This is a genomic window from Pantoea sp. B65, from assembly GCF_047308185.1.
Classification (GTDB): Bacteria; Pseudomonadota; Gammaproteobacteria; order Enterobacterales; family Enterobacteriaceae; genus Erwinia.
On record NZ_JAHXPU010000040.1, the window covers coordinates 57,672 to 114,886 of the forward strand.

59 protein-coding genes and 1 tRNA gene (1 of these 60 only partly in view) are annotated in these 57,215 nt (G+C 55.9%); 17 read left to right on the forward strand and 43 right to left on the reverse strand.

Annotation, left to right across the window (positions count from 1 at the left end; genetic code table 11):
- Positions 1-53: 53 nt before the first annotated feature.
- The 4 genes from JWF83_RS20065 to yfcF form a co-directional block, all read right to left on the reverse strand.
- A complete protein-coding gene (locus JWF83_RS20065; RefSeq protein ID WP_413652176.1) occupies positions 54-239 on the reverse strand; it encodes a hypothetical protein in 186 nt (61 codons plus the stop codon).
- 123 nt (positions 240-362) lie between these two features.
- On the reverse strand, positions 363-548 hold the full coding sequence (locus JWF83_RS20070) for a hypothetical protein (protein ID WP_413652177.1): 186 nt from the start codon (positions 546-548) through the stop codon (positions 363-365).
- 220 nt (positions 549-768) lie between these two features.
- Positions 769-1,290, reverse strand: a complete 522-nt coding sequence (gene yfcD, locus JWF83_RS20075; protein WP_413652233.1) for an NUDIX hydrolase YfcD — start codon at positions 1,288-1,290, stop codon at positions 769-771.
- 101 nt (positions 1,291-1,391) lie between these two features.
- Complete coding sequence (yfcF, locus tag JWF83_RS20080; protein ID WP_413652178.1) at positions 1,392-2,033, reverse strand: glutathione transferase; 642 nt, start codon at positions 2,031-2,033, stop codon at positions 1,392-1,394.
- 188 nt (positions 2,034-2,221) lie between these two features.
- Between yfcF and yfcG the strand changes: the two genes are divergently transcribed.
- Both yfcG and JWF83_RS20090 read left to right on the forward strand, forming a co-directional pair.
- Positions 2,222-2,848 (forward strand): GSH-dependent disulfide bond oxidoreductase, encoded by a 627-nt coding sequence (gene yfcG / locus JWF83_RS20085; protein ID WP_413652179.1) that lies wholly within the window; start codon positions 2,222-2,224, stop codon positions 2,846-2,848.
- A 117-nt stretch (positions 2,849-2,965) separates the two neighbouring features.
- Positions 2,966-3,862, forward strand: coding sequence for a TIGR01777 family oxidoreductase (locus tag JWF83_RS20090; protein WP_413652180.1), 897 nt, complete (start codon positions 2,966-2,968; stop codon positions 3,860-3,862).
- 719 nt (positions 3,863-4,581) lie between these two features.
- On the opposite strand, the gene hisP is transcribed toward JWF83_RS20090, so the two are convergent.
- The 14 genes from hisP to pdxB all read right to left on the reverse strand — a co-directional run bounded on the left by hisP (position 4,582) and on the right by pdxB (position 19,060).
- On the reverse strand, positions 4,582-5,355 hold the full coding sequence (gene hisP / locus JWF83_RS20095) for a histidine ABC transporter ATP-binding protein HisP (RefSeq protein WP_413652181.1): 774 nt from the start codon (positions 5,353-5,355) through the stop codon (positions 4,582-4,584).
- A gap of 12 nt (positions 5,356-5,367) precedes the next feature.
- Positions 5,368-6,084 (reverse strand): ABC transporter permease, encoded by a 717-nt coding sequence (locus JWF83_RS20100; RefSeq protein WP_413652182.1) that lies wholly within the window; start codon positions 6,082-6,084, stop codon positions 5,368-5,370.
- Positions 6,081-6,767: a histidine ABC transporter permease HisQ gene (locus JWF83_RS20105; RefSeq protein WP_413652183.1), complete on the reverse strand. Its 687-nt coding sequence runs from the start codon at positions 6,765-6,767 to the stop codon at positions 6,081-6,083. The genes JWF83_RS20100 and JWF83_RS20105 overlap by 4 nt, the downstream gene beginning before the upstream one ends.
- 103 nt (positions 6,768-6,870) lie before the next feature.
- On the reverse strand, positions 6,871-7,653 hold the full coding sequence (gene hisJ / locus JWF83_RS20110) for a histidine ABC transporter substrate-binding protein HisJ (protein WP_413652184.1): 783 nt from the start codon (positions 7,651-7,653) through the stop codon (positions 6,871-6,873).
- Between the two features lie 276 nt (positions 7,654-7,929).
- Positions 7,930-8,499 (reverse strand): UbiX family flavin prenyltransferase, encoded by a 570-nt coding sequence (locus tag JWF83_RS20115; protein ID WP_413652185.1) that lies wholly within the window; start codon positions 8,497-8,499, stop codon positions 7,930-7,932.
- A gap of 147 nt (positions 8,500-8,646) precedes the next feature.
- On the reverse strand, positions 8,647-10,164 hold the full coding sequence (purF, locus tag JWF83_RS20120) for an amidophosphoribosyltransferase (protein ID WP_413652186.1): 1,518 nt from the start codon (positions 10,162-10,164) through the stop codon (positions 8,647-8,649).
- Between the two features lie 36 nt (positions 10,165-10,200).
- Positions 10,201-10,686 (reverse strand): colicin V production protein, encoded by a 486-nt coding sequence (gene cvpA, locus JWF83_RS20125; RefSeq protein WP_413652187.1) that lies wholly within the window; start codon positions 10,684-10,686, stop codon positions 10,201-10,203.
- 1,317 nt (positions 10,687-12,003) lie between these two features.
- Complete coding sequence (gene dedD, locus JWF83_RS20130) at positions 12,004-12,807, reverse strand: cell division protein DedD (RefSeq protein WP_413652188.1); 804 nt, start codon at positions 12,805-12,807, stop codon at positions 12,004-12,006.
- The gene (gene folC / locus JWF83_RS20135; protein ID WP_413652189.1) at positions 12,797-14,068 is read right to left on the reverse strand and encodes a bifunctional tetrahydrofolate synthase/dihydrofolate synthase; all 1,272 of its coding nucleotides are present in this window, start codon (positions 14,066-14,068) and stop codon (positions 12,797-12,799) included. The genes dedD and folC overlap by 11 nt, the downstream gene beginning before the upstream one ends.
- Positions 14,069-14,151: 83 nt before the next feature.
- Positions 14,152-15,063, reverse strand: coding sequence for an acetyl-CoA carboxylase, carboxyltransferase subunit beta (accD, locus tag JWF83_RS20140; RefSeq protein ID WP_413652190.1), 912 nt, complete (start codon positions 15,061-15,063; stop codon positions 14,152-14,154).
- Positions 15,064-15,206: 143 nt separating this feature from the next.
- Entirely contained in the window at positions 15,207-15,866 is a 660-nt protein-coding gene (locus JWF83_RS20145) for a DedA family protein (RefSeq protein ID WP_413652191.1), read from the reverse strand.
- A 30-nt stretch (positions 15,867-15,896) separates the two neighbouring features.
- On the reverse strand, positions 15,897-16,718 hold the full coding sequence (gene truA / locus JWF83_RS20150) for a tRNA pseudouridine(38-40) synthase TruA (protein WP_413652192.1): 822 nt from the start codon (positions 16,716-16,718) through the stop codon (positions 15,897-15,899).
- Entirely contained in the window at positions 16,718-17,728 is a 1,011-nt protein-coding gene (locus tag JWF83_RS20155) for an aspartate-semialdehyde dehydrogenase (RefSeq protein WP_413652193.1), read from the reverse strand. Before JWF83_RS20155 ends, truA begins: the two co-directional genes overlap by 1 nt.
- A gap of 150 nt (positions 17,729-17,878) precedes the next feature.
- Positions 17,879-19,060 carry a 4-phosphoerythronate dehydrogenase PdxB gene (gene pdxB, locus JWF83_RS20160; protein WP_413652234.1) on the reverse strand — a complete coding sequence of 394 codons (1,182 nt, stop codon included), beginning with the start codon at positions 19,058-19,060 and terminating at the stop codon, positions 17,879-17,881.
- Positions 19,061-19,364: 304 nt separating this feature from the next.
- On the opposite strand from pdxB, the gene flk reads away from it, so the two are divergent.
- Positions 19,365-20,405: a flagella biosynthesis regulator Flk gene (flk, locus tag JWF83_RS20165; protein ID WP_413652194.1), complete on the forward strand. Its 1,041-nt coding sequence runs from the start codon at positions 19,365-19,367 to the stop codon at positions 20,403-20,405.
- Between the two features lies 1 nt (position 20,406).
- Here flk and JWF83_RS20170 read toward each other — a convergent pair whose 3' ends face one another.
- On the reverse strand, positions 20,407-20,859 hold the full coding sequence (locus JWF83_RS20170) for a rhodanese-like domain-containing protein (RefSeq protein ID WP_413652195.1): 453 nt from the start codon (positions 20,857-20,859) through the stop codon (positions 20,407-20,409).
- Between the two features lie 96 nt (positions 20,860-20,955).
- Here JWF83_RS20170 and JWF83_RS20175 point away from each other — a divergent pair, with 96 nt between their 5' ends.
- Entirely contained in the window at positions 20,956-22,389 is a 1,434-nt protein-coding gene (locus tag JWF83_RS20175; RefSeq protein WP_413652235.1) for a PLP-dependent aminotransferase family protein, read from the forward strand.
- Here JWF83_RS20175 and JWF83_RS20180 read toward each other — a convergent pair.
- Positions 22,383-23,561 (reverse strand): MFS transporter, encoded by a 1,179-nt coding sequence (locus JWF83_RS20180; protein WP_413652196.1) that lies wholly within the window; start codon positions 23,559-23,561, stop codon positions 22,383-22,385. The genes JWF83_RS20175 and JWF83_RS20180 overlap by 7 nt on opposite strands.
- 633 nt (positions 23,562-24,194) lie before the next feature.
- Here JWF83_RS20180 and JWF83_RS20185 point away from each other — a divergent pair.
- From JWF83_RS20185 to JWF83_RS20210, 6 genes are all read left to right on the forward strand, one after another.
- A complete protein-coding gene (locus JWF83_RS20185) occupies positions 24,195-25,181 on the forward strand; it encodes an autoinducer 2 ABC transporter substrate-binding protein (RefSeq protein WP_413652197.1) in 987 nt (328 codons plus the stop codon).
- A 102-nt stretch (positions 25,182-25,283) separates the two neighbouring features.
- Positions 25,284-26,783: a sugar ABC transporter ATP-binding protein gene (locus JWF83_RS20190; protein ID WP_413652198.1), complete on the forward strand. Its 1,500-nt coding sequence runs from the start codon at positions 25,284-25,286 to the stop codon at positions 26,781-26,783.
- On the forward strand, positions 26,776-27,762 hold the full coding sequence (locus tag JWF83_RS20195; RefSeq protein WP_413652199.1) for an ABC transporter permease: 987 nt from the start codon (positions 26,776-26,778) through the stop codon (positions 27,760-27,762). Before JWF83_RS20190 ends, JWF83_RS20195 begins: the two co-directional genes overlap by 8 nt.
- Position 27,763: 1 nt before the next feature.
- A complete protein-coding gene (locus tag JWF83_RS20200) occupies positions 27,764-28,717 on the forward strand; it encodes an ABC transporter permease (RefSeq protein WP_413652200.1) in 954 nt (317 codons plus the stop codon).
- An 18-nt stretch (positions 28,718-28,735) separates the two neighbouring features.
- Complete coding sequence (locus tag JWF83_RS20205; RefSeq protein WP_413652201.1) at positions 28,736-30,373, forward strand: FGGY-family carbohydrate kinase; 1,638 nt, start codon at positions 28,736-28,738, stop codon at positions 30,371-30,373.
- Entirely contained in the window at positions 30,370-30,972 is a 603-nt protein-coding gene (locus tag JWF83_RS20210) for an SIS domain-containing protein (RefSeq protein ID WP_413652202.1), read from the forward strand. Before JWF83_RS20205 ends, JWF83_RS20210 begins: the two co-directional genes overlap by 4 nt.
- A 73-nt stretch (positions 30,973-31,045) precedes the next feature.
- Here JWF83_RS20210 and fabB read toward each other — a convergent pair whose 3' ends face one another.
- Entirely contained in the window at positions 31,046-32,272 is a 1,227-nt protein-coding gene (gene fabB, locus JWF83_RS20215; protein ID WP_413652203.1) for a beta-ketoacyl-ACP synthase I, read from the reverse strand.
- A gap of 164 nt (positions 32,273-32,436) precedes the next feature.
- Here fabB and mnmC point away from each other — a divergent pair, with 164 nt between their 5' ends.
- Positions 32,437-34,446 carry a bifunctional tRNA (5-methylaminomethyl-2-thiouridine)(34)-methyltransferase MnmD/FAD-dependent 5-carboxymethylaminomethyl-2-thiouridine(34) oxidoreductase MnmC gene (gene mnmC / locus JWF83_RS20220; RefSeq protein ID WP_413652204.1) on the forward strand — a complete coding sequence of 670 codons (2,010 nt, stop codon included), beginning with the start codon at positions 32,437-32,439 and terminating at the stop codon, positions 34,444-34,446.
- A 66-nt stretch (positions 34,447-34,512) separates the two neighbouring features.
- Here the strand turns inward: mnmC and JWF83_RS20225 are convergent, their stop codons facing one another.
- The 6 genes from JWF83_RS20225 to prmB form a co-directional block, all read right to left on the reverse strand.
- The gene (locus JWF83_RS20225; RefSeq protein WP_413652205.1) at positions 34,513-34,794 is read right to left on the reverse strand and encodes a YfcL family protein; all 282 of its coding nucleotides are present in this window, start codon (positions 34,792-34,794) and stop codon (positions 34,513-34,515) included.
- A 33-nt stretch (positions 34,795-34,827) separates the two neighbouring features.
- Positions 34,828-35,376, reverse strand: a complete 549-nt coding sequence (locus tag JWF83_RS20230; RefSeq protein ID WP_413652206.1) for an elongation factor P hydroxylase — start codon at positions 35,374-35,376, stop codon at positions 34,828-34,830.
- Between the two features lie 67 nt (positions 35,377-35,443).
- On the reverse strand, positions 35,444-36,244 hold the full coding sequence (locus JWF83_RS20235; protein ID WP_413652207.1) for a sulfite exporter TauE/SafE family protein: 801 nt from the start codon (positions 36,242-36,244) through the stop codon (positions 35,444-35,446).
- Positions 36,245-36,252: 8 nt separating this feature from the next.
- Positions 36,253-37,077 carry a penicillin-insensitive murein endopeptidase gene (gene mepA, locus JWF83_RS20240; protein ID WP_413652208.1) on the reverse strand — a complete coding sequence of 275 codons (825 nt, stop codon included), beginning with the start codon at positions 37,075-37,077 and terminating at the stop codon, positions 36,253-36,255.
- A gap of 4 nt (positions 37,078-37,081) precedes the next feature.
- Positions 37,082-38,167, reverse strand: coding sequence for a chorismate synthase (aroC, locus tag JWF83_RS20245; RefSeq protein WP_413652209.1), 1,086 nt, complete (start codon positions 38,165-38,167; stop codon positions 37,082-37,084).
- A gap of 3 nt (positions 38,168-38,170) precedes the next feature.
- Entirely contained in the window at positions 38,171-39,103 is a 933-nt protein-coding gene (gene prmB / locus JWF83_RS20250; RefSeq protein WP_413652210.1) for a 50S ribosomal protein L3 N(5)-glutamine methyltransferase, read from the reverse strand.
- A 178-nt stretch (positions 39,104-39,281) separates the two neighbouring features.
- Here prmB and smrB point away from each other — a divergent pair, with 178 nt between their 5' ends.
- Positions 39,282-39,833, forward strand: a complete 552-nt coding sequence (gene smrB, locus JWF83_RS20255; RefSeq protein WP_413652211.1) for an endonuclease SmrB — start codon at positions 39,282-39,284, stop codon at positions 39,831-39,833.
- Between the two features lie 54 nt (positions 39,834-39,887).
- Here the strand turns inward: smrB and sixA are convergent, their stop codons facing one another.
- The 4 genes from sixA to JWF83_RS20275 all read right to left on the reverse strand — a co-directional run bounded on the left by sixA (position 39,888) and on the right by JWF83_RS20275 (position 44,484).
- Entirely contained in the window at positions 39,888-40,370 is a 483-nt protein-coding gene (sixA, locus tag JWF83_RS20260; RefSeq protein ID WP_413652212.1) for a phosphohistidine phosphatase SixA, read from the reverse strand.
- Between the two features lie 170 nt (positions 40,371-40,540).
- Positions 40,541-42,700: a fatty acid oxidation complex subunit alpha FadJ gene (gene fadJ / locus JWF83_RS20265; protein WP_413652213.1), complete on the reverse strand. Its 2,160-nt coding sequence runs from the start codon at positions 42,698-42,700 to the stop codon at positions 40,541-40,543.
- Positions 42,700-44,010 (reverse strand): acetyl-CoA C-acyltransferase FadI, encoded by a 1,311-nt coding sequence (gene fadI / locus JWF83_RS20270; RefSeq protein ID WP_413652214.1) that lies wholly within the window; start codon positions 44,008-44,010, stop codon positions 42,700-42,702. The genes fadJ and fadI overlap by 1 nt, the downstream gene beginning before the upstream one ends.
- A gap of 177 nt (positions 44,011-44,187) precedes the next feature.
- Entirely contained in the window at positions 44,188-44,484 is a 297-nt protein-coding gene (locus JWF83_RS20275; protein ID WP_413652215.1) for a YfcZ/YiiS family protein, read from the reverse strand.
- Positions 44,485-44,869: 385 nt separating this feature from the next.
- On the opposite strand from JWF83_RS20275, the gene fadL reads away from it, so the two are divergent.
- Positions 44,870-46,153 (forward strand): long-chain fatty acid transporter FadL, encoded by a 1,284-nt coding sequence (fadL, locus tag JWF83_RS20280; RefSeq protein WP_413652216.1) that lies wholly within the window; start codon positions 44,870-44,872, stop codon positions 46,151-46,153.
- 80 nt (positions 46,154-46,233) lie between these two features.
- Here the strand turns inward: fadL and mlaA are convergent, their stop codons facing one another.
- The 10 genes from mlaA to ccmA form a co-directional block, all read right to left on the reverse strand.
- On the reverse strand, positions 46,234-46,995 hold the full coding sequence (mlaA, locus tag JWF83_RS20285; RefSeq protein ID WP_413652217.1) for a phospholipid-binding lipoprotein MlaA: 762 nt from the start codon (positions 46,993-46,995) through the stop codon (positions 46,234-46,236).
- Between the two features lie 35 nt (positions 46,996-47,030).
- Positions 47,031-48,242: a c-type cytochrome biogenesis protein CcmI gene (gene ccmI, locus JWF83_RS20290; protein ID WP_413652218.1), complete on the reverse strand. Its 1,212-nt coding sequence runs from the start codon at positions 48,240-48,242 to the stop codon at positions 47,031-47,033.
- Positions 48,239-48,703, reverse strand: coding sequence for a cytochrome c-type biogenesis protein CcmH (locus tag JWF83_RS20295; RefSeq protein ID WP_413652219.1), 465 nt, complete (start codon positions 48,701-48,703; stop codon positions 48,239-48,241). The genes ccmI and JWF83_RS20295 overlap by 4 nt, the downstream gene beginning before the upstream one ends.
- Complete coding sequence (locus JWF83_RS20300) at positions 48,700-49,257, reverse strand: DsbE family thiol:disulfide interchange protein (protein WP_413652220.1); 558 nt, start codon at positions 49,255-49,257, stop codon at positions 48,700-48,702. Before JWF83_RS20300 ends, JWF83_RS20295 begins: the two co-directional genes overlap by 4 nt.
- Positions 49,254-51,209, reverse strand: coding sequence for a heme lyase CcmF/NrfE family subunit (locus JWF83_RS20305; protein ID WP_413652221.1), 1,956 nt, complete (start codon positions 51,207-51,209; stop codon positions 49,254-49,256). Before JWF83_RS20305 ends, JWF83_RS20300 begins: the two co-directional genes overlap by 4 nt.
- A complete protein-coding gene (ccmE, locus tag JWF83_RS20310; protein ID WP_413652222.1) occupies positions 51,206-51,694 on the reverse strand; it encodes a cytochrome c maturation protein CcmE in 489 nt (162 codons plus the stop codon). Before ccmE ends, JWF83_RS20305 begins: the two co-directional genes overlap by 4 nt.
- Complete coding sequence (gene ccmD, locus JWF83_RS20315; protein ID WP_413652236.1) at positions 51,691-51,924, reverse strand: heme exporter protein CcmD; 234 nt, start codon at positions 51,922-51,924, stop codon at positions 51,691-51,693. Before ccmD ends, ccmE begins: the two co-directional genes overlap by 4 nt.
- Positions 51,924-52,664, reverse strand: a complete 741-nt coding sequence (locus JWF83_RS20320; protein WP_413652223.1) for a heme ABC transporter permease — start codon at positions 52,662-52,664, stop codon at positions 51,924-51,926. Before JWF83_RS20320 ends, ccmD begins: the two co-directional genes overlap by 1 nt.
- 87 nt (positions 52,665-52,751) lie before the next feature.
- Complete coding sequence (gene ccmB / locus JWF83_RS20325) at positions 52,752-53,411, reverse strand: heme exporter protein CcmB (RefSeq protein ID WP_413652224.1); 660 nt, start codon at positions 53,409-53,411, stop codon at positions 52,752-52,754.
- Complete coding sequence (gene ccmA / locus JWF83_RS20330) at positions 53,411-54,028, reverse strand: cytochrome c biogenesis heme-transporting ATPase CcmA (RefSeq protein ID WP_413652225.1); 618 nt, start codon at positions 54,026-54,028, stop codon at positions 53,411-53,413. The genes ccmB and ccmA overlap by 1 nt, the downstream gene beginning before the upstream one ends.
- Before the next feature lie 285 nt (positions 54,029-54,313).
- Between ccmA and JWF83_RS20335 the strand changes: the two genes are divergently transcribed.
- From JWF83_RS20335 to JWF83_RS20350, 4 genes are all read left to right on the forward strand, one after another.
- A complete protein-coding gene (locus JWF83_RS20335; RefSeq protein ID WP_413652226.1) occupies positions 54,314-55,243 on the forward strand; it encodes a formate/nitrite transporter family protein in 930 nt (309 codons plus the stop codon).
- 74 nt (positions 55,244-55,317) lie between these two features.
- Positions 55,318-55,392: transfer RNA gene (locus tag JWF83_RS20340), tRNA-Arg, on the forward strand.
- Positions 55,393-55,554: 162 nt separating this feature from the next.
- On the forward strand, positions 55,555-55,704 hold the full coding sequence (locus JWF83_RS20345) for a hypothetical protein (protein WP_413652227.1): 150 nt from the start codon (positions 55,555-55,557) through the stop codon (positions 55,702-55,704).
- Positions 55,701-55,862 carry a SymE family type I addiction module toxin gene (locus JWF83_RS20350; protein WP_413652228.1) on the forward strand — a complete coding sequence of 54 codons (162 nt, stop codon included), beginning with the start codon at positions 55,701-55,703 and terminating at the stop codon, positions 55,860-55,862. Before JWF83_RS20345 ends, JWF83_RS20350 begins: the two co-directional genes overlap by 4 nt.
- Positions 55,863-55,909: 47 nt before the next feature.
- Here JWF83_RS20350 and JWF83_RS20355 read toward each other — a convergent pair whose 3' ends face one another.
- Together JWF83_RS20355 and JWF83_RS20360 are read right to left on the reverse strand one after the other, a co-directional pair.
- Complete coding sequence (locus JWF83_RS20355) at positions 55,910-56,179, reverse strand: hypothetical protein (RefSeq protein ID WP_413652229.1); 270 nt, start codon at positions 56,177-56,179, stop codon at positions 55,910-55,912.
- On the reverse strand, positions 56,176-57,215 hold the 3' portion of the coding sequence (locus JWF83_RS20360; protein ID WP_413652230.1) for an RHS repeat-associated core domain-containing protein. 3,556 nt of this gene lie beyond the right edge of the window; the window shows 1,040 of its 4,596 coding nt (coding positions 3,557-4,596); its start codon lies beyond the right edge, outside the window; the stop codon is at positions 56,176-56,178. Before JWF83_RS20360 ends, JWF83_RS20355 begins: the two co-directional genes overlap by 4 nt.

The window sequence follows — 57,215 nt, forward strand, 5'->3', positions numbered from 1 at the left end:
ACCGCTTGCGGCCACGCAAGCGGTTTTATTAATAAGCATGTATGCTGGCTTATTCAGGCGTTATGATTATCCTGCCCTAATTTACAGATCGCTCTGCCCACCGGACTGGTGACATTATCACAAAGTTTAATACAGACTTCTGAGGCGATTGGCGGTAAAACCGTACAGGCAACAACATTACCAATACTTGCCCATCCGCAGACGGCAAACAGAGTGAGTGCAATTATTCTCTTATTCATGTTATTTATCCTTGGCTGATAGAAAATTTAAAGGCGAACAACGAGTTAATATTTTTATTATTGACGACATATAAGTCGCTCACGGTGAGTCCGGCGCACGGCAGTCCCTGCGCCGGGTACAGTTTAATGCTGAGACGGTGTACTGCCCAGTTCACAGATAAAGCGTGAAATATTCGATTGGTTATATTTACAGTGCTCGTGGCAGAAATCTCCGGCATTCGGCCAGCTAAGGTTACAGGCGTAAGCACTGCTGGCGCCGGTTAACGCCGTCATAAATAATAACGCGAGACCAACAAGTTTCGTGTTCATATTTACCATCCTTGCCATACAATATTAAACATCGATTAGGTTACTACCCAGCGAAATAACCATAATTCGGACTGTTACTGCTGGCAATATTTATTGCAATAAAAACAGCTATTGTTGATACACGATTGAACGAAGGGAGGGGGGAGTGATTAAAATAACAATTATCCTGGTAATTATATTAAATAGCTTTACCCCCCGTCAGAGGGATAAAGCCGGGCGATCAGTGTTGCTCTTTATTGCGGCTAAGCCATAATGAGAGCGCTTTCAGTGAGTCCGGAGTGAATTCGTCACAGCGGCTGGTAATCTCTTCCGGCGTCATCCAGAAAATCTCTGCGACTTCCTCTTCCTGCATGGCAAACGGGCCATGAGAGACACAGCTAAACAGCCCGCCCCAGACGCGGCAATTCACATCTTCAAAATAGAACTGGCCATGTTCGGCAAAAGGGACATCGGCGATGCCAAGTTCCTCTTCCGCTTCACGACGCGCAGACTCCAGCAGCACTTCGCCACTCTGCACCACACCGCCGGCCGTGGCATCCAGCATCCCCGGCAAAAAATCTTTCGTCTCAGTGCGGCGCTGCACCAGTATTTTTCCCATACCATCATGAACCACGATGTAGGTCGCGCGATGGCGCAGACATTGTGCACGCATCTGAGCCCGAGTGGACTGGGCGATAACCTCGTTATTTTCGTTAACGATATCCACCCATTCTGTTCCGGCAGCCTGACTTTGCTCCACCATCAGTAACCCTTTTCTGTTCTGGCGCATTGTTGCGCGTATCATTGTCGCAACCGCCTAAAATAATGGCTAATCTTTCCTGACGCAATATGCGATACGTCGGGTTAACGTGTTTTGCCCGATTCCGCTAACCATAACTGGACCGACGCGCGTTGCCACTGGAAAAAGGCGTAATCGACCAGTTTTTCAGGTAAAGCGTCGCCGTGCAGCGCCAGACGGTTGATCATTATGGCTAAATCGGTGTCGGCAATTGACCACTCGCCAAACAGATTCTGCCGCCCGTCGACCAGCAGGCGTTCGGCGGCAGCAATCAGCTTTTCTGCCGCCCGCAGGCCGGCGGTGGACAGCGGCGCAAATTTCTCTGCGGCAAACAGCACTTCGGTCGGGCGTTCGGCACGCAGCGGCAGCAAATCACTGCGCAGCCATGCCTGAATTTCACGGGCGCGGGCGCGCTTCTCCAGATCGCGCGGGTAAAGACGTTCAAACTCCGGCGCCGGGAAACGCTCCTCAAGATATTCGTCGATGGCCGAAGATTCACTCAGCAGGAAGTTATCCACCTGCAGAGTGGGAACCCGGGCGGTCAGTGAAATAGCGCGGTAATGGCTGTCCAGATGCCCGGCAGCGGCCAGATCGACAGGTTGCAGAGAAAATGGAATCCCCTTCTCAGTTAAGGCGACATACACCGACATAACATAGGGACTAAAAAAAGATGCATCTGACCATAAGGTAATATTCGGATAATCCATTTCGTTTCCTTTAAACTGACTGACGCACAGGTAACTCTTGTTTACCGATTTTTATCGCGGAAGGCAATCAGCATCTGAGGGGATTTTTGCTGCCGTCGGCAGCACGATCTGCGCCTTTAAACCAGCGGTTAATTCCTCTATATTGCATAAGAAAAAACCGTTACCGCCTGATTTTATTCGGAGTCATTATGATCGACCTCTATTACGCCGGGACACCCAATGGTCACAAAATCACGATTTTTCTTGAAGAAGCGGGCCTGCCTTACCAACTTCATCGGGTGAATATCGGTAAAGGCGAGCAATTTAAGCCCGAATTTCTCACCATCGCCCCTAACAATAAGATCCCTGCCATCGTCGATGATCAGCCGGTTGATGGCGGCGCGCCGGTCAATTTATTCGAGTCCGGCGCCATTCTGCTGTATCTCGCCGAGAAGAGCGGCAAGTTTCTCAGTGCCGAACTGCGTGAGCGCACGGCAACGCTGCAGTGGTTATTCTGGCAGATGGGTGGCTTTGGCCCGATGCTTGGCCAGAATCATCATTTTAACCATTTCGCCCCGCAGCCGGTGCCCTACGCCATCGAACGCTTCCAGGTGGAGACACAGCGCCTGTATGGCGTGCTGAATAGCCAGCTGGAGAAAAAGCCGTGGGTAGCCGGTGAGCATTACAGCATTGCGGATATGGCCATTTGGCCATGGGTGAACGCCCATGAGCGTCAGCGCATCGATCTGGCCGATTATCCGGCGATCCGCAACTGGTTCGAACGTATTCGTATCCGTCCGGCGACCCAGCGCGCGCTGGAACTGGCTAACATCTGAGCGGATAACACGGGCGGGAGCACTCTCGCCCGACAACTCTGACGTATATCACACTCTTCTGCGCGTTCTCTTCTATGCTGAAAATATGCTGTCAAACAACGCATAAGGATATTCAGCATGCATATTTTAGTCACTGGCGGTACCGGATTGATCGGCAGTCACCTGATACCGCGTTTATTACAGTCGGGCCATCAGGTTAGCGTGGTCACGCGCGATGTTGCCGCTGCCCGCGCCAAACTCGACCCTGCCGTTACCCTGTGGTCAGGTCTGGCGCAGCAGCAAGATCTGAATGGCATTGATGCGGTAATTAATCTGGCAGGCGAACCTATCGCTGATAAGCGCTGGAGTGAACAGCAAAAACAGCGACTGTGCGAGAGCCGCTGGCAGATTACCGAGCAGCTGGCCTCGCTGATTAATGCCAGTAGCGAGCCGCCAGCGGTGTTGATCTCCGGCTCCGCCACCGGTTTTTATGGTGATACCGGCGAGCTGGTGCTGACCGAAGAGGATCCGGGGCACGATGAGTTTACTCATCAGCTTTGCGCGCGCTGGGAAGCGCTGGCGTTAGCGGCGCAGAGCGAGCGCACCCGCGTCTGCCTGCTGCGCACCGGCGTGGTGCTGGCAAAACAGGGCGGCGCGCTGGCAAAAATGAAGCTGCCGTTTAAACTCGGCATTGGCGGCCCGTTGGGCAGCGGCAGACAATATATGCCGTGGATCCATATTGACGATATGCTGAACGCCATTCTCTGGCTGCTGGACCATCCTCAGCTAAGCGGGCCGTTTAATATGGTTTCCCCTTATGCGGTGCGCAATGAGCAGTTTGCCGCCATGCTCGGCCATGCGATGCATCGTCCGGCCTTTATGCGCACGCCGGCCAGCGCGATTAAGCTGATGATGGGGGAATCTGCGGTGCTGGTGTTAGGGGGGCAGCATGTATTGCCGAAACGGCTCGAGGAGTCGGGATTTGGTTTTCGCTGGTTCCAACTGGATGAAGCACTGGCGGATGTGGTGGGCTGATTGGGCGCATCCCGGGCGCCCTTTAAGGGCTTAAAGGCTTTAAGGGCTAAGGTCAAGGGCTTTAAAGGCTTAAAGGCTTAAAGGCTAAGGTCAAGGGCGTTTCGCTCGCCCACGTGGCGAGCGACCCAGGGACGACAATCGCCTCGTCCCTGGGAACCCGCGCTTTGTCGGCTTCATCGCCGCTACGCGGTTCCCTCCAAAATTTGATCCTGCCGACGGACCCATCGCGACGCGTTCCCTACGCGGCGCTCCTTCTCGCGGCGTCCATGCCGCTCGTCCTGGCAGGCTTAAATTTTCTCGGCGATTCAGACGACGCTATCCCCCACTTCACCATGGTTTTTTTGTTTAATAAATACCTGATCTCACATTGATGGTTTTGACCTGGGGAGTTACAGATGCCTGATCTCACATTGATGGTTTTGACCTGGGGGCGGCATAGCAACCGCTGAGGGAAATATTCGAACCAGGATGAGCGGCATGGACGCCGCGAAAGCTGTGGCCGCGTAGGGAACGCGTCCACAGCGGTCCGTCAGGAGAGGATATTTCCCGAAGGGACCCGCGCAGCGGGCGGGAGCCCTGCCGCCAAGCCCGGGTGCAGGGGCGGGGCGACTGCCGCCCCTGCTCGCTCGCCACGTGGGCGAGCGAAATGCCCTTGACCTTGAGACCTTAAGCCCTTAAGCCCTTAAGCCCTTGACCTTAAGCCTTAACAAAAAAGCAAACTACTTTAATGCCCCGGACAAAAACTGCTGCAATCGGGTACTCTTCGGATGATTAAATACCTCTTCCGGCGGCCCCTCCTCTTCGATTTTCCCCTGATGCAGGAAAATCACATGGCTGGAAACATGGCGCGCAAACTCCATCTCGTGCGTCACCACCACCATGGTTTTACCCTCTTCCGCCAGCTTCTGCATAATACGCAGCACTTCGCCCACCAGCTCCGGGTCAAGCGCCGACGTCGGTTCATCAAACAACAGCACCTCGGGTTCCATCGCCAGCGCGCGCGCAATTGAGACGCGCTGCTGCTGCCCGCCGGAAAGGTGCGCCGGATATTTGCCGCGCGCACGCGCATCAATCCCTACCTTATCAAGATAACGGATGGCACGCTCGCGGGACTCCTGTTTACTCAGCCCCAGCACCTGAATCGGCGCTTCCATCACATTCTCCAGCACCGTCATATGGCTCCAGAGATTAAAGTGCTGAAACACCATGGTCAGACGCGTGCGCAGCATACGCAGCTGCTCTTTATTGGACACTTTCAGCTGACCATCAGTGTCACGCACCAACGTGATCATCTGATTGTTCACCGCAATGGTGCCTTCGCTCGGCTTTTCGAGGAAGTTAATACAGCGTAAAAAAGTACTTTTCCCGGATCCTGATGAACCAATAATACTGATGACGTCCCCGGCCTGCGCCTGTAATGAAACGCCCTTCAGCACCTCATGCTCCCCATAACGTTTATGGAGTTCAGTTACCTGTAATTTATTTTCGGCCATAGTGATACTTACTCAATGGGACGATGAGGGTTTAACATGCGCCAGCCAGCGCTTTTCCGCGAGGCGGAACAGGCTGATTAACACATAAGAAATAATCAGATACAGCACTGCAGCAATACCGAACGCCATAAATGGCTGATAGGTGGCGGAGTTGATATCGCGCGCCACTTTCAGCAAATCCGGAACCGTGGCGGTAAACGCCAGCGCCGTGGAGTGCAGCATCAGAATCACTTCATTGCTGTATGCCGGCAGCGCGGTACGCAGCGCGGAAGGCAGAATAATGCAACGATAGAGTTTAAAGGTGGAGAAACCGTAAGCGCGCGCAGCTTCAATTTCACCGTGCGGCACGGCACGGATCGCCCCGGCGAAAATCTCGGTGGTATAAGCACAGGTATTCAGCGTCAGCGCCAGCAGAGTACAGTTCAGCCCGCTGCGGAAAAAAGCGTTCAGCAGTTCGGTGCCTTTTACCACCTCCAGCGTATACATCCCGGAATAGAACACCAGTAACTGTACATACAGCGGCGTACCGCGAAACACATAGGTAAACAGCCATACCGGGAACTGCACCCCGCGATTAGGTGACACGCGCGCAATCGCCAGCAACACGGCCATACAGCCGCCAAGCACCACGGAAATAATCAGCAACCACAGGGTGATGGCCACCCCGGTAAAGCGGTAACCGTCGGTCCAGAGCAGGGATTTCCAGTACTCGTTGATAATCTCGATCATAGCTCTGCCCTTTTCACACCCACCGTGTAGCGACGTTCAAGCCACCACAACACGCCGTTAGACAGCGTGGTAAACACCAGATAAATCACCCCGGCCACAATGGCAAAGTAAAACGGCTCCCAGGTACTTTTACCCGCCAGCTGGGTGGCTTTTACCACATCTTCCAGACCGAGTAACGACACCAGCGCCGTCGCTTTCAGGATCACCTGCCAGTTATTACCTATTCCCGGCAGCGCAAAGCGCATCATTCCCGGAAACAGAATACGCCGGAAGACTTGTGAACCCGTGAAACCAAAGGCGGTGGCGGCCTCTATCTGTCCTTTCGGCACCGCCAGGTAGGCGCCACGGAAAGTTTCAGTAAAGTAAGCGCCATAGATAAAACCGAGGGTAATAATACCGGCCACCATCGGGTCGATATCAAATTGCGCCAGACCTAACGCATCGGTCAGCTGGTTGAGGGCGATCTGCAAACCATAAAAGATCAGCAGCATCAGTACCAGATCGGGCACGCCGCGGATTAACGTGGTGTAGCCTTCAAATATCAGTACAACAAGGCGGTTCTTCGACAGCTTGGCGCTTGCACCAATCAGCCCCAGCACGACGGCAATCAGCAGCGAACTGAGCGCCAGCTCCAGCGTCACCGCCGCGCCTTTCAAAATAACTTCGGAATAGCCATACAGCATGGGTATGATCCTGTCGTGTTGTGTCGAATGCATGGCTGGCGGGCAGCCATCAGATACAAAGTAATGGCTGCCCGGCAGCCATCACTTTGACGACAGGTGTTACTTAGCCACCGTATACATCGAAATCGAAATATTTCTTCGCCAGTTTGTCGTAAGTACCGTCTTTACGCATCTCAGCAAACGCTTTATCGATCGCCGCTTTCAGATCGGTATCATCTTTGCGCATACCCATACCGGTACCCACGCCGAAAATAGCGTTATCTTTTACTGCCGGACCGGCGAACGCATAGTCTTTACCCACCGGCTGTTTCAGGAAGCCTTCGCTGGCCGCGACTTCATCCTGGAACGCTGCATCAATACGGCCGGCAGTTAAATCCTGATACACCAGATCCTGGTTGGCATACGGCGTGACGGTCACACCTTTTGGACGCCAGTTCTGGTTGGCATAGGTTTCCTGCGTGGTGCCCTGCAACAGACCGACATTTTTGCCTTTCAGCGACTCGAGGGTCGGCTGAATTGGCGAACCTTTCGGCGCAATCAGACGTGAGTTAGCGGCATACAGTTTTTCCGAGAAGGCGATTTCCTGCTGACGCTTTTCGGTGATAGAGAGTGAGGAGATGATGGCATCAATCTTCTTCGCTTTCAGCGAAGGGATCAGCGCATCAAAGTCGCTTTCCACATAGGTACATTTGGTTTGAATACGTTTGCAAATCTCGTTGGCCAGATCGATGTCAAAACCAACCAGCTGACCCTGCGCGTTTTTCGACTCAAACGGCGCGTAGGTCGGGTCGGTTCCGATACGCAGATTTTTTGGCACGGCAGCGAAAACACTGCTTGCGCTGGAGAAGGCCAGCAACAGAGAAAGAGCCAGGACCTGCTTTTTCATAGATTACCCTCAAGTAAAGTGCTTTTTGTTATGGTTTACGTGATGTGTTTGCGCTCTTTGTTTTGCAGATTTCATGCCAGTTCTGTCACTGGCGGCAACCCAAAGTTAGCGGGCTAAGCACAGGGCCGGAATCGGGCACCAGCGCTTAGTTTGTGAGGGGAAATATAACAGGCTTGTAATAATGCGGCGGTAACTATGTTGTATTTTGGTGCATGCGATGCACGAAAAGTGATCCAGCCCAGATTACTGCACCAAAATAATGCAACCATTACATCGCTATGCACCCTGCCAGCGCGTAAACAGGTCGTGAGGCAGGGAAATATCAAACTGATCCACTACCCGATTGACCGTCTGGTCGATAATCTGCTGCACATTTTCCGGTCGGTGATAAAACGCCGGCACCGGCGGCATAATAATCGCGCCCAGTTCCGCAGCGCTGGTCATCAGGCGTAAATGGCCTAAATGCAGCGGGGTTTCACGTACGCACAGCACCAGCCGGCGCCGCTCTTTGAGTACCACATCAGCCGCCCGGGTCAGTAAACCGTCGGTATAGCTGTGTACGATGCCGGAGAGGGTTTTCATTGAACAGGGCATAATGGCCATGCCATCGGTTTTAAACGAGCCAGAAGAGATGCTGGCGGCAATATCACGCACATCATGCACCACATCGGCAAACGCCTGCACATCACGCACCGAATAATCGCTTTCCAGCGCCAGCGTCTGACGCGCCGCCTGACTCATCACCAAGTGGGTTTCCACCTCCGCCACCTGCTGCAGAATCTGTAGCATGCGCACGCCATAAATCACCCCGCTGGCGCCGGAAATACCGATAATGAGTCGCTTCATATTGTTGCCTTGTGGATTCAGTCTGAATGGCGCAAGTTTGGACGTTGCCGGGATAAATTACAACTGCAGGTCGATCTGCGGCCAGGTGGATTAGCGCAATAAAAAAAGGGCTGTCAGAGACAGCCCTTTTCCTCAATGCCTCAGCGCTTAACCTTCGTTATGCATCTCAAGGTTTTCCACTTCGTTCTGACGTGCAATGGCTTTAGCATCGTCATTACGCAGCGATTCAAGATACTCAAGGTACTGCTGGTCAACATCTTTGGTGACGTAAATTCCGTTAAATACCGAACATTCAAACTGAACGATATCCGGGTTCTCTTCGCGTACCGCTTCAATCAGATCGTTAAGATCCTGGAAAATCAGCGCATCGGCGCCGATAATCTGGCGGATCTCTTCCACTTCACGGCCATGGGCAATCAGCTCAGTGGCGCTTGGCATATCGATGCCGTAGACATTCGGGAAGCGAACTTCTGGTGCCGCCGATGCCAGATACACTTTCTTCGCGCCCGCTTCACGCGCCATCTCAATAATCTGCTCAGAGGTGGTGCCACGCACAATGGAGTCATCCACCAGCAGTACATTCTTATCACGGAACTCAGCACGGTTAGCATTCAGCTTACGGCGCACCGCGCTGCGGCGCTGAAGCTGACCCGGCATGATAAAGGTACGGCCAACGTAGCGGTTTTTCACAAACCCCTGGCGATAAGGTTTGTTAAGAATATTGGCAATCTCCAGCGCGATATCGCAGGAGGTTTCCGGAATCGGGATCACTACGTCAATATCCAGGTCTTCCCATTCACGGGCAATCTTCGCGCCCAGCTTGGTGCCCATACGAACACGGGCGCTGTAGACGGAAATTTTGTCGATAAAGGAGTCCGGACGGGCAAAATAGACGTACTCGAACAGGCACGGATTACTTTTTGGGTTTTCCGCGCACTGACGTGTGGAGAGCTGGCCTTTCTCGGTAATGTACACCGCTTCACCTGGCGCAACATCGCGCAGGAACTCAAAGCCGAGAGTATCCAGCGCCACGCTTTCCGAAGCCACCATATACTCAATACGTCCGTCACTCATTGCGCGCTTGCCGATCACTAACGGACGAATGCCGTTCGGGTCGCGGAAAGCCACCATGCCGTGGCCGATAATCATCGAAACGCAGGCGTAAGCGCCGCGCACCTTCTGGTGCACTGCCGCCACCGCCGCAAAAATGTTTTCAGCTTCCAGCGGATAGTGCTGAAAGCGATCCAGTTCCTGAGCAAAAATATTCAGCAGAACTTCTGAATCAGAGGTGGTGTTGACGTGACGACGACCGCTTTCAAACAGCTGCTTACGCAATTCATGTGCGTTAGTCAGGTTGCCGTTGTGTGCAAGGGTAATGCCGTAAGGGGAGTTAACGTAGAAGGGCTGCGCTTCCGAAGCACTGGAGCTTCCTGCGGTCGGATAACGGACGTGGCCGAGACCCATGTTGCCCTGCAGACGCTGCATATGACGCGCTTCGAATACATCGCTGACCAGGCCATTGGCTTTACGCAGACGAAAGCAATTTAATGCATCAATGGTGACGATGCCTGCGGCATCCTGCCCACGGTGTTGAAGCACCGTTAACGCGTCATAAATCGACTGGTTTACCGGTGCAAAACCGGTGATACCGACAATACCGCACATGTAGTCATATCCTCATAAGCCGCACCCCCGGTGCGATTACCGGGGTAAAAAACTTGACGTGCTTTTTAGGTAGTCAAAAAACCACCTGATGATGTAACTGAACTGGGGAACCAGCTGGGACTGTTGCCAGTCCGGGCTTTTTGAGAACCCGGTGAATGTATCGAGGAAAAACAGCATGGCAGAGACAATCAGTACGCCACGCAGTGCCCCGAAACAAACGCCCAACACCCTGTCGGTACCTGACAGGCCGGTCTTTTCGACCAGAGAGCCAATCACATAGTTCACTATCGCTCCCACCAACAGTGTAGCGATAAAGAGTATGCCAATGGCAATTCCATTGCGAACCAGTTCGTCTTCAAAACCTGTGAACCAGACGGCAAGAAAGGAGTAGTAATGACTGGCGACAAAGAATGCGCATCCCCAGGTGACGAGAGATAAAGCTTCCCGAACAAACCCACGAATCAGGCTAACCAGAGCCGAAAAACCGACAACCGCAATAATGACGTAATCTATCCAGACCATGAACTCTTCCAGTGACAGTGCCCCTGCATCCAGTTCGGGGCGAATTCTAACAGAAAAAGAAAACGTTTGCGTAGCGTTTTCCTTTGCCGACTCAAATAAAAAGGGGCGATGAAAAAAACCTCAATCGCCACTTCTGGTTACCTTATTTTCCGTGCATATCAGCGGCGCGGGAGGCATGAATGCCTCCCCTACGCCCGATAGTTCTGAAACATTGTAGGGGGGCCATTTATGGCCCCCGGGCTGATGCCAAAGTCATTACCCCGGGTGCAAATCACCGGTACGGGAGGCATTAATGCCTCCCTACGCCCGATAGTTCGGAAACATTGTAGGGGGGCCATTTATGGCCCCCGGACTGATGCCAAAGTCATTACCCCTGGTTCAAATCACCGGCGCGGGAGGCATGAATGCCGCCCCTACGCCCGATAGCTCTGAAACATTGTAGGGGGGCCATTTATGGCCCCCGGCTGATGCCAACGTCATTACCCCGGGGGCATCTCACCGGCACGGGAGGCATGAATGCCTCCCCTACGCCCGATAGCTCTGAAACATTGCAGGGGGCCATTTATGGCCCCCGGCTGATGCCAACGTCATTACCCCGGGTGCAGATCACCGGTACGGGAGGCATTAATGCCTCCCTACGCCCGATAGCTCTGAAACATTGTAGGGGGGCCATTTATGGCCCCCGGGCTGATGCCAACGTCATTACCCCGGGTGCAGATCACCGGTAGGGGAGGCATTAATGCCTCCCCTACAACCGATAGCTCTGAAACATTGTAGGGGGGCCATTTATGGCCCCCGGACTGATGCCAAAGTCATTACCCCGGGTGCATCTCACCGGCACGGGCGACATGAATGCCTCCCCTACGCCCGATAGTTCTGAAACATTGTAGGGGGGCCATTTATGGCCCCCGGCCGATGCCAACGTCATTACCCCGGGTGCATCTCACCGGCACGGGCGACATGAATGCCTCCCCTACGCCCGATAGTTCTGAAACATTGCAGGGGGGCCATTTATGGCCCCCGGCTGATGCCAAAGTCATTACCCCGGGTGCATCTCACCGGCACGGGCGACATGAATGCCGCCCCTACGCCCGATAGCTCTGAAACATTGCAGGGGGGCCATTTATGGCCCCCGGGCTGATGCCAAAGTCATTACCCCGGGTGCATCTCACCGGCGCGGAAGGCATGAATGCCTCCCCTACGCCCGATAGCTCTGAAACATTGTAGGGGGGCCATTTATGGCCCCCGGCTGATGCCAAAGTCATTACCCCGGGGGCACATCACCGGCACGGGAGGCATGAATGCCTCCCCTACGGGTTAACGGGCGCTATAAGGCTTCACCACCCCGCCCAGACCGGAAATGCCCTGCAATTCACCAACGGCTGCCTGCATCTTCGCTTTCGAGGCATCCGGGCCAACGTAAATACGGGTAATCTGACCCTGCACCGGCGTTGATGGCACGGTATAAGCACGATACCCCGACAACCGCAGCTGCGCGACAATCTCATTCACTTTGGTGGCATTTTTCAACGCCCCCAGCTGAACCACATACGCCTGACCACTCGGGGCCTGCTCCGGCGGCTTACTTTCCGCTTTCGGTTGTTCCGGCGCTTTCGGCTGCTCAACCGGTTTTGGCTGCTCAGCCAGCTTCGGCTGTTCGACCGGTTTCGGCTGTTCCGCCAGCTTCGGCGGCTGCACCGGCTTCGGCTGTGGCGCTAACTTCGGCTTCGTCGGTTCTGCCGGCTTCGGTTGCGGCTTCGGCTGCGTCACCGGTTTCGGCTGCGGCGTAGACTCGGCCTGAACCGGCGGCGGCGTAACCAGCGTAGGCTGACTGTTGCTCTTCGGCGTGGTAGCACCACTCTCTTCCGCCGCGCTCTCCTCGTCACTGTCGCCCGCTACCGCTGCGCCCGCGCCCTCTGGCGGCTGCGCCGGCAACGACTGGCTGACCGGCGGCACCATATCCGTGTCCTGCTGATCATCCGGCTTAGGCACCAGCGGGATCGCCGCGAACTCCTCTTTGTAGTGCTTTTTCTTACCGTCCAGCAAACCCGGCAAGACAATCACCCCCACGGCGACCAGAATTACGGTTCCGACTAAACGGTTCTGAAACTTACTTGCCACTTCCGTTCTCCGTTTCCATCGTTTCCATTACCTGCGCCACGGTGTGGAACGACCCGCACACCAGCACAATATCTTGTTTCTGCGCCTGTTGCAGCGCCGCCCGCCAGGCGTCTGCCACGCTGGCAAAGCCCTGCGCCTCCGGCGGCAGATGCACCATCAGCTGCTCAGCGCTGGCGCCGCGTGGCCCGTCAAGAGGCGCGCAGTACCAGTTATCCACCTGCGGCATTAAACAGGCAAGGGTGCCGGCAATATCTTTATCATGCAGCATCCCCACCACCGCATGCACTTTCCCCTGCCGCGGCAACTCCGCCAGACGGCCAGCCAGATAGCCAGCAGCATGCGGATTATGCGCCACATCGAGGATCACCCGCGGTTCGGTGGCAACGGTCTGAAAACGCCCCGGCAGCATGGCTTTATCCAGCCAGTTGCGAATCAGGGTTTCATCGACCGGTAGCGATGAGGCGCGCAGTGCGGCTAAGGCGGTCGCCGCATTCGGCAGCGGCACCTGCGGCAGCGGTAACTGCGCCAGGCTACCCTGACGGTCGCTGAAGGTCCAGCTGTCGCCCTGCTGCGTATAGTGCCAGTCGCGATCGCGCTGCAGCAAAATAGCGCCGAGATCGGCAGCGACCGTCGCAATCGACTGCGGCATATCCGGCTCGCCGACCACTGCCGGTTTTGCCGTGCGGAATACCCCGGCTTTTTCGCGACCGATACTTTCACGGTCCGGTCCAAGCCAGTCGGTATGATCGAGGGCAATGCTGGTGATGACCGCCACATCGGCATCGACGATATTGGTCGCGTCGAGGCGCCCGCCGAGCCCGACTTCAAGAATCACCACATCCAGCGCCGCCTGCTTAAATAGCATTAGCGCCGACAGCGTGCCGTACTCAAAATAGGTTAGCGAAGTGGCCCCGCGTCCGGCTTCAATGGCGGCGAAACTGGCAGTATGCGCCGACTCAGCCAGCTCATCCCCCTGAATACGCACCCGTTCGGTATAACGCAACAGATGCGGCGAGCTGTAGACGCCAACGCGGTAGCCGGCGGCCATCAACAGGGTCTCCAGCGTACGGCAGGTAGTACCCTTGCCATTCGTTCCGGCAACGGTAAACACCATCGGCGCGGGTTTTAACAGGTCGAGTTGTTTAGCGACGCGCTGAATGCGATCCAGCCCGAGTTCGATAGCCTGAGCATGTAAATGCTCAAGATAATAAAGCCACGTGGCCAAAGGCGACGTGGCTTGAGGAAGGTGAAGATTATCCATGTGTCCCGTTCACAACGTTACGGTTCATTGGTGAAAGGTACAGTATTGCCGCGTCGACAGAGGCTGTACCTCTCCATCATCTGTCAGGCCTCGTGGCTTTCGGAAGATGCCTCAGTGGCAACCTCTCCCGCTTCCGGCTTCGGCTCTGGCAGATTCATTAACTTAGCGAGGATACTGGCCAGTTTCAGACGCATTTCCGGACGACGCACGATCATATCGATCGCGCCTTTCTCAATCAGGAATTCACTACGCTGGAAGCCCGGCGGCAGTTTTTCACGCACGGTCTGCTCAATCACGCGCGGGCCGGCAAAGCCGATCAACGCTTTTGGTTCAGCAATATTCAGATCGCCCAGCATGGCGAAGCTGGCAGAGACGCCGCCCATGGTCGGGTCAGTCAGTACCGAAATATACGGCAGACCGCGTTCCTGCATTTTCGCCAGTGCGGCGCTGGTTTTCGCCATCTGCATCAGCGACTGCAGCGCTTCCTGCATACGCGCGCCGCCGCTGGCGGAGAAACAGATCATCGGACAGTTATCTTCCAGCGCCTGTTCAACCGCGCGCACAAAGCGCGCGCCGACCACGGAACCCATTGAGCCGCCCATAAAGGAGAACTCAAATGCGGATGCGACAACCGGCATGCCATACAGCGTACCCTTCATCACAATCAGTGCATCTTTCTCGCCAGTCTCTTTCTGTGCTGCAGCCAGACGATCTTTATATTTTTTTGAATCCCGGAACTTGAGCAGATCTTTTGGCTCCAGTTCGCTGCCCAGCTCTACCAGCGTGCCTTCATCCAGCAGGCTGTGCAGACGATCGCGGCCATGCATACGCATATGGTGGTCGCATTTTGGGCAAACTTCCAGATTGCGTTCCAGCTCGGCGCGGTAGAGAACCTGACCACAGCTATCACACTTTGTCCAAACCCCTTCAGGAATACTTGCCTTGCGCGAAGGGGCGATGGTGCTCTTGTTGAGAATTCGTTCAATCCAGCTCATTGATAACCTTTCTGTTTGAACCTGGTGAAACCAGTTTTCTTGTTGCTGCTAAAAGCGACTTCAGCAGGCCGTAAATGTCGCACATTAAACCATAACCTGGCGACGCTGTGGATAGAAATATGGTCGACCAGGCGAGGTAATGGCTATTGTTTTTGCTGACGCACGCTACGACGATGGCGCCAGACTTCAATTACCCCGGGCAGAATCGATACCACAATAATCGCCACAATCAGTAATTTCAGGTTCTCCTGCACCACCGGCAAGTCGCCGAACAGGTAGCCCGCATAGGAGAATAGCAGTACCCACAACAGCGCGCCGCTAATGTTAAATAACGCAAAGTGGCGGTAGGACATATGGCCCATACCGGCGACAAAAGGGGCAAAAGTACGCACGATCGGCACGAAACGCGCCAGAATAATGGTTTTTCCACCGTGACGCTGGTAAAAACCATGGGTTTTATCAAGGTAGCTGCGGCGGAAAATTTTCGAGTTCGGGTTACTGAATAACCGTTCACCAAATAGCCGCCCAATGGTGTAGTTGACCGCATCGCCGAGCACCGCGGCAATCACCAGCAGAGTGACCATCAGATGAATATTGAGATCGTTACCCGGCAGCGCCGCCAGCGCGCCAGCGACAAACAGCAGCGAGTCGCCCGGCAGGAACGGCGTGACCACCAGTCCGGTTTCACAGAACAGAATCAAAAACAGAATGGCGTATATCCAGATACCATATTGCGCTACCAGCTCGGCCAGGTGGACATCAATGTGCAGGATAAAATCGACGACAAAACGAATAAGATCCATAATTCTCCCTATACAGCTTACAGCTCAGGTTTAATCCTCGAGGAACAACGGTCCCATCGGCGGATGTGGTAAAGCAAAATAATCAGGGTAATCGACCGCAACCAGATACAAACCCTCGGCTTTCGCCGTGGCCGCGGCCAGAGTTCGGTCCTTTGCCGCCAGTAGCTCAGCCATCCAGCCCTCATGCTGATTTCCGCAACCAATCTCCATCAGACTGCCAACGATATTGCGCACCATATGGTGAACGAAAGCATTCGCCTTGATATCCACCACAATATAGCTACCGTAACGCGTCACATGCAGATGCATCACATTACGCCACGGCGTACGCGACTGGCACTGCACGGCGCGAAACGAGGTAAAGTCATTCTCGCCCAGCAGACACTGCCCGGCGCGCTGCATTTTTTCTGCATCCAGCGGATGATAAAAATGGGTCACCCCGGCGCCTAAGATCGCGGGGCGCAGCCGCTGATTATAGATCACATAGCGATAGCGACGCGCAGTGGCGCTGAAACGCGCATGAAACTCATCCGGCACCTGCTTCACCCAACGCACCGCAATATCATCCGGCAAATTGGCATTGGCGCCCAGCGTCCAGGCAGCATCTTTCCGCTGCGAGGTGGTTTCAAAATGCACCACCTGCCCGGTGCCATGGACACCGGCGTCAGTCCGTCCGGCACAGAACACATTGACCGGATGATTCGCCACTTTCGACAAAGCCTGTTCGAGGCGCGCCTGCACGCTGCGCACCTCCTGCTGCCGCTGCCAGCCGTAATAACGGCTGCCATCATATTCCACGCCGAGCGCCAGCTTAATCGTGCTGTTAGCGCCCGGCAAAGCCCCTTCAGACATCAGTACAAATACTCCTGCACCAGTTTCTCAGCGGCTTTGATCGCCATCAGCGCCCCGCCGAAGCGGATATTGTCGGCGACTGACCAGAACTGCAGCAGCTCCGGCACGCCATAATCATTACGCAGACAGCCGATGCTAAGGTGAGCACTGCCCGAGGCATCGCCGACCTGGGTTGGATAATCATTTTCATCCGACAGCGCAATATCTTCGGCACGCATCAGTTCATCACGCGCTTCTTCCGCTGACATCGGGCGTAATCCTTCGATATAGACAATCTGCGCATTGCCGTAAAACACCGGCGACTGCACACAGCTGACCGCAATCGGTAAGCCTTCGTCCTGCATCACTTTGCGTACCTGATCAACCAGACGACGTTCCTGCGCCACACTGCCTTCGCTGTCAGTCAGCAGCGGCAGCATGTTAAACGCCAGCTGGCGGCCAAAGTAGTGCTGTTCAGCCGGAACACCGTTCAGTAAGCGCGCGCTTTCACCGGCCAGAGAATCCACCGCGGCCTTGCCGTACGAGGAAGCAGACAGCAGATTAGTGACCTGCAGACGGCTCAGCCCGCCCTGCTCCACCAGCGGTTTAATCGCACACAACAGCTGGCTGGTAAGACTATCGGCCACGCTGATGATATTACGATTACGGTAATCCGCTAACACTTGCGGGTTGACATCCGCCACCACCAGCGGGACATCCGGCTCCAGCGCAAACAGATCGCTACTGTCGAGCACCAGACAACCGGCGTTCGCCGCGTCTTCGGCATAACGCCCGGAGGCCTCACGACCGGCAACAAAAAACGCCAGCTGCGCCTGCGTCCAGTCAAAATCAGCCGCATCTTTCACCAGCAGCGTTTTACCGGCAAACCGCATGTTTTCACCGGCGCTGCGCTCGCTGGCCAGCAAATATAATTCACCAACCGGGAACTCACGTTCCGCCAGTAATTCCAGTAAAGCGTTCCCTACTGCGCCTGTCGCGCCCAAAAGCGCAATATTCCAGCCGTCAGACATGTTGGTTTACTCCAGACAATGACACAAAAACAGAAGGCGGTGATAACACCGCCCGTTGATTCAGATTTTTCCATACGGGCGACATAAAAGCCGCCCCGGGGATCGGGGTTCCTGAAATGCCGCAAGGCCCGATTTAGGTGGCCGGCACGATTAACGAATGGCCTGATACACCGCAGTAAAACCCAGTTTATTAAGCAATGCGGCCGCTTCGGCGTTATCACACTGCACATACAGCGACGACCATTCGCGGCGCTCCGCATAATTTTTGCGCAGGCGATCAAACTCACCGGCAATCGCCGCCACATGACGCAACGGTGCATCATCACGGCGCACATCATACACCAGATGCACCAAACGTTTCAGCGTTGCCTGATTTAACGCGCCATGTAAGGTAATACGGCCAAACTCCGGCGCCGGTAACAGACTATCCAGCGCCACCTGCTGCGCCTGACCAATAAACTGCGTCCAGGCCTCAAACACCTGAGTGGTGCCACGCGCTTTCCCTTCGAGGGTATAGCCGGCGATATGCGCGGTGGCAATATCCACTTTTGCCAGCAGCGGCAGCGATAACTCCGGCTCCGGCTCCCAGACATCCAGCACCACGCTAAGATCGTCGCGCTGATTCAGCACAGCCAGCAACGCCGCATTATCCACCACCTCGCCGCGACAGGCGTTAATCAGAATGGTATGCGGCTTCAGCGCCTGCAACAGCGCCGTATCGGCGAGGTGCAGAGTTTTATAGCGGCCGTCTTTAAACAGCGGCGTATGGAAAGTGAGAATATCGGCTTCGGCCACCAGCTTATCCAGCGTATGGAACTCGCCGGCGTCGCCGCGATCGGCGCGCGGCGGATCGCACAGCAGCGTGCGCACGCCCAGCGCTTCCAGTCGTGCCTGCAGACGACCGCCGACATTGCCCACGCCGACGATACCCACGGTACGGTCGGTCAGCTGAAAGCCATCGCGCTCGGCAAGCAGTAACAGCGCGGAGAACACATATTCCACCACCGCAATGGCATTGCAACCCGGCGCCGCAGAAAAGGCAATGCCCTGCGCCACCAGAAAATCTTCATCGATATGATCGGTACCGGCCGTGGCAGTGCCGACAAATTTTACCGCTTTACCGTTAAGCAATGCGGCATTCACTTTCGTCACCGAACGTACCATCAGGCCATCGGCATCGTTCAGTTCAGCTTCAGGGATTGGACGACCGGGGACCGCCACCACCTCGCCGGTGCGGCTAAACAGCTCGCGGGCGTAGGGCATATTTTCATCTACGAGGATTTTCACGCAACGTTTCCTGCATTCACATAGTGAGGGGCAATATTCTGCCATATTGTCGCCGGTGGTGACAGGGCTGGCCACTGCCCCCACCCGCGGATATTGAGATACCCGTTTTTACTGCCTGAGCGAAAACCGCCTGAGATACCCTGCGCGGCTACCGTCAGCATTTTTATTACTCTGCCGCCGCTGTGGCACGCGCTGACCGGCAGCAAAATCGCCGCCGCTCCGGCGGCCTGAAGGAGTTAATTTAGCGGACCTCTACCGGATCGTCGGCGGGATTGTTATTATAGCGGATTACCATTCTGTTTCTTTTCCGGCGCACCCGGATGTTGACCCGTTTCGAAAGGATTACGCCATGCAACCTCTCAGTGGCCCCGGTGCTCCGCTCCCCGGCGATCGCGCAGCATTAGCGACACAGCCCGGTCAGCAACGTCCAGGCGCTACCGGCGATCAACCGTTGTCGCCCGCCCAACGCACCACGCTGGAACGCCTGATCGTGCGTATTATGTCGCTCAGCCCGCTGAAATCCGTGGAGCTGTGGGCCGGACTGCGCCATGAAGTTGGGGTTAAAAGCGATGGCGAACTGCTTTCGCGCCATTTCCCGGCGGCAGAACAGTTCCTCAATACCCGGCTGGCTCAGGTACAGAATACCCACTCCACCCGTCAGCTGTTTCAACAGCTCACCGATCTGCTGCCGCAGGGCAATAACCGTCAGGCGGTCAGCGATTTTATTCGCCAGCAGTTCGGTCATACGGTACTAAGTTCGCTGACGCAGGATCAGCTGCATCAGGTACTGACCATGTTGCAGAACGGCCAGCTGGCGATCCCGCAGCCGCAGCGCAGCAGTATCACCGACCGCACGCTGTTGCCAGCCGAGCACCATACTCTGAACCAGCAGGTCGCCAGACTGGCGGCGGCAACCGGTGAGCAACCGGTGAAACTCTGGGCGTCCGTGTTGCAGCAGGTCGGTCTGAAAAGCGGCGACCCGATACCGTCACGTCATTTCCCGCTACTGACGCAGTATTTACAGGTGCGCCAGACCTTAAGCCAGCATAGCGCGCCAACTCTGCTGATGCTGGAAGCGTCACTGAAACAGCCGCCGGATCATCTTGAGCAGCAGATGCTGGAACAGTACAGCCAGCAACGTTTCCAGGCGACGCCGCAAACCATCCTGACTGCCGCCCAGGCGCAGGATGTGGTTAATTTTCTGTTTGCGCGCCGGGCGGAAAAATTGCTGGAACAGCCGCTGGCCGATAGCGAAATCAACCCGAAACCGATCTATCATCCGCTGGTCGGCTCCTTACCTTCGGTGCTACAGCCGCTGGCCAACCGCCCGGCCTTTACCGCCTTTGCGGTGGCGGTAGTGCTGGTGGTATTGCTGTGGATCCTGCTCTGATTTAACAGCCGCAGTCGGGCAGTACGGTCGCAGGCGGCCAGCTGCCCGGTTCATCCCCCGCCGCCAGCGGATGATTATCGCGCCGCCAGAAATCCAGCCCGCCAATCAGCTCCTTAACCTGCAATCCGGCCATCGCCAGCTTCCACGCGCCTTTTGTTGAGCCATTACATCCAATACCGTCGCAATAGCTGATATAGACTTTACTGCGGTCCAGTGCGGCAAGGCTTTCCGCCGTCATCAGCCGATGGGGAAAACTGATCGCTCCGCAGATATGCGCACGGCGATAGGCCTCCGTTGAACGGGCGTCAATCACCACAATATCCCCGATACCACGCGCCAAATCCTCGGCCAGGTCCCAGGCATCAGCGTAATAAGCCAGCTTTTGCCGTAACCATTCGGCACTGTCAGAGGCAGGGGGTGGCGGAAAAGCCAGAACGGATGATAATGACGGCATCGTGATCTCCTGAAATGATTTTATTCGATAATACGTCAGATCGGTATTACACTTGATACCCATTCTGCGCTGCAGATAAGACCAATTATGGCCATTATCACCACCCCGCTTATTACGCTATTTGCCGCGCAACAGGCACAAACCCGCCGCGAACGCTTAAGCGCAACGTTGCGTCAGGCGATTGCCGATGGCGCCCTGCAAAGCGGACAACGGCTGCCGTCGTCACGTCTGATGGCCACCGATCTCGGATTATCGCGAGTGACGGTGGAGGCGGCTTACAGCCAGCTGGAGAGCGAAGGCTATCTGCAACGCAAAATCGGCCAGGGCACTTTTGTCGCCATTACCATGAAGCCGGCAGAAAAACGCCCACCCACGGCCGTGCTCAACGCACCACTGTCGCTGCGCGGCCAGCAGATTGTCGCCACCGGCGGCTGTCAGGATCCCCTGTTCCCCCATGCTTTCGCCGCCGGTTCAGCGGATCTGAGCGCGTTTCCGCATGCCATCTGGCGGCGTATCAGCACCAGTCAGCAGCGCCAGCGCGGCGAAGCGCTGATGCGCTATGGCGACGCGCAGGGTTACCCTCCGCTGCGCGCGGCAGTGGCACGCTATCTTGCGCAATCACGCGGTGTGCGTTGTGATGCGGAACAGGTGATGATTCTGACCAGTTCTCAGCAGGCGTTGCAGATGCTCTCTTTACTGCTGCTGGATGCGGGCGATCAGGTCTGGCTGGAAGATCCCTGCTATGCCGGGGCGCGCAATGCGTTTATCGCGGCAGGCGCCCGGCTTACGCCGCTAAGTCTTGACCAGCAAGGCGCTCAACTGAGGACAGGCGCGCCAAAGCTGGTGTACCTCACTCCGTCCCACCAGTATCCGACCGGCGTCACGATGAGTCTGGCGCGGCGCTTACAGTGGCTTAACCTTGCCGCCACGCAACAGAGCTGGCTGATTGAAGATGATTATGACAGCGAGTTTTACTATGGCGATCAGCCGATGCCTGCGATGCAGGGTCTGGATCGGGCGGGACGGGTGATCTATCTCGGCACCTTTTCCAAGGTGCTATTTCCGTCACTGCGGCTGGCGTATATGGTGGCGCCGCCGGAATTAATTGAGCCACTGTGTCGCTTGCGCAGCGTTATTGACGGCCACAGCGCTCAGTTGCCGCAGGCGATTACCGCCGACTTTATCGACCAGGGGCATTTTGCCGCTCATCTGCGCCTGATGCGCCAGCTGTATCACAGCCGTCGCGATCTGCTGCTGGCTCAGCTGGCGGAGAAACTGGCGGACCGTTTGTTGCCGATGGCAAGTCCGGGGGGGCTGCAACTGACGGTGAAGCTGGCGCCGGATCTGGCACCGGATAAAGAGGCGCAGCTAAGCGCTGCCGCTGCGGCGCGTGGCTTGTTGTTACCACGCTTATCGCCGCTCTACAGCCACCCGGCAACCGCGCAATCCGGCTGGATATTGGGATTCTCCGCGCTAACCCGCGCGGAGATTATGCAGGCGGTGGATAAACTGGCGCAGCTGGATTACTGATGGCGGGAGAGTAACAGCGTCAGCACCAAACCACTGGCCGCCGCGACCGCACCGGCGACAAACACCGCGCCATAGCCGGCAGAGGTCGCCAGAATGCCGGTTAACGGCCCGCTGATACCGTAAGCGATATCCTGAAAAGCCGAGTAACCGCCGAGGGCGGTGCCGCGCACCTGCGGCGCCACCCGTTTAATCACTTCCACCCCCAGCGCCGGGAACACCAGAGAACAGCCGCAGCCGGTCAGCGCCGCGCCGGTAAGCGCCAGTAGCACATTGGGCGCGCATCCCAGCAGCAGCAGACCACAGGCCTCCACCGCCAGCGAAACCAGCGCCACGCGGATACCGCCGAAACGATCCGGCATCCAGCCAAACAGGATACGCATCAGCACAAATGACAGGCCAAATGCCGTCAGAGCAAACCCGGCATTTCCCCAGTGTTGCGCGGCAAAATAGAGCGAAACAAAGGTGCCAATGACCGCAAAACCAACGCCCTGCAAGGCCAGACCGAGACCTGGCTGCCAGATCTGTCCAACCACCCGCCACAGTGACGGGCGCTCACCATGATGGGTGGGTACCGCACTCACCCGGAAGCTAAACAGCAAGGCGCAGAATGGCAGTAGCATGGTGCTGACGCCGAGGGCGACAAACCCCCAGCGACTGTTGAGCATTAATCCCAGCGGTGCGCCAATCGCCAGCGCACCATAAATCGCCATGCCGTTCCACGACATCACCTGGCCGGACCGCCGGGGTCCCACTAACCCCATGCCCCAGGTGAGATTACCGGTCAGCAACTGGCTTTCACCAAAGCCCAGGATCAGGCGGCCAATAACCAGCAGCGCAAACTTAGCCATCACGTCGACCGGCAGCAATGCCGCCAGCAGATAGGCAAAACCAGCCAGCGCACAGGAGCCCATTCCCTGCAGGGTGGTGCGTCTGGCGCCGCGCTGATCGGCCAGCCGTCCGGCGTAGCCCCGGGTCAGCAATGTGGCAAGGAACTGAATACCGACCGCGACGCCGACCATCACATTATTCAGGCCCAGCTGCTGGTGCACATACAGCGGGATCACCGGCAACGGCAGACCGACGGTGAGATAGGTTAAAAACGCTGAAAAGACAATAGCGGCCAGCGATGAGGTGTTATGCGTGGAATTTTCAATGCTGTCAGAACTGGACATATGTCACGACTCTCTCTGGTTTACGCACGGCTACGCTGCGGCACCGGCGGTTCCCGACGCGCAGCGTCGGAATCGGGTGCGTTGGTTAACGTAAACGCTTACGCAATATCATGACAATATTGTGGACTGGAAATTTCAAAGAAAATGATAATGGCAATTTCATGCCACTTTGTAAAGCCTTCTGACACCAGCTGTGTAATGTACATTAATTACGTAAGTGAGTAACGATTCACTGGTCAGCTACGCCAACCATTATGGCGATAAAATGCGATTCATCTCACAAATATACGCAATTATTAGCGTTACAGCGCGCCAGATTACGCAGAAACCGCCCGTTGCTGGTGTCTCTTTGCGTCATTGTTAATTAATTGATCGCATAACACCTTAATTTAACCTTATTGTAACTTTATTTTGGTGGATTATTTATTCACCCGCCATCAATTAAACATAAAATTAACCATAAAAACGATAAAAATTAACATAAACCTGCCGCCGTCACATTTTAACGCAAATCCTCCCGATTTCCGCCCAGGCGATTGCTATCGTTGCAGGCGGGCTAACGACCCTGCCCGCGACAATAAGTTGGTTGTTACCAACACCTATAACGAAATGCCCTACAACAAAGGTACTGCTATGAAATTTAACCTCGCATTACTCAATGCATGTGTGGTTTCGGCATGCATGCTGTTAGCCACACCTTCTTATTCAGCGGAAAAACATGATATCGCCGTGGTCGCCAAAGTCACCGGAATTCCGTGGTTCTCCCGGATGGAAGTGGGGGTCAACGAGGCAGCGAAAAAGTTCGACGTCAATGCTTATCAGGTAGGGGGTTCCACTCCCGACCCGGCGCAGCAGGTAAAGGTCATTGAAGATCTGATCGCCAAAAAAGTGGACGCGATTATTGTGGTGCCCAATGACGCCAAAGTACTGGAGCCGGTGCTGAAAAAGGCGCGCGAACAGGGCATTGTGGTGCTGACTCATGAGTCACCGGATCAGCCGGTTGCGCAGTGGGACGTGGAAACCATTGATAGCGAAAAATATGCCGAGAAAAATATGGATGAGTTAGCGGCGGCGATGGATCAAAAAGGCGGCTATGCCATCTATGTCGGCTCACTGACCGTGCCGCTGCATAACGCCTGGGCCGACGCGGCGATTAAATATCAGAAAGAAAAATACCCGCAAATGCATGAAGTCACCTCCCGTCTGCCGGTGGCGGAAAGCATCGATAAATCTTACGCCACCACCCTCGATCTGATGCGCACTTACCCGGATCTGAAAGGCATTATTGGCTTTGGCTCCCTCGGCCCGATTGGCGCCGGTCAGGCGGTAAAAAGCAAACGCGCGAAAAATAAAATTGCCGTGGTCGGCATCGCCATGCCTGCCCAGGCCGCACCGTATTTAGCCAGCGGCGATATTAAGAAAGTACTGCTGTGGGATCCGAAGGATGCCGGTTTCGCGCTGGTGGCGCTGGCGGATCAGTTGCTCGACGGTAAGCAGGTCGATAAGGATTTCACTATCGAAGGCTTCGGCCAGGCGGATGTGAATATGGATCACCATGTTATTCGCTTTAACCGCATTCTTGAAGTGACCAAAGACAATGCCAAATCTTTAGGTTTCTAATCTCACCCCTTCATCCCTCAGGCTGCAGGCACGCTGGCTGCAGCCCGAATGATTCGGGTATTAAACCGGCCGACCGGTTCGGCCCCTGAGAGGAATGTGGCGATGGCAACGCAAGATGTCTTTATCTCGCTGGAAAAAATCAGCAAGACCTTTCCCGGCGTGAAGGCGCTGGACAATATCTCCCTGACGCTGAAAAAGGGTGAGGTGCACTGTCTGGCCGGTCAAAACGGCTGCGGCAAAAGTACGCTGATCAAAATTATCTCCGGCGTTTATCAGGCCGATAAAGGCGCGCAGATCACCGTTGACGGCAAACTGTTTCATCATCTTTCGCCGCAACTCTCGGCCTGGTATGGCGTACAGGTGATCTATCAGGATCTGTCGCTGTTCCCTAATCTGAGCGTGGCGGAGAATATTGCCGCCCACCGCCTGCTGGCCGGCAGTAGCTTCTGGGTAAAGCGTGCGGCGCTGCGCAAACTGGCGCTGGCAACCATGGCGCGTATCGGTATCCGGCTTACGCCGGAGCGCAAAGTAGAAAAACTGTCGATTGCTGACCGGCAACTGGTCGCCATCTGCCGCGCGCTGGCTGCCGATGCCAGCCTGGTGATTATGGATGAACCCACCGCCTCACTGACCCGTGTCGAGGTGAACGGTCTGCTGCGAGTGGTCGGTGAACTGAAAGCCGCCGGGATCTGCGTGGTGTTTGTCAGTCATAAACTCGACGAAGTGATGGAAGTCGCCGATCGCATCAGTGTGATGCGCGACGGCAAACTGGTCGGTAGCTGGCCTGCCAGCGAGCTGAACAGCGACGAGCTGGCGTTCCTGATGACCGGCCAGCGCTTCACTTTCAGCCATCTGCCGCCACTGGCCGACAGCCAGCGGGCACCGCTGCTGGAAGTGCGCCACCTGTCGCGCGCCGGGCAGTATCACGATATTAATCTGCAACTGCATCGCGGTGAAATTACCGCCATTGTCGGCCTGCTGGGCGCCGGGCGCAGCGAGCTCTGTCTCTCTCTGTTTGGCATGACCCGCCCCGACAGCGGCGAAATTCTGCTCAACGGCAAAACAGTGAAACTGCGCAGCAATCGCGATGCGATCGCTCAGGGCATTGCCTATGTCTCGGAAGATCGTCAGAGCGAGGGACTGATTATGGCACAGTCAATTTTCGACAATATGCTGGTGGCGATTTTTAACCGTCTGCGTACCCGCTTCGGCCTGCTTGACCAGCGGAAGGCACGCGATACGGTTGCCACGCTGATCCGCGAGCTGAATATCAAAGTGTCCGACAGTCAGCTGCCGGTGCAAACGCTGTCCGGCGGCAATGCGCAACGTATCGCCATTGCCAAGTGGGTGGCGACCGCGCCGCAGTTACTGATCCTTGACTCCCCTACCGTTGGCGTGGATATCGCTAATAAAGAGGGGATCTATCGTATTGCGCGCAGCCTGGCGGAGCGCGGTATGGCGGTGCTGATGATCTGTGATGAGATCCCGGAAGCCTGGTACAACAGCCATCGTGTGCTGGTGATGCGCAAAGGGGAGTTGGTGGCCAGCTTTACACCGCACAACAGCGACCAGCAACAGATTGCCGGGGTAGTAAATGAATAACCGACTGCGCCACCTGATGACTCTGCACGAATTCTGGCTCGGCCTGCTGATCCTGCTGCTGGTTACCGGCCTCAGTTTACGCACCAATGAGTTTATGACCCTCGGCAATCTGACCGATGTCGCCACCAGCTACGCGATTCTCGGTATTCTGGCCTGCGGGCTGTTTGTGGTACTGATTGCCGGCGGTATTGATATCTCCTTTCCGGCCATGACGGCGATCGCTCAGTACGCCATGGCCAGCTATTTGATCGCCCACGGCGGCAATTTCCTGCTGGCGTTTACCCTCGCCATGTCCTGCGGATTATTACTCGGGCTGTTTAACGGCTTGCTGGTCTATATGCTGCGCGTACCGGCGATCATTATCACTATCGCCACGCTGAATCTGTTTTACGGCCTGCTGGTGTGGTTCACCAATGGCACCTGGCTGTACGGTTTTCCCGAGTGGTTTATGACCGGCATTAACTGGCTGTCGTTTACCGCGCCCGATGGCTATGAGTATGGCATCACTCTGCCGCTGCTCTGCCTGCTGGCGGTGTTGGTGATGACCAGCGTCATGATGAATTACACCCGCCCGGGCCGTCAGATTTATGCCATGGGCGGCAACCGTGAATCGGCGTCACGTCTCGGGATTAACCTGATGGCGCTGCATTTCTTTGTCTACGGCTATATGGGACTGCTGGCCGGGATTGCGGCGGTGGTGCAGGCGCAAATCACCCAGTCGGTGGCGCCTAACTCGCTGGTTGGTTATGAACTGACGGTGCTGGCGGCGGTGGTATTAGGCGGCACCAGCATGACCGGCGGCCGCGGATCGCTGTTCGGTACGCTGCTCGGGGTTATGCTGCTGGCCTTTTTGCAAAATGGCCTGACCCTGCTGGCGGTATCGTCTTACTGGCATATGGTGTTTAGCGGGCTGATTATTCTGGTCAGCGTCAGCGCCACGGCGTGGAACGAAAAACGCAAACTGGCGAAGGGATTGTAATATGAATACCTTAACGCGCATTTTACCGGCGGATCGCATTATCCGTTTGCAACTGGTGATGATTGTGGTGGTGCTGGCGCTGTTCGCCTTAACCCTTGGCGCCCGCTTCTTTAGCCTCGGTAATTTCCAGTCGATTGCCACTCAGTTGCCGGTGCTCGGCATGCTGGCGCTGGGCATGGGTATCACCATGCTTACCGGCGGTATCAACCTGTCGATTATTGCCAGCGCCAACGCCTGCTCGCTGCTGATGGCGGCAATTATCGTCGCTCACCCTGCTCAGCCGCTGTTTCTGTTGCTGGCGCTGCTGGCCGGACTGCTGCTGGCGGTAGCGATCGGCACACTGAATGGTCTGCTGATCGCCGTCATCGGCGTCTCGCCCATTCTGGCAACCCTTGGCACCATGACGCTGATCGGCGGGCTAAATATTCTGCTGTCTAACGGGACGGTCATTTCCGGTTTTCCACCGTTGATCCAGTATCTGGGTAACGGCGATTTGTTCGGTATTCCGGTCGCCCTACTGCTGTTCCTGCTGGTGGCGCTGTTCCTGTGGCTGTTACTGGAGAAAACCACCGCTGGCCGGAGTATTTATCTGCTCGGTTCAAATGAAAAAGCCACGCGCTTCAGCGGCGTGGATACCCGGCGGGTACAGATTAGCGTCTATGTTTTATCCGCGGTACTGAGCTGGGTGGCCGCGCTGTTAATGATGGCGATGTTTAACTCGGCGAAAGCGGGTTATGGCGAATCCTGGCTACTGATTACCATTCTGGCTTCGGTACTGGGCGGGATTAATCCCGATGGCGGTTTTGGCCGCATCATTGGTCTGGTTCTGGCGCTGATTGTGTTACAGATGCTGGAAAGCGGGCTGAATTTATTGGGCGTAAGTAGCTATCTGACGATGGCATTGTGGGGCGCGGTGCTGATTCTGTTTATCGCACTTCAGAATCGCAGCAGTTAAATTTTCGAGGGATAACAGATGGCGAGCTATTACATTGGCATTGACGTTGGCACCGGAAGCGCACGCGCAGGCATCTTTGATATTACCGGCCGCATGATGGGCCAGGCCAGCCGCAATATTGAGATTTACCGTCCGCAGGCCGATTTCGTCGAACAGTCGTCGGACAATATCTGGCAGGCGGTATGCCAGGCGGTACGCGATGCCATTAACCAGAGCAATATTAATCCGGTACAAATTAAGGGGCTGGGGTTTGATGCCACCTGTTCGCTGGTGGTGCTGGATAAACAGGGTAAGCCGTTGACCATCAGTCCATCCGGCCGCGATGAGCAAAATATTATCGTCTGGATGGATCACCGGGCGATAGTGCAGGCGGAACGTATCAACGCCACGCAACATCAGGTGCTGGAGTATGTCGGCGGGATTATCTCACCGGAGATGCAGACGCCAAAACTGCTGTGGCTGAAACAGCATATGCCGAATACCTGGAAAAATATCGGCCACCTGTTTGACCTGCCGGATTTCCTGACCTGGCGCGCGACCCAGGATGAAACCCGCTCACTCTGCTCGACGGTGTGCAAATGGACCTATATGGGCCATGAGAAGCGTTGGGACGAGAGCTATTTTCAACAAATCGGTCTGGCAGATCTGCTGGAGCATGATGCGCAGAAAATTGGACGCGATGTCAAAACGATGGGGGAGCCGCTGGGCCGTGGCCTGACACAACGCGCCGCCAGTGAACTGGGACTGCTGCCGGGCACTGCGGTTAGCGTAGCGATTATTGATGCTCACGCCGGTAGCCTTGGCACACTCGGCGCCTCCGGGCCTTCGGGCGAACACGCTGATTTTGACCGGCGCATCGCGCTGATTGGCGGGACCTCCACCGGCCATATGGCGATCTCCCCCGGGCCACGCTTTATTAAAGGCGTCTGGGGACCGTACTACTCGGCAGTGCTGCCGGGGTGGTGGCTGAATGAGGGCGGACAGTCGGCGACCGGTGCGTTAATCGACCATATTATCCAGTCGCATCCCTGCTATGAAACGCTGCTGCTACAGGCGAAGAGCGACGGCAAAACCATCTATGAAGTGCTGAATGAACTGCTGCGCAAGCTGGCGGGCGAACCGGAAAAGATCGCCTTTCTCTCGCGTGATATCCATATGCTACCCTACTTTCATGGCAACCGCTCGCCGCGCGCTAATCCGACCTTAACCGGCATTCTTACCGGCCTGAAACTGTCACGCACCGCGGAAGATATGGCGCTGCACTATCTCGCCACAATTCAGGCGATCGCCCTCGGTACCCGTCATATTATCGAAACCATGAATCAGAGTGGCTACAGCATCGATACTATTATGGCCAGCGGCGGCGGCAGCAAAAACCCGATCTTTGTCCAGGAACATGCCAACGCCACCGGTTGTGCGATGCTGCTGCCGGAAGAGAGTGAAGCGATGCTGCTCGGCGGCGCGATGATGGGGACAGTGGCGGCCGGCATCTATGAGTCGCTGCCTGAGGCAATGAATGCGATGAGCCGGATTGGCAAAACCGTGACTCCGCAAACCAACGAGATCAAACGCTATTACGACCGTAAATACCGCGTGTTTCGCGAAATGTATCATGACCATATGAAATATCGTCAGATGATGCAGGAGGATCAATGAATCCTGATCAAGCCTGGCAACAGGCGCAGAGCGGCTGGCAGATCTATGCGCATACGCTGGCAACGCTGGAGCAGCATATCGACCGCCAGCAATGGCTGAATGTGCTGGCGGTAATCGCCAGCTGTCAGGGTAAAGTGGCGGTGACCGGCGTCGGAACATCGGCGATTGCCGCGCGCAAAATTGCCCATATGTTTTCCTGCATCGAACGCCCCGCGCTGTACCTGAATGCCACCGATGCCGCCCATGGCGATATCGGTTTTCTGCGCGCGGAAGATTTACTGATTATGCTGTCGCGCGGCGGCAACTCGGATGAACTGACGCGATTGCTGCCGACCGTAAAAAGTAAAGGCAGCGGCCTGGTGGTGGTTAGCGAAAATCCCGCCTCAGCGCTGGCCGCCAGCGCCGACTGGTTGCTGCTGATGCCGAAAAGTCAGGAAATCGATCCGCTGAATATGCTGGCGACCACCTCGATTATTACTCTGCTGGCGCTGTTTGATACCATGATGACGGCGCTGATGACGGAGAGCGGTTTTGATCGGACGCAGTTACTGGCGGTACATCCGGCGGGGAATGTGGGTAAGCAGTTGCGCAAACGCTGAAAACAAAAGGGAGCCATTACTGGCTCCCCGTGGAATAGCGTTGAGGCGGCATTGATGCCGCCCCAGACAGCGATTACTGATATTTACGCATCACCAGCGTGGCGTTGGTGCCGCCAAAACCGAAGCTGTTAGACATCACGGTAGTCAGCTGTTTCTCGGTTGGTTTGGTCACGATATTCAGACCTTCCGCCGCCGGATCCAGTTCATCAATGTTAATGCTTGGCGCAATAAAACCGTTTTCCAGCATCAGCAGGGAGTAAATCGCTTCCTGCACCCCTGCCGCACCCAGCGAGTGACCGGTCATGGCTTTGGTCGCCGACATGGCTGGCGTGTTATTATCGCCAAACACCGCGCGGATCGCGCCCAGTTCTTTCACATCACCGACCGGGGTGGAAGTACCATGGGTGTTGAGATAATCGATTGGCGTATCAACGCCTGCCATCGCCATACGCATACAGCGCGCTGCGCCTTCGCCGGACGGAGCAACCATATCGGCGCCGTCTGAAGTTGCGCCGTAGCCAACCACTTCCGCATAGATATGCGCGCCGCGCGCCAGCGCATGTTCCAGCTCTTCCACCACCACCATACCGCCGCCGCCAGCGATCACGAAGCCGTCACGGCCCGCATCATAGGTACGCGACGCTTTCTCTGGCGTCTCGTTGTTTTTGGTAGACAGTGCGCCCATCGCGTCAAACTCACAGGACATTTCCCAGCACAGCTCTTCGCCGCCGCCAGCAAATACGATATCCTGTTTGCCCAGCTGAATCTGCTCAACCGCGTTACCGATACAGTGCGCAGAAGTGGCGCAGGCGGAGCTGATCGAGTAGTTAACACCGTGGATTTTAAACGGTGTAGCCAGGCAGGCGGAAACGCCGGATGCCATCGCTTTGGTCACCATATAGGGACCCACGCCGCGCAGGCCTTTAGCCCGCATGCCATCAACGCTGGCTGCCTGATAGTAAGGGGAACCACCACCGGAACCGGCGACCAGTCCCACACGTGGGTTGCTCTGGTACTGTTCTGCGGTCAGACCGGAATCTTTAATCGCTTCCAGCATTGAGATATAGGCGTAGATCGATGCATCACTCATAAAGCGCAGTACTTTGCGGTCAATGAGACTGGTGATTTCGTCTTTGGACAGCTTAACGTTACCCCAGACGTGACTACGCATGCCGGAATCTTTCAGCTCTTGCGAGAAGGTAATGCCCGAACGCCCCTCACGCAGAGAAGCCAGAACTTCATCCTGGTTATTACCAATGCTAGAAACGATCCCTAAGCCAGTAATCACTGCACGTTTCATTCAAATACCTCTTCCACTTCAATTTAGTAATTTAGGATACGACGAGCACTTTAGCTTACACTTGTACGCCGAACAAGTCCGATCAGCTTTTAACTTTTGTAAATTTGCGTCATCCCGGCGACATCGTTAAAATCGCGCCACTGCCTGATTAATGAGCCATTCTCGTGAAATTATCCCCGGTTGAACATGCCGAGTTGTCGTGGAATGAACAGGGTACACCTGTATCCCGAGCATTTGACGACATCTATTTTTCCAATCAGAACGGCCTTGAAGAGACGCGTTATGTGTTTCTTGAGGGCAATAATTTACCGGCCCGATTCACCGATCACCCACGTGAACTTTTTATTACCGCCGAGACAGGTTTTGGTACCGGACTCAATTTTCTGGTGCTGTGGCAGGCATTTGAGCGCTTTCGCCGCGACAACCCCGGCGCCACCTTACAGCGCCTGCATTTTATCAGCATCGAAAAATTCCCGCTGACCGCGGCCGATTTAGTCGCCGCTCAGGCCCACTGGCCAGAGCTGGCCCCCTGGGCAGAACAGCTCCAGGCGCAGTGGCCAGTGGCGCTGCCGGGCTGTCACCGCCTGCTGCTGGACGGCGGGCGCGTCACGCTCGACCTGTGGTTTGGCGATATTAACCAGTTAATTGACCATTTTGATGACAGCCTGAACCGTCAGGTTGACGCCTGGTTTCTCGATGGTTTTGCGCCAGCGAAAAACCCGGAGATGTGGACGCCGCAGTTGTTCGCCGCCATGGCGCGAATGGCGCGACACGGCGGCAGTATGGCGACTTTTACCGTCGCCGGTTTTGTGCGCCGCGGCCTGGTGGAGGCCGGCTTTGCCGCCACACGACGCAAAGGCTTTGGCGAAAAACGCCATATGCTGGTCGGCACCCTGAACGAGGCGCCAGAGATTGCCGCTGCCACGCCGTGGTATGCCCGTCCGGCGGCCAGTGGCGAAGATATTGCGATTATCGGCGGCGGCGTCGCCAGCGCGGCGCTGGCGCTGGCGCTGCTGCGCCGCAACAAACGCGTTACCCTTTACTGCGCCGATGACGGCCCGGCGCGCGGCGCTTCCAGTAATCGTCAGGGCGCGCTTTACCCGCTGCTGAACCACCATGACGACGCTCTGAAGCAGTTTTTCCCCGGCGCCTTTACCTTTGCCCGGCGGCTGTATGATGCGCTGCCACCGTCATTTGAACATCAGTGGTGCGGCGTCACGCAACTGGGCTGGGATGAGAAGAGCCGTGAGAAAATTGCCCTGATGGGCGCAATGGGATTACCTGCAGAGCTGGCGCAGATTATCGATCGGCAGCAGACCGAGGCGCTGACCGGCGTGGCGACCGGTTGCGGCGGCATTACTTACCCCGACGGCGGCTGGCTGGCGCCGGCAGAGCTGACCACTCTGTTGTTTGATCTCGCCAGCCAGCAGGGATTGCGCATTCACTGGCTGCACCGGCTGGAACAGCTCGACCCGCTGCAGCCTGGCTGGCAGCTGACCTTTGCCGATGGCCAACGCGTCAGCCACCAGAATGTGGTGCTGGCGACCGGCCATGCGCTGCCCGCGCTGGCGCAAAGCGCTGAGCTGCCGGTCTATGCCGTCGCCGGTCAGGTCAGTCATGTGCCCAGCCGCGCCGGTCTGAGCGCGCTAAAACAGGTACTGTGCTATGACGGTTATCTCACCCCGGTCAGCCCGCAGTTCGGCACCCACTGCATTGGCGCCAGCTATCGTCGCGGCGAAGTGACCGCTGACTATCGCGAGGCGGACCAGCAGGAGAACCGCGATCGCTTAATCCGCTGCCTGCCGGCTTGCGACTGGACGCAGCAGGTCGATGTCAGCGCTGGCGAAGCGCGTTGCGGAGTGCGGTGCGCGACCCGCGACCATCTGCCGATGGCCGGTGCGCTGGCGAATTATCAGCAGACGCTGACGCAATATGCCCGGTTGCGCGATCGGCTGGCTGACGGCGAACAGATTGCCAGCGCGCCACTCTGGCCACAGCTGTTTGTGCTGGGGGCGCTCGGATCGCGCGGATTGTGCAGCGCGCCGCTGGCGGCGGAAATTCTGGCGGCGCAGCTTTGCGCCGAGCCGATACCCATGGATGCCGCCACGCTGGCGGCGCTGAATCCGAATCGCTACTGGATAAGAAAATTACTGAAGGGTAAAGCGGTAAGGTGATCACCGGCGCAACGGTGTGCGCCAGCGGCTGAGTTTACGGGGCGAAAGGGATCCGCCCCATCAGCGCTATGCCGACTGACGCGCCTGCTGGTACAAATTGTCCCACATGCCAGTCACCAGCGCCTGATCGCGCGGCGATAATTCACCGGCATCGATGGCTTTATGCAGGCTTTTCTGTACCTGAATCCGCAACGCTTCCGCCGTATGCTCGCCTGCCAGCTCAACTTCCGCCACGGCCAGCGTGAGGTGACCGCGCAGATAACCGCTGGCAAACAGCTCATCGTCACTGGCGTGTTCAACCATATCGTCAATCAGGGCCAGAATACGCGATTCAAATTCTGCGATCATGTCAATTCCTCTTCTTCAAAATTCATCCCCCGCTCAGCACAGATCTTCCGGCCAGGGAAACTGAGCTGCCGTCAACGGGGGCGTTGAGTAATACGAACAAAGTGCTGCAATAAAGCGTGCCGGGCGGGATGGAATCCCCTGTTGCAGATAAGTCATCACCTGAGCATGCACGTTACGCTGAAACGCGATGCGATCGGGTTCACAATCTCCGCTGAGATTGTCACAACTTACATTGAAGGGAAACCCCGCCGCAACACAAAACAACCATTCCAGCGCCTGAGGTTTAATTTCCACCGCTTCAAACTGATGTTGTGTGCTGGCATCGCGGCCATCCGGGCAATACCAGTAGCCAAAATCCACCCGTTTGCGACGTTCGGCGCCGGCAATACACCAGTGTGAGATTTCATGCAGCGCACTGGCATAGTAGCCATGGGCAAACACCACCCGGTGCCACGGCGATTCATCATCTGCCGGCAGATAGATCGGTTCGTCGTCGCCTTTAATCAGGCGGGTGTGAAAATCTTCACTAAAACAGTGGTCAAACAGGGTAATCAGCTGCTGATAATGATGTGTTGTGGTCATTGAACGGGTCATCAGATAAAAAAGTCACACAATGGTGGCGTTAAGCCGCGGATCCGGCCAACGCCCCTCAGAACAACGCGTGAAACCACGCGCTAATTTGCGCGCCATGGCTGTCATACAGCAACTTGCTGCTCATCACCGCCGAAACCATCACCACCATTGGCCGGATGAGCGACTGACCACGACTGAGTACCAGACTGGCCCCCAGCCGCGCGCCGCAGAAGGCGCCCAGCAGCATCACCAGCCCGGTGCCCCACACCACTTTGCCGCCAAAAATAAAAAACAGCAGGCCGCCAAGATTGGAGGAGAAGTTGAGTACCTTGGCATGCGCGGTGGATTTTGCCAGGTTATAGCCGCAGAGGGTAACAAACGCCAGCGCATAGAACGAACCGGCGCCCGGGCCAAAAAAGCCGTCATAAAATCCGACGCAGCCACCGGCAACCAGGGCAAACGGCAGGCCATACAGGCGACGAACACGATCTTCTTCACCGAGGCGTGGCATAAGCAGGAAATAGAGACCGATGGCGATAATCAGCAGCGGCAACACCTGACGCAGCAGACCGGGATCAATATGCTGGATCAGCGTCGCGCCGGTCACTGAACCGATAAAAGCCATGGCGATATTCAGCTTCTGCGCGCGCAGATCGACCGCTTTACGCCGCACGAAATAGAGGCTGGCGGAGAATGATCCCCCCACCCCCTGCAGTTTGTTGGTCGCCAGCGCCTGGGCTGGCGACAATCCTGCCGCCAGCAGGGCCGGTACGGTAAGTAATCCACCGCCGCCGGCAATTGAATCAATAAATGCTGCCACTACCGCCACCAAAAACAGCAGCCCGACCAGCATCGGGCTGACAACAAACCAATCCATCACAATTCCTAGAGTAAGTGCCTGTCGAGCAAAGCCTGACAGGAAGGAGGGAGCGGCGGCGGTTCACGCTTCACGGGCGCGCCGCTGCCAGGCTTTTTCGGCGCAAACCAGCTTTGCAGCTCCGCGCCGCAGCCATCGCCTGGCGGCGGGGCGGCCTGCTCTTCACACTCCAGACTGTCCGGCGGGCAACGCAGACGCACATGCATATGGGCGCGATGGGCAAACCACGGGCGTACTTTCCGCAACCAGTCGCGATCGACGCCGGCATCGGCACAAAGCTGCTTTTTAATCGCCGGATTGACGAAGATCCGCGTCACATCGTTATCTTGCGCCGCCAGTTTGATCAGGCGGTCAATTTCCGGTTGCCAGTGACGCGCCACGACGTTGCGATCGTCCGCGGCCACCAGATCGAGCGGCTGCGGTTTCAGCAACATCTGCTCGCTCCAGCGCGTTTTCGGCAGTTGTAGCCAGATATCGACGTCCAGACCGGACTGATGGCTGGCGTGGCCGCTGCTAAAGCGACCACCGGCGGCCATACCCATATCGCCAATCAGCACTTCACCCATACCCAGTTTATTCACCTGGCTGCTCAGCCGCTGGATAAACTGGATCAGATCGGGATGACCGAAATAGCGCCGCTGATCCTGGCGCATCACCTGATAGTTCGCCGCATCCAGCGGCAGCGGCCGGGCGCCGATAATACAGCCATTGGAAAAACCGCCAATCGCCTGCGGGCTGCCGCTGATCGGATGGTAAATACTTTGCCATGGCGTGGCGGCCAGCGCCGGCAGGCTAACCAGCAGGGCGCACAGGGTGAAGAGCAGTTTTTTCATTGGTTTACCAACGCGGAACATCGCTATTAACATCAGCACACTGCGCGCGCTGAAGCATCAGATGATCCATTAGCACAATCGCCATCATCGCTTCGGCAATCGGCACGGCGCGGATACCCACGCAAGGATCGTGACGACCACGGGTGATCATCTCTACCTCTTCACCAAACCGGTTAATGGTATTGCCGGGGACGGTAATGCTGGAAGTCGGTTTCATCGCCAGGTTGGCGATCACCGTCTGGCCGCTGCTGATACCACCGAGAATACCGCCGGCATGGTTGCTCTGAAAGCCAGTAGCGCGGATCTCATCGCGATGCTGACTGCCGCGCTGATTAACCACCGCAAAGCCGTCGCCAATCTCCACCCCTTTCACCGCATTGATACTCATCAGCGCGTGGGCCAGATCGGCATCCAGACGATCAAACACCGGTTCGCCCCAGCCTGCCGGAACATTTTCCGCCATTACCGTGACTTTAGCCCCAATCGAGTCGCCCTCTTTCTTCAGCGCACGCATCAGTTCATCCAGCGCTGCCAGCTTATCGGCATCCGGGCAGAAGAACGGGTTCTGTTCCACCTGTTGCCAGTCTTTCAGTTCGCAGGCGACATCGCCAATCTGCGCCAGGTAGCCACGTACTTTGATACCGTGTTTAAGCGCCAGGTATTTCTTGGCGATCGCCCCGGCGGCAACGCGCATTGAGGTTTCTCGCGCCGAGGAACGGCCGCCGCCGCGGTAGTCGCGCAGGCCATATTTCTGTTCGTAGGTATAGTCGGCATGACCCGGACGGAACACATCTTTGATGGCACTGTAATCCTGCGAACGCTGATCGGTATTCTCAATCAGCAAGCCAATCGGCGTACCGGTGGTGACCCCTTCGAACACGCCAGAGAGGATTTTCACCTGATCCGGCTCGCGACGCTGGGTAGTGTAACGCGAGGTGCCCGGACGGCGGCGATCGAGATCGTGCTGCAGGTCGGCTTCCGTCAGCGGGATACCCGGCGGCACGCCATCCACAATACAGCCCAGGGCAATACCATGGGATTCACCAAAGGTAGTGACACGGAATAAACGACCAATCGTATTACCAGCCATGATTTAGTCCTTGTAAATTTTGAAGTGATCGGCAGCAGCAATAATCTGTTGCTTAGTCAGCATAAACACCCCGTCGCCGCCGTTATCAAACTCCAGCCAGGTGAAAGGCACGTCCGGATACTGCTCCATCATATGCACCATGCTGTTGCCGACTTCACAAATCAGAATGCCGTTATCGGTCAGGTAATCGGGCGCGCAGGCCAGAATGCGGCGCGCCAGTTTCAGACCATCGCTGCCGGCAGCCAGGCCCAGCTCCGGTTCATGGCGGTATTCATTCGGCAGATCGCCCATATCTTCCGCATCCACATACGGGGGATTGCTGACGATCAGGTCATACTGCAGTTTCGGCAGATCGCGGAACAGATCGGAGCGAATCGGCGTGACATGGTGGATCAGACCGTGGGCGTCGATATTCTGTTCGCAGACCGCCAGCGCATCGAGCGAGATATCGACCGCATCCACTTCCGCTTCCGGGAACGCATAAGCACAGGCAATGGCGATACAGCCGCTGCCGGTACACATATCGAGGATATGCTGCGGCTGATGGTCGATCAGCGAAGCGAAGTGGTTGTTAATCAATTCACCAATTGGCGAACGCGGCACCAGTACGCGCTCATCGACATAGAATTCGTGACCGCAAAACCAGGCTTTATTGGTCAGGTACGCCACCGGGATACGCTCGTTAACGCGGCGAATCACACGCTCCACGATACGATGGCGCTCACTGGAGGTAAGACGCGCCTGGCGCATATCTTCCGGAATATCTAATGGCAACCAGAGTGTTGGCAACACCAGCTGAACGGCTTCGTCCCACGGGTTATCCGTGCCATGGCCATACCAGATATTGGCTGCTGAAAAACGGCTTACCGCCCAACGCAGCATGTCCTGAATGGTGTGCAGTTCGTTCACTGCCTCATCGACGAAAATTTTATCCAAGTTGCCCTCCGCAGGCGGTTCTGAAAACCCGGCAGCTAGTTTGCCACGAAGCCGCCAATAATTCAGCGCAGAGAGGTGAAAAAGCTGACTTTTGTTATAGTCGCGAGTTAAGGTAGAGATCTGACGAGTCGCGGCCGGTAGTCAGGCTCGCCGTAAATTAACCTGACAGTGAAGACTAATGACCAGGAAAGAAAAACTTAGCGCGGATGATAAGGCACTGTTTCGTCAGTTGATGAGTGGGACGCGTAAACTGACGCAGGACACGATTGTGCATGCGCCAAAGCGTAAAAAAATCAGTGAAGTGCCGCAGAAACGACTGCTTTCCGAGCAGGCCGATAACAGCCACTACTTTTCTGATGAATTTCAGCCGTTGCTGTCGACGGATGGCCCGGTGCGCTATGTGCGCAGCGATGTCAGCCACTATGAAATGAAGAAGTTACGTCGCGGCGACTATACGCCGGAGATTTTTCTCGACCTGCATGGATTAACGCAAAACCAGGCAAAACAGGAGCTGGGCGCGCTTCTTGCCGCCTGTCGGCGGGAACATATCTTTTGCGCCAGTGTCATGCATGGTCACGGCAAGCATATTCTCAAACAACAAACTCCGCTCTGGCTGGCGCAGCATCCGCATGTGATGGCCTTTCACCAGGCGCCGAAAGAGTTTGGTGGCGATGCCGCCCTGTTGGTATTAATTGAAGTGGAAGAGTGGCAGCCGCCGGAATTACCCTAGTTCGGGCAACTGTCCGGTCTGGGCGGAATAAATTCCGCCCCTGGAGCATTGATATTACATGGCTTTGGCTAATTTCTTCGGACTCACCTGCCATTCCAGCTTGCCTTCGCAACTGGCGCCATCAAAATCGATACAGGCAATGGCGGAGGTGGCAAACATCGGCGGCGCTTCCTGCGGACAGAGTTCAGAAACCAGGTAACCTACCAGCGGCAGGTGAGAGATCACCAGCACCGATTTTACCCCTTCGTTCGCCAGCGTCTGCAAATAGCAGGCGACCAGCCCCGGATCGCCGCCAGGGGTCAGCTCCGGCAACACATCCTGCTCTTCGGGCAGCGGAAGTGCTTCACGAACCGTAGCAAGCGTCTGCTCAGCACGGAGATAGGGACTGACAAGGACGCGCTCGATATCCAGCGCCTGGCTGTTAAGCCAGCTCGCCATCTGGCGAGACTCATCACAGCCGCAATGAGTAAGAGGTCTGACTGAATCACTTGCTGCATCTAATGCCGCATCGCCGTGACGCATAATAAAAACTTGCATAATGCACCGCTATTGTTAAACATAATCGCCGCGAACTGGGGTCCGCTGACTCTTCATTCTGCGAATGAACGCTGTGTTGTACCCCAATGCCCTGAGTATAGTCAACCAATTGTGTATTTAATAAGCGCTTATCAGAACAGCGCCACAACCAGCGCTGCGACTGGGATTAGCTAAGCCACTGAATCAATATGGGTATCACTGGCAAGCTCTGTTTTGTAAAACTTTTTATTTTGCTCCGCCATGCGACGCAATGCGTCACAGGGCGCAAAGCGCTCACCATACTGATGCATTAGATTGACTAATGTGTTCACCACCATAGTGGCGCCTAAACGATCGATATAATGGAACGGACCGCCCAAAAACGGCGGAAATCCAATGCCAAATACCGCGCCTATGTCGCCATCACGCGCGTTGCGGATCACCTGCTCATCATGGCAACGCACCGCCTCATTCAGCATCATCATCACACAGCGCTGCGCGATCAGCGCTCCCTCAAGCCGCGCTTTCGGTTTGACTTTGATCAGCGGATAAATGCGGCTATCCACCCGTTTTTTCCGCGACAGCGCCGCCGTTGAATAACGATAAAAACCGCGTCCGTTTTTGCGCCCTTTACGGTTGTCCGCGAGGATCGCCGCAAAGGCCTCAGGGGCAGCAAAACGCTCGCCATATGCCTGCTGCAGAATCGGCATGATTTTGCTGCCGACATCAATGCCGACTTCATCCAGTAACTGCATCGGCCCGACCGGAAAACCAAATTCCACCAGCGCGTTATCAATCACCCCAACCGGTTCCCCGGCCAGCAAACAGTGCATTGCTTCATTAATATAGGGAGCAAGAATGCGATTGACGTAAAAGCCCGCGCGATCCGCCACCACAATCGCGGTTTTCCCCTGTTTCTTCGCCAGCGCGACGGTAGTGGCAATCGTTTCCGCACTGGTTGCGGCATGGGGGATCACTTCTGCCAGCGGCATTTTGTCGACCGGGCTAAAGTAGTGCAGGCCGATAACATTTTCCGGTCGCTGCGCCTGAGCGGCAATTTGGCTGATAGGCAGTGATGAGGTATTGGAAGCAAAAATAGTGGTGGCGGCGCAGTGCTGTTCCACTTCGGCCACCATTGTTTGTTTCAGCGCCAAATCTTCAAATACCGCTTCAATTACCACATCGCGCTGCTGAAAACCGCGATAAGCGGTATCGCCGGAGATCAGCGCCATCTGACGCAGGCGTTCGGCAGGCTTAATATGGCGCCGTTTGACCTTTTTACCCAGCGTGTCCCAGCTATATTTCAGCGCATGGTTAATTCCTTCGGCGCTGATATCTTTAATCCGTACCGGCAAACCGGCGCGTGTTGCGGTGACACAGGCGATACCGCCGCCCATCAGCCCCCCGCCCAGCACGCCAATCGCCCGTAGCCTGCGCGGCTCCGCCTGCGCGCCATGCTCTTTTTTCAGCGCCGTGGTGGCAAAAAACAGGCTGCGCAGCGCCACTGACTCTGGCGTCATCACCAGGTCGCCAAATGCCTGCGCTTCTGCGGCATAACCACTGCTGCTGCCCTGCTCCAGTCCGGTACGGACCACCGATAAAATATACTCAGTGGCCGGATAGTTCCCCCGGCTCTTCGCCCGGGTGCGACGGGTGGCGAGAGTAAACAGCAACGCACGCCCCAACGGACCATTGGTCAGGCGTTTACCCACCGGCAAACGCGGACGCGACTTCTGCCCGGCCAGCACCAGGGCGACGGCGGTTTCCAGCAAAATAGTCTGCGGCACGACATCATCCACCAGACCGATTTTCAGCGCCTGGCGCGGGCGCAGCGTTTTACCGCTCAGCATCATCTCCAGCGCCACCGGTACCCCCACCAGCCGCGGTAAGCGTTGCGTGCCGCCGGAGCCGGGCAGCAGACCGAGCTGAACTTCAGGCAGCCCCAGCCGGGTTTTATCATCCGGCGTGCAGATTCGCTGACTACAGGCCAGCGCCAGTTCCAGCCCGCCGCCGAGGCAGGCGCCATGAATCGCCGCCACCACCGGAAAAGGGAGCGCCGCGATCTCGCTCATCATTTTCTGTCCCTGCTTCGCCAGCGCTGACGCCCGTTGCGCGCTGTCGCAGGCGGCGATCATGCTGATATCCGCCCCGGCGATAAAGGAGTCAGGTTTACCGGAAATAATCACCACCCCGGCCAGATGAGGATTTTCCCGTGCGCGCTGAATCACCTGGCGAATCTGTCCGGCAAAGGCGGCTTTCAGCGTATTCATTTTCTCGTCCGGCACGTCGATGGTGATAACCGCGACGTTGTCCAGACGCATCTGTAAGTGAAATGCAGATGGCTGTTCCATTATTCGGCCTCCAGAACCATTGCCGCGCCGAGTCCGCCAGCAGCACAGGCTGTCACCAGCCCTAACCCGCCGCCACGTCGTTTCAGCTCGTTCAGGGTTTGCGTAATCATGCGCGCGCCGGTAGCGGCAAACGGATGGCCGTAAGCAATCGATCCGCCCAGCACATTAAATTTCTCCTGATTGACTTCGCCCAGCGCATGAGGCCGTTTCAGCACCTCACGGGCAAAGCGTTCGTCACTGAACATCTTCAGATTTGCCAGCGTCTGGGCCGCAAAGGCTTCGTGCATATCGATTAGCGTCAAGTCGTCCAGGGTAATACCCGCCCGATCCAGCGCCAGCGGTGAAGCCCAGGCGGGGCCGAGTAGCATATCCTGCCAGACATCAATGGCGGTAAAGGCGTAGCTGCGCAGATAGCCGAGCGGCACGATGCCGAGTTCGCGCGCGCGCGACTCGGTCATCAGGATCACCGCGGCGGCGCCATCGGTTAATGGCGTACTGTTGGCGGCGGTAACGGTACCGTGTTTGCGGTCAAAGGCGGGACGTAAGCGGGCGTAATCTTCCGGCTTCGAGTCGTGTCGCACATTGTTGTCCTGCTGAAAAGCGGCGCGCCATGGCGGTACAAAGGCGGTCATTACCTCTTCCGCCAGCTTGCCTTCTTCCCACGCCTTTGCGGCATGCAGATGGGAGCGATGCGCCAGGGCATCCTGCTGTTCGCGGGTAATACCATGGGTTTTCGCCATCTGCTCTGCGGTATCCCCCATGCGCAGGCCGGTAGAGTATTCGGCGACGGCGGGCGGCACCGGCAACAGGTCACGCGGACGCAGCTGGCTGAACAGTTTGATTTTTTGCGTCAGGCTGCGGGCTTTGCTGAGATCAACCAGCGCGCGTCCGAGTTTTTTACTGACGCCAATCGGCAGTACTGAGGAGGAGTCGGCGCCACCGGCAATGCCCGCCTGAATCGTGCCGACCAGCAGGCTCTCGGCCACACTGGCCACCGCCTGAAAACTGGTGGCGCAGGCGCGACTGACGCTCCAGGCGTCGGTATGTACGCTCAGGCTGCTGCCCAGCACAATTTCACGCGCGATATTCGGCGCTTCCGGCATCTGCACCACCTGACCGAACACCAGCAGCTCAATCACTTCCGCCGGGAGATTGCTGCGCGCCAGCAGTTCACCCACCACCATTTTACCGAGTTCCACCGCCGGAATACCATGCAGCGCGGTAGCCTGACGGGCAAAAGGCGTGCGTAATCCGTGTGTTATCGCGATGCGTTCACCCTGACGCGTCAGCAAAGATAGCGCTTTGCTCATTATTATCACCTGTTAACCGAGATCGGAGGCATCATTGCCAAAAGAGGTCAGACCTGATCATCAGTGTTAACCAGAATGTTACATTGCGCCAAGCGCGGTGAGAGAAAAATGAGAGTACAGACACGAATTGAGGGGAGAGTGGCAGCCAGGCCGCCACTTTTTTACTGCAGACAAGGATTAACGCAGACCCAGCTGGAAAATCAGCGTCTCCGCCTCACAGGCAAAGACAAAATCCACATCAAGCTGCACGCCATGGCTCAGCTCAGTAAAGCGGGCGCGAATGTCACACGGGTCAGATTCCACGGAACGCGCTTTCTGCGTTAAGCTCGCCAGCATCGCTTCGGCTGCTGCACGGCTGTCAAATACCCGACTGTAAGCGGCAGAGCAGTCGGTGTTATCCATAATGGTGCCAACATCGACACAGCAACAGGCTGCGGTTTCATTAGCGCTACATTTATTAATGGCATCGGTCATGGTGATCTCCTGTGTTATGCCGCCGCAATGGCAGGCAAACTAATTCAATATGTAATAGTTTACTCCCGCCTAATTTTCGGCACTACCTTTACCCCGGCTTAACGCCGTTAAGTGATGAATATCACAATTAAAATTGATCCAGAACAAACTGGGGGGTTTGCGACAATTTTTTTTACCCGCTAATCGCGCATTTTTTGTTAAGCAGATCTTATTTCGGATATCATTTTGGCAATATTTTAAAAACAATATTGCAACATGTGTACAGGTCGGACCTATACTTGCCGCACTGGTCTGATTTGTTAGCCGTCTGTCAGTCCCTACAATCCGCGATCCTTGTTACGCTATGTAACATAGTTTCATAAAATCAGATAATGAGGTTGTGGTCATGAACCATAAAAACCTGTTCGCAAAGTCAGCTGTGGCAGCTGCAGTGGCGCTCGTCTCTTCTCAGGTGTATGCCGCGGGCTTTCAACTCAATGAATTCTCTTCTATTGGTTTAGGCCGCGCCTATTCAGGCGAAGGCGCAATAGGAGATACCGCAGCCTCAGCCAGTCGTAACCCGGCAACCATGGCATTAATGGATCGCCCTCAGCTTAGTATTGGGGCGGTATTTATCGATCCCAATGTAAATATTGATGGTACCAGCAGTTCCGGAAATAGTCTGAACGCGGATAATATTGCGCCAAACCAATGGATACCTAATATTCATTACGTTCACCCGATTAACGATCAGTGGTGGGTGGGCGCATCCGCAACCAGTAATTATGGTCTGGCAACCGAATTTAATAGTGGTTATACCGCGGGCGCTTATGGCGGTAAAACCGATCTGATGACCAGTAATTTTAATATCAGTACCGCGTATCGTCTGAATGAACACTTCAGTTTTGGTCTTGGCTTTGATGCGGTTTACGCCAGAGCGAAAATTGAGCGCTATGCCGGTGAAACCGGCTCTTTGCTCGGCGTCCCGGCGGATACGCAAATTGCTTATCTGAAAGGTGATAAATGGGGTTACGGCTGGAACGCCGGTATTTTGTATGAAGTGGATAAAAATAACCGTTTCGGTTTCACCTATCGCTCAGAAGTGAAAATCGACTTTGACGGCGACTATAAGAGCAGCCTGCCTTCTTATCTGAATGGTACCCCATCGGCCAGCGCTTTTGGCCTGCCTTACGGCACCGACGGCAATACCATTCCGGGTTCTCTGACCCTGAACCTGCCGGAAATGTGGGAAGTGTCCGGTTACCATAAAGTGGCGCCGCAATGGGCAGTGCACTACAGCATGTCTTATACCAGCTGGAGCCAGTTCCAGGAGCTGAAAGCCACCGGTTCACAGGGCCAGACCCTGTTCTATAAAGATGAAGGCTTCCGCGATGCTTACCGTATCGCACTGGGCACCAGCTACTTCTACGACGATAACTGGACCTTCCGTACCGGTATCGCCTTTGATGACAGCCCGGTACCTTCCGATAAACGCTCGATCTCCATTCCTGACCAGGATCGCCTGTGGCTGAGCGCCGGCGCCTCCTACGCCTTTAACCCGGATGCATCGGTTGATGTCGGCATCTCTTATATGCATGGTCAGAAAGTACGGGTCGAAGAAGGCAACTATGTGTTCCAGTCTGAAGGTACCGCCTGGTTGTATGGCGCGGGCTTTAACTACAAGTTCTAAATGTGGCGTGTGCCATTAATGTAACGGGGGCCATGTATGGCCCCCGTGCTGCATCAAACGCCAGACGAAATATATCGCGGTTATTCGGCGTCAATATCTTTTATATCACCCTGAATCGCCGACGCATTCGGGTTCTCTTGCGGTTTCAGCTTGCCACCGCTCGCCAGGAAATCATGACGCTGGAAATAGGCGTTGCGAACAAAGGCGTACGGATCTTTGCTATTACGCAGTATGGCATCGGAATCCAGCAGCTGTGCCCGCGTCTCGACGCCTTCCAGCACCCATTTACCCGCCGACATCCAGAAAGTCAGCCAGCTCAGCGCCGGGTAGAGATTGTCAGCATAGTCGCCGCCATCTTCACGCAGGGTAAAACTGCCGTAGGCCGGTAATTCGACATACGGACCATAGCCAACGCCATACGAACCGAGCGTACCGCCGAAACGAGGAGGTTCTTCGCGCGCCAGTTTCGGGTTCGCCATCCCGGCGACATCAATAAAGCCGCCCATCCCTAACAGGGTATTCAGCCAGAAACGGTTAAAGTGCACCATACCGCGATACGGGTCGCCGCGCAGGAAGGAGTTAACCATCGCCGCCGGTTCATCAAGGTTACCGAGGAAGTTACCCATGCCGGTACGCGCCGGGGTTGGCACGTAATCACGCCAGGCTACAGCCACCGGACGCAGTACATAGGGATCCAGCACGTTATAGTTGAAATCAAACATCGTGCGGTTAAAACCTTCCAGCGGATCGGAACGCTGTTGCGGTGCATTCGTATCCTTCGAACTGGCGCAGCCAACCAGTAACACACTAGCCAGTGCCAATGCCGTCAGGCGGAAATTCATGTTGTGCTCCCTGTACTGGTAAATTATTTAGCGCCTCAGGGCTGCTGCCGATCAATTTCAACAGACAGCTGCTGGTAACCATCATATGGCGTCGCCGCACTTTCACCCAGCCAGTCACCCGGCTGAGGGTTGGCACTGCCATCGCGCGAAATGCGAACCCGTACCTGAACCTGATGCTGCGCCGAAAGCAGGCGCTCTGGCATCATGGCATTACTGTCATCCAGCGTTAGCGCTAACGGGAAATGACCGAGCGGCAGTTTTTTCACCGCCACCGGCAGTGGAGAAACCCCGTCAGAAACAGAAATATACAATACTCCGCCGTCAGGCAACATTTTTTCTGCCGCCGGCGATAGCTTAATGCTTAGCACCAGCTGGCTGGTTTGTACGCCGGAATCGGTTTTCGCCTGCTCAATGCTGTGCTGGATCGGCGTTACGCGCGGGTCGCCAGCGGGCAGCAGGGTTAGCAACCGCTGCCAGTCAGCGATAGCCGCAGCGTAATGCTGTTGCTGATAGGCATTGAAAGCTAATAATCCCAGTATCCGCAGATTATGGCTATCCTGTTTTTGCATTGCCTGCAGCATCTCTTCCGCTGCACGGTTATCCTGCGCATCGCTGGAACGGGTCAGCACTTCAGCATAGCTAAGTTTAACGTCGCTATTGGTCGGTTCCAGTTGCAATGCGTGCTGAAACGCCTGGCTGGCGGTAGTGACATTATTCAGTACCATGCCAATGCGCCCCAGCATCATCCAGTCATTGATATTATTGGGTTCGGCCTGCAGTTCGCTACGAATACCTAAGCCGAGACGCGCCAGCTCCTCCAGCGACAGCGGCTTGCCATTGGCATCCATTACCCGCTCTCGTAATGCCGGCAGCTCGCTTTGCACCTGCTGCCAGGCCAGCAACTGCGGCAGTCCGCCCACGTTTAACCACAGCCCGAGGCTGACAATAAAAATCAGCAACACGCCCGGCAGCAGCACCCAGCGACTGACGCTGCGCGCCGCTGGATAAGCGCTATCCGGGATATCGGTTAACAGCGTTTGTTGCAGTTCACGCACCATCTCTGCGCGTCCGCTCACCACGCCCTGCGCTTCATCCTGCTCCAGCTCCTGCAACCGCTGATGATAAAAGGCGGTGTTCAGGCTATCGCGTTGGTCCGCACTGGCATGCTGGCTGCGCCAGCCGGCCAGTAACAGTAACGCGCTGGCCGCCAGTAATAACGCCAAAAGGGTTAACCAAAACAGGCTCATGATGACTTCCGGTTGTTCTTCAACAGCTTATCCAGCCGCTGCTGCTCAGCGGCGTCGGGCGGCGTCTGCTGATCCGGCAGCGATTTTCTGCTGCGTACCATAATCAACAGTGCGCCCAGCAATACAAACAGGAGCGGCCCGGCCCACAGAATCAGGGTCGAGGCGGTCAGCGGCGGCTGATAACTGACAAAGTTGCCATAGCGCGCCACCATATAATCAGTGATCTGCTGCTTGCTCTGGCCCTGTTTCATTAACTGGTAAACTTTCAGCCGCATATCGCCGGCGATCATCGCATTGGAATCGGCAATACTATTGTTCTGGCATTTCGGGCAGCGTAGTGATTCGGTTATCTGGCGATACTGCTGCTCCTGCGCCGGCGAATCAAACTGCAGGGTATCAATAGCGGCAAACGCGCTGCAGGCCAGCAGCAGGCCAGATACTAGCGCAATAAGGGATTTCATAAGCCTGACTCCTGACGGTATTTATCCCACAGCGGTTTGAATTCCTGCTGCCAGACCTGCTGATTAATATCGCCCGTGTGACGATAACGGATAATGCCCTGACCATCGATCAGAAAAGTCTCCGGTGCGCCATACACGCCCAAATCCAGTCCCAGCATGCCGTTGCCGTCATACAGACTGAGTGCGTAAGGATTTCCCAGCGTATTCAGCCAGGTGATGGCTTTCTGACGACTGTCTTTATAGTTCAGCCCCACCACCCGAACCCCCTGCTGCGCCAGAGTATTGAGATATTGATGCTCGGCGCGGCAGGTGGGACACCAGGTGGCCCAGACATTCAGCAACAGCGGCTGACCATCGCGCAGCACCGCCTGATGGTAAATCTTACCGGGCTGATCCAGCGATTCCAGTTTAAACTGCGGCACCGGCTTGCCAATCAGCGCCGATTCGAGGCGCGTCGGATCGTCGCCATCGGCATTGCGCGCCAGTTGATACAGCAGCGCCGCCGCCAGCAGCAGAAACAGCGCCAGCGGAATATAGAGGAACTTATTGTTCATACCGGCTCCTGTCGGGCTTTTTTACGCGTGCGATAGCGCGGATCGAGCAGGCATAACACCCCGCCCAGCGCCATCAACAGCCCGCCAAACCAAATCCAGCGTACAAACGGTTTGTAATAGATACGCACCGCCCAGGCGTTGTCGTCCAGTTCCTCGCCCAGGGCGGCATAAAGATCGCGGCTCAAACCGCCGTCGATCGCCGCTTCCGTTATCATGGAACGCGTCACGCTATAAAAACGTTTTTCCGCACGCAGCGTCGCTTCATGCCTGCCATTACGCGTGACATCAATCAGCGCCACGCCGCCGCTGTAATTGGCGCCCTGCAGATTGCGCAGCTCGCGGAAGACAAAGTGATATTGGTGAATATCCACACTGTCGCCGGCCTTCATCCGCACATCACGCTCAACGCTATAGTTCTGGCTAAAAGCGATACCAATAATCGTTACCGCCACCCCAAGATGACCGAGCACCATGCCCCAGTGGCTGCGTGACAGCAGGCGCAACCCGTGTAGCAGCGAGTGGCGATGCGTAGCGCGTTCATGCAACTCCATAAGCGTCAGAATAATCACCCATAACGACATCATCAGGCCGACTACCGCCATCGCTTCAATACGATCCTGCATCAGCCATGGCAGCACCATGGATAAAACCAGCGTCGTGATCAGCGCCAGCGCCAGCCGTTTCCACAGTTTTTGCGGCTCGTCACGACGCCAGCGCACCAGCGGCCCGATGCCGAGCAGCAGCGCCAGCGGCGCCATCAGCCAGCTGAACATCGTATTAAAGAAAGGTTCACCGACCGAGATGCTGCCCAGCCCAAGCAGCTTATGTACCAGCGGCAACAGAGTGCCGAGTAATACCACCAGCATCGCGGCAATCAGTAATAGGTTATTGCCGAGCAGGAAGGATTCGCGTGACCACATCTCGTTAAGCACCCGACTGCGCACCTTACCGCCTTTTACCGCATACAGCAGCAGCGAACTGCCGATGACCACCACCAGCAAGGCGAGAATAAACATGCCGCGCGCCGGATCGGAGGCAAAGGCGTGAACCGATACCAGCACCCCGGAACGCACCAGGAAAGTGCCCAGCAGGCTGAGAGAAAATGCGCTAATCGCCAGCAGTACCGTCCAGGCTTTGAAGGTGCCGCGTTTTTCCGTTACCGCCAGCGAATGGATCAGCGCGGTACCGGCCAGCCACGGCATAAAAGCAGCATTTTCCACCGGATCCCAGAACCACCAGCCGCCCCAGCCCAGCTCATAGTAAGCCCAGGCGGATCCGAGCACGATACCGATAGTGAGAAACACCCAGGCGGCAGTGGTCCATGGTCGCGACCAGCGCGCCCATGCGGTATCGAGGCGACCGGCCATCAGTGACGCGATAGCAAAAGCAAAGGCCACGGAGAAACCGACATAGCCCATATACAGTAGCGGCGGATGGAAAATCAGCCCGATATCCTGCAGCATTGGATTAAGATCGCTGCCATCAATCGGGAACGCCGGCAGGGTACGGGTAAACGGGTTGGATGTCAGCGTGATAAACAGTAAAAAGCCGAGGTTAATCATGCCCATTACCGCCAGCACGCGGGCAATGGCATCCAGCGGCATCGCGCGACTGAATAGCGCCACCGCCAGCGTCCAGCCGCTGAGCAGCAGTACCCATAACAGCAGCGAACCCTCATGAGCGCCCCAGCTGGCGGCAATGCGGTAATAGACCGGCAACAGGGTATTGGAGTTGGCGGCCACATAGGCGACGGTGAAATCGTTGACGATAAACGCCTGCACCAACAGCGCAAAAGCGCCGAAAATACAGGCAAACAGCCCGTAACTCAACGGACGCGCCAGCGCCATCAGCCGCGCATCCTGGCGGCTGGCTCCCCACAGCGGATAAATACTCAACAGCAGTGACAGCGCCAGCGCCAGACAGAGCAGAAAACTGCCGATTTCCGGCATCATAAGCGGCCACCGGGCGCAGACGGGTAAAGCGCCGCCACCGGCTTATGCGCCGGTTTCATTGCGTCTTCAATTTCCGGCGGCGTGTATTTTTCATCATGTTTTGCCAGCACTTCCCTGGCATTGACCAGGTTACCTGGCTCCAGCACCCCTTGCGCGACCACTCCCTGCCCTTCGCGGAACAGATCCGGCAGGATGCCCTGATAGCTGACGCCGATGGTTCCCCTGGCGTCATACAATTTAAATGACACGCGCAGCGTCTGCGGATCGCGTTTGACGCTGCCAGGCAACACCATCCCGCCAACGCGTAAACGCTGGCCAGCTACTGGTTTCTCCTGCGCGGCGCCTTTTCCATTAATAATTTCACCGGGAGTGTAGAACAGATCGATATTGGAACGCAGGGCATACATGACTAACGCCGTGGCCAGACCGACGCCAGTTAAGATCGCCAGCACCAGATACAGGCGATGTTTACGACGGGTATTCACTGTTGCTCTCCTGCGTTTGCAGAGGCGGATGATTTGTTTTTGGCGGCGCGAATACGTTGCTCACGCCACTGGCGCTGACGAATTGCCGCCAGCAGCCGACGGCGCTGCCAGTGGCTGTGTAAAAACAGAGCGCCCAGCGGGATCAGGGTAAAAACCACCGCCAGCCAGACATAAAAGGCATAACCGCCCATGGCGAAGAAATCCTGCCAGCCAGAGAACGCGGGCGTCATCACTTATCTTCTCCCTTTGCCGCCACGCTGACCACCCACGGGCGGTGGCGTTCGCTAAGCAATAGCAAATTGCGCAGGCGCATGAGCGTCAGGGCGATAAATACCAGCAGATAGCCGAGGATTGACCAGCGCAGCGGGGTACGCATCGCCGGCGCAATCGCCTGTTGCAACATGCCGGAGGATCCCTGATGCAGAGTGTTCCACCACTGAACCGAATAGTGAATAATCGGCAGATTGATCACGCCAACCAGAATCAGAATACCGGCGGCCCGGCCAGCGACGCGACGGTCGTCAAAAGCGTGGTAGAGAGCGATCACCCCAATATAAAGAAACAACAGCACCAGTTCGGAAGTCAGGCGCGCATCCCAAATCCACCAGGTGCCCCACATTGGCTTCCCCCAGGCGGAGCCGGTGACCAGCGCAATAAAGGTAAACACCGCCCCCACCGGCGCCATGGCGGCGGCGGCGAGGTCAGCGGTTTTTATTTGCCACACCAGCCCGACCAGCGCCGCAATCGCCATTGAGGCATAGATCCCCAGCGACCACATCGCCGCAGGCACATGTAGGTAGATGATGCGATAACTCTCCCCCTGCTGGTAATCCGCCGGGGCAAAACCAAACCCCCACCCCCAACCCAGTAGCAGGCTTGCCAGACCGGTCAGGGTAAACCAGGGCACCAGTTGCCCGCAGAACTGATAAAGCCGTTCCGGCTTTGCCAGCTGTTGTAGCCATTTCCACATGATTTATTGCCCACAATAAAAAATAAATTTTCGTTTTTATAGGGTTATCGTGTCGTTATCGACAGCCGGGGGTATTTTCGGCCCCGGTCACTGCACGCTAATCCGTAAGGCGGCAGCGGCAGCAAAGGGCGCCAGCGTGGCGCTGCCAGCCAGCATGGCGCCGAGCAGCGCCAGATAGCCGTCAATCGCCAGTCCCGCCGCGGCAGCATCAATTGCCGCAGTGGCAAAAATCAGTACCGGTATCGCCAGCGGCAGCACCAGCAGCGTTAACAAGACACCGCCACGCCGCAGACCGACGGTTAACGCCACCCCAATGGCGCCGAGAAAGCTCAGGGTCGGCGTTCCCAGCAGCAGCGTCAGCGCCATCGCGCGCCAGCTGGCAAAATCCAGTGACAGCAGCAGTGCCGCCAGCGGCGATAATACTAACAGCGGCAAACCGGTAATCATCCAGTGTGCCAGCACTTTGGCGACGATGATCACGGGCAGCGGCGTTGGCAACAATAAAAGTTGATCCAGCGAACCGTCGAGAAAGTCATCACGGAACAGGCGTTCCAGCGCCAGTAACGAGGAGAGCAGCGCCGCTACCCAGACAATGCCGGGGGCAATACGCGCCAGCAATTGTGGTTCCGGACCAATACCCAGCGGGAACAGCGTAATCACCATCAGGAAAAACCACAGCGGATTGATAATTTCCGCCGCGCGGCGAAAAGCGATTTGCAGTTCGCGCTGAATAACCCGCCACAGCATTAATTCGCCTCCGCGTCGGCCAGACGAATTTTACGTACCGGCAGATTGAGAGCCGGCAGATCCTGATGACTGGTGACGATCAGCGCCCCACCCTGCCGGGCATGCTGAGTAAAGCGCGCCATCAGCTTTTCAACCCCTGATTTATCGATAGCCGTTAAGGGCTCATCGAGGATCCATAATGGCGCGCGGCTAAGCCATAAACGCGCCAGCGCCACACGCCGCTGTTGCCCGGCGGAAAGCTGCGCCACCGCCAGATCCTCGAAGCCGGTCAGTTCGACCGCGTCCAGCGCCGCCAGCAGCTGATGCCGATCGCCATCCGGATGGCAGAACGCCAGGTTTTCCAGCGGCGTTAACAGCGCTTTCACCCCGGGTTGATGACCGAGGTAGAGTAACTCGCTATGCCATTGCTGGCGCTGATGACGAATATCCTGCTGACGCCAGAGTACGTTACCGCTTTCGGCCCGGCTAAGGCCCGCCAGCAGACGTAATAATGAGGTTTTACCGGCGCCATTTGGCGCGTCAATCTGCACAATATCACCCGCTGAAACGATAAAGCTCAAATCGCTGAACAAAAATCGCTCATCACGGAGACAGGTGAGATTCTTTACTTCCAGCATCGGGGAGAGAGTCACACTAATAATGAAGATCAGAATAGTAACATAAGCAATGGTTGGTTAGCAGCCTCAGCGTCCTCGCCAGCGGTGGCGTCAGGAAGGCCGGATGACGATAACCGGCCGCTTTAGTGTAAAAAATCAGCGAAGTTAAAGTCTTGTTACCTTTCTTCTACTTTGACGTTACATTTTCATCGCCTTGAAAAAAACCGCTACGCTTAACAACGGCAGTAGCCCACACACCGCTGCTGCCTGGCATCACGGCTATAATCATTTGCGGGGAAAATCATCGTGCAGTCAGATAACAATAGCGCCGGTAACGGGAAAGTAGATAGCGAAGAACATCAGCAGGGAACCGAGATCGAAGTCGATGAGGAAGCATTGCCGTCAGCCGCGGCGGCAATTCATGAGCAGATACGTCAGGATGGTGAAAAAGAGCTGGAACGCGATGGGATGGCCCTGCTCTGGTCAGCGATTGCTGCCGGTTTATCCATGGGCGCCTCGCTGATGGCGAAAGGTATTTTTCAGCTGCATCTTGCCGGCGTACCCGGTGGTTTCCTGCTGGAGAACCTCGGCTATACCTTTGGCTTTGTGATTGTCATTATGGCGCGTCAGCAGCTATTTACCGAAAATACCGTCACCGCCGTATTACCGATTATGCATAAACCGACCGGCAGCAATTTTCTGCTGCTATTCCGGCTGTGGGGCATTGTGCTGGCAGGCAATCTGATCGGTACCGCTCTGGGTGCGCTGGCCTTTAACCATATGCCTGTTTTTGATGATGCTACCCGCGCCGCCTTTAGCCATATCAGTGAAAAAGTGATGCTCAATTCGCCAGGGGAAATGTTTGCCAATGCGGTGATCTCCGGCTGGATTATTGCCACCATGGTATGGATGTTTCCCTCGGCGGGGGCAGCAAAGATCGTGGTAATTATTATGATGACCTGGCTGGTGGCGCTGGGCGATTTAGCACATATCGTGGTCGGCTCGGTCGAGGTGTTATATCTGGTATTTAACGGCACCCTCAGCTGGTATCAATTTTTCTGGCCCTTTGCCCTGCCCACGCTGGCAGGCAATATTATTGGCGGCACCTTTATCTTCGCCCTGATCAGTCATGCACAGATCCGCAACGAAATTAGCCTGAAAGCAAAGGCGCAGGCGGCCGCAAAGAAGAAACAGGCCGAACGTCAGGCGAAGGCGACAGAAAATAGTCAGCGCTAATTGCTGACAGAATGAGCAAACAGTTGGGTAAGTGGTTAATCTGCGTGTAAAAATGCGTTATACTCCCGGCCCAGGTCCCCTTAGTTAAATGGATATAACGAGCCCCTCCTAAGGGCTAGTTGCAGGTTCGATTCCTGCAGGGGACACCATATGTTAGCCTGCCAAAGTATCTCAAAGTCTACTTTGCCTCTTATTTTTAGCCAGTGACCTCTGACCTCTTCCAGCAGCAGCGAATCTGCACCCCAGCGGAAACGGTATGTCTCCACAGGCCGGTGAACAGGCGCGGTCCGCCGCCGAAGTGGCAGCACTATATGGCAGGGATCGAGGCCTCGCCGCAGGCACGGCAGAAGATGATTGCGGAGATGCCGGACGCGATGAACGCCAGGCCGCAGGAGCAGTTTTTTAACGCGGTGGTAAAGGGCTGCAACCCTCTGCCACCGCTGACCACAGCAACGAAATGAGGCCGTACCTTGTGGGATACCGGCCGCAAAGAGGCGATACCAGCACGCCGGCAGTGAACCTGTCCGGCAAGTGGCTGCGTGAAGCGGGGTTTGAGACCGGCAGCACGGTGAACGTCAGGGTCGAGGCGGGTTGTTTGATCCTGAGTACCGGCGGCTAATAATAAAAAGGCCGGAAGGATCTTTAGAATCGTCTCCGGCTTTTTAATTAATTTTTCCTTAGTTTTCCATATTGATAGGCAAGATTAACTAACTCATCGATAAGTCCATCTTCATCAGGCCAGTCTAAGATAAAACGAGGATAGCCCGGCATAAAAACCTTCGGATCCATCACCCTAATCATTTCTTCCAGCTCTTTTTTTACCTGAATCAATGCCTGTATTGAAAGAGGTGCATCTTCGTTACGCTCATGCCGACGAATAGCATAAAGCACCTTTTTAAGAGCATCGTTTAATAATAATTCAAAAGAAGAAATCATAATAAAGATCCATATTTCCAAGGCTGAAGAACAAAAATTTGTTCTGCTCCACCACTAAATTGCGCACCATACTCAAATTGCGGTGCTGCTCTACCCCTGATCATTGTTGTATCTGGTTTTATCTGCCATTGCTTGATTCCAGTCATGCCATTCCATTCAGGAGGCAATGCCAGACCAGCCCTGTTCGTCTGAGGAGTGAATGTTTCAAAAACATATTGGCCTTCTGCTCTGGCCATTTTCCCATAATCATGGAAACGTGTTCCAAATTGATTATTTCCAGCCTTTTGTACAGATAAGGTTTCTAAATCGAAGGAATCAATTATCTGTTTTCTCTGTGCTCTATTTACACCCATTGAATGAAGATATGCAGATGCATCTTTTGCACCTTGATAAGGATTTGGTCGATTAGAAGCTGAGTGGCCATTACTTGAACATTTGCTAAGCCCCAGCGGATCGATCCAGCTAAGAGGGTTAGGAGCGTAACTATAGAGATTCAGCCCACCTTCCAGCCCTATCGGATCCGGCTGGGTAAACCGCCCGGTCACCGGGTCATAATAACGGAAAAGATTGTAGTGCAGCCCGGTTTCTCTGTCCAGATACTGTCCCTGAAAGCGCAGATTCTGCGGCACCACCAGCTTAGCGGTATGGCTTTCATACAGGGTCCCGCCCCAGCTGCTGAAACGTCCCTGCCACACCACTTCACCGTGTTCGTCGGTCAGTCGTTCCGGCAAACCGTTCAGTTCGCTGTGATACCAGCGGATCTGCCGGCTGTCACCGGTGATATCCACCCGCGCCAGCGGCTCCCAGCTGCCTTCACTGTACAGATAGCGCACGCTGCGATCCGGCGTGCGGCTGCTCTGCTCGCCCACCATCTGCAGACCCTGCCAGTGGAAAGTAATCACTTCAGCGTCAGATTCTGCCTGCCCGTGGCGATACAGTATTTTATGCGTGCGCCGGCCCAGTACATCATAGCGGTACTGTACCCGCTGGTATTCCGGGTGCCCGCTCAGCCGCACTCCGGTGACCTGATGCTCCG

Coding starts and splice junctions, on each gene's coding strand:
- JWF83_RS20065 (WP_413652176.1), bottom strand. CDS start 239: ATGAATAAGAGAATAATTGCACTCACTCTGTTTGCCGTCTGCGGATGG.
- JWF83_RS20070 (WP_413652177.1), bottom strand. CDS start 548: ATGAACACGAAACTTGTTGGTCTCGCGTTATTATTTATGACGGCGTTA.
- yfcD (WP_413652233.1), bottom strand. CDS start 1,290: ATGGTGGAGCAAAGTCAGGCTGCCGGAACAGAATGGGTGGATATCGTT.
- yfcF (WP_413652178.1), bottom strand. CDS start 2,033: ATGGATTATCCGAATATTACCTTATGGTCAGATGCATCTTTTTTTAGT.
- yfcG (WP_413652179.1), top strand. CDS start 2,222: ATGATCGACCTCTATTACGCCGGGACACCCAATGGTCACAAAATCACG.
- JWF83_RS20090 (WP_413652180.1), top strand. CDS start 2,966: ATGCATATTTTAGTCACTGGCGGTACCGGATTGATCGGCAGTCACCTG.
- hisP (WP_413652181.1), bottom strand. CDS start 5,355: ATGGCCGAAAATAAATTACAGGTAACTGAACTCCATAAACGTTATGGG.
- JWF83_RS20100 (WP_413652182.1), bottom strand. CDS start 6,084: ATGATCGAGATTATCAACGAGTACTGGAAATCCCTGCTCTGGACCGAC.
- JWF83_RS20105 (WP_413652183.1), bottom strand. CDS start 6,767: ATGCTGTATGGCTATTCCGAAGTTATTTTGAAAGGCGCGGCGGTGACG.
- hisJ (WP_413652184.1), bottom strand. CDS start 7,653: ATGAAAAAGCAGGTCCTGGCTCTTTCTCTGTTGCTGGCCTTCTCCAGC.
- JWF83_RS20115 (WP_413652185.1), bottom strand. CDS start 8,499: ATGAAGCGACTCATTATCGGTATTTCCGGCGCCAGCGGGGTGATTTAT.
- purF (WP_413652186.1), bottom strand. CDS start 10,164: ATGTGCGGTATTGTCGGTATCACCGGTTTTGCACCGGTAAACCAGTCG.
- cvpA (WP_413652187.1), bottom strand. CDS start 10,686: ATGGTCTGGATAGATTACGTCATTATTGCGGTTGTCGGTTTTTCGGCT.
- folC (WP_413652189.1), bottom strand. CDS start 14,068: ATGGATAATCTTCACCTTCCTCAAGCCACGTCGCCTTTGGCCACGTGG.
- accD (WP_413652190.1), bottom strand. CDS start 15,063: ATGAGCTGGATTGAACGAATTCTCAACAAGAGCACCATCGCCCCTTCG.
- JWF83_RS20145 (WP_413652191.1), bottom strand. CDS start 15,866: ATGGATCTTATTCGTTTTGTCGTCGATTTTATCCTGCACATTGATGTC.
- truA (WP_413652192.1), bottom strand. CDS start 16,718: ATGTCTGAAGGGGCTTTGCCGGGCGCTAACAGCACGATTAAGCTGGCG.
- JWF83_RS20155 (WP_413652193.1), bottom strand. CDS start 17,728: ATGTCTGACGGCTGGAATATTGCGCTTTTGGGCGCGACAGGCGCAGTA.
- pdxB (WP_413652234.1), bottom strand. CDS start 19,060: ATGGCAGAATATTGCCCCTCACTATGTGAATGCAGGAAACGTTGCGTG.
- flk (WP_413652194.1), top strand. CDS start 19,365: ATGCAACCTCTCAGTGGCCCCGGTGCTCCGCTCCCCGGCGATCGCGCA.
- JWF83_RS20170 (WP_413652195.1), bottom strand. CDS start 20,859: ATGCCGTCATTATCATCCGTTCTGGCTTTTCCGCCACCCCCTGCCTCT.
- JWF83_RS20180 (WP_413652196.1), bottom strand. CDS start 23,561: ATGTCCAGTTCTGACAGCATTGAAAATTCCACGCATAACACCTCATCG.
- JWF83_RS20185 (WP_413652197.1), top strand. CDS start 24,195: ATGAAATTTAACCTCGCATTACTCAATGCATGTGTGGTTTCGGCATGC.
- JWF83_RS20190 (WP_413652198.1), top strand. CDS start 25,284: ATGGCAACGCAAGATGTCTTTATCTCGCTGGAAAAAATCAGCAAGACC.
- JWF83_RS20195 (WP_413652199.1), top strand. CDS start 26,776: ATGAATAACCGACTGCGCCACCTGATGACTCTGCACGAATTCTGGCTC.
- JWF83_RS20200 (WP_413652200.1), top strand. CDS start 27,764: ATGAATACCTTAACGCGCATTTTACCGGCGGATCGCATTATCCGTTTG.
- JWF83_RS20205 (WP_413652201.1), top strand. CDS start 28,736: ATGGCGAGCTATTACATTGGCATTGACGTTGGCACCGGAAGCGCACGC.
- JWF83_RS20210 (WP_413652202.1), top strand. CDS start 30,370: ATGAATCCTGATCAAGCCTGGCAACAGGCGCAGAGCGGCTGGCAGATC.
- fabB (WP_413652203.1), bottom strand. CDS start 32,272: ATGAAACGTGCAGTGATTACTGGCTTAGGGATCGTTTCTAGCATTGGT.
- JWF83_RS20225 (WP_413652205.1), bottom strand. CDS start 34,794: ATGATCGCAGAATTTGAATCGCGTATTCTGGCCCTGATTGACGATATG.
- JWF83_RS20230 (WP_413652206.1), bottom strand. CDS start 35,376: ATGACCACAACACATCATTATCAGCAGCTGATTACCCTGTTTGACCAC.
- JWF83_RS20235 (WP_413652207.1), bottom strand. CDS start 36,244: ATGGATTGGTTTGTTGTCAGCCCGATGCTGGTCGGGCTGCTGTTTTTG.
- mepA (WP_413652208.1), bottom strand. CDS start 37,077: ATGAAAAAACTGCTCTTCACCCTGTGCGCCCTGCTGGTTAGCCTGCCG.
- aroC (WP_413652209.1), bottom strand. CDS start 38,167: ATGGCTGGTAATACGATTGGTCGTTTATTCCGTGTCACTACCTTTGGT.
- smrB (WP_413652211.1), top strand. CDS start 39,282: ATGACCAGGAAAGAAAAACTTAGCGCGGATGATAAGGCACTGTTTCGT.
- sixA (WP_413652212.1), bottom strand. CDS start 40,370: ATGCAAGTTTTTATTATGCGTCACGGCGATGCGGCATTAGATGCAGCA.
- fadJ (WP_413652213.1), bottom strand. CDS start 42,700: ATGGAACAGCCATCTGCATTTCACTTACAGATGCGTCTGGACAACGTC.
- fadI (WP_413652214.1), bottom strand. CDS start 44,010: ATGAGCAAAGCGCTATCTTTGCTGACGCGTCAGGGTGAACGCATCGCG.
- JWF83_RS20275 (WP_413652215.1), bottom strand. CDS start 44,484: ATGACCGATGCCATTAATAAATGTAGCGCTAATGAAACCGCAGCCTGT.
- fadL (WP_413652216.1), top strand. CDS start 44,870: ATGAACCATAAAAACCTGTTCGCAAAGTCAGCTGTGGCAGCTGCAGTG.
- mlaA (WP_413652217.1), bottom strand. CDS start 46,995: ATGAATTTCCGCCTGACGGCATTGGCACTGGCTAGTGTGTTACTGGTT.
- ccmI (WP_413652218.1), bottom strand. CDS start 48,242: ATGAGCCTGTTTTGGTTAACCCTTTTGGCGTTATTACTGGCGGCCAGC.
- JWF83_RS20295 (WP_413652219.1), bottom strand. CDS start 48,703: ATGAAATCCCTTATTGCGCTAGTATCTGGCCTGCTGCTGGCCTGCAGC.
- JWF83_RS20300 (WP_413652220.1), bottom strand. CDS start 49,257: ATGAACAATAAGTTCCTCTATATTCCGCTGGCGCTGTTTCTGCTGCTG.
- JWF83_RS20305 (WP_413652221.1), bottom strand. CDS start 51,209: ATGATGCCGGAAATCGGCAGTTTTCTGCTCTGTCTGGCGCTGGCGCTG.
- ccmD (WP_413652236.1), bottom strand. CDS start 51,924: ATGACGCCCGCGTTCTCTGGCTGGCAGGATTTCTTCGCCATGGGCGGT.
- JWF83_RS20320 (WP_413652223.1), bottom strand. CDS start 52,664: ATGTGGAAATGGCTACAACAGCTGGCAAAGCCGGAACGGCTTTATCAG.
- ccmB (WP_413652224.1), bottom strand. CDS start 53,411: ATGCTGTGGCGGGTTATTCAGCGCGAACTGCAAATCGCTTTTCGCCGC.
- ccmA (WP_413652225.1), bottom strand. CDS start 54,028: ATGCTGGAAGTAAAGAATCTCACCTGTCTCCGTGATGAGCGATTTTTG.
- JWF83_RS20345 (WP_413652227.1), top strand. CDS start 55,555: ATGGCAGGGATCGAGGCCTCGCCGCAGGCACGGCAGAAGATGATTGCG.
- JWF83_RS20350 (WP_413652228.1), top strand. CDS start 55,701: ATGAGGCCGTACCTTGTGGGATACCGGCCGCAAAGAGGCGATACCAGC.
- JWF83_RS20355 (WP_413652229.1), bottom strand. CDS start 56,179: ATGATTTCTTCTTTTGAATTATTATTAAACGATGCTCTTAAAAAGGTG.